Source organism: Sphingobium sp. YR768 (assembly GCF_900111125.1).
Classification (GTDB): domain Bacteria; phylum Pseudomonadota; class Alphaproteobacteria; order Sphingomonadales; family Sphingomonadaceae; genus Sphingobium.
This window is the reverse complement of record NZ_FOGE01000029.1, coordinates 1-51,814: the sequence shown is the minus strand read 5'-3', so window position 1 is coordinate 51,814 and position 51,814 is coordinate 1. Positions and strand designations below refer to the sequence as shown.

General features: G+C 64.1%; 39 protein-coding genes. 16 read left to right on the top strand and 23 right to left on the bottom strand.

Annotated features, from left to right (window positions below; translation table 11 throughout):
• Positions 1-356: 356 nt before the first annotated feature.
• Positions 357-1,334, bottom strand: a complete 978-nt coding sequence (locus BMX92_RS22020) for an ABC transporter substrate-binding protein (protein ID WP_093020573.1) — start codon at positions 1,332-1,334, stop codon at positions 357-359.
• A 237-nt stretch (positions 1,335-1,571) separates the two neighbouring features.
• Here BMX92_RS22020 and BMX92_RS22015 point away from each other — a divergent pair, with 237 nt between their 5' ends.
• Positions 1,572-2,924 carry an FAD/NAD(P)-binding protein gene (locus BMX92_RS22015; protein ID WP_093020553.1) on the top strand — a complete coding sequence of 451 codons (1,353 nt, stop codon included), beginning with the start codon at positions 1,572-1,574 and terminating at the stop codon, positions 2,922-2,924.
• A 2-nt stretch (positions 2,925-2,926) separates the two neighbouring features.
• Here the strand turns inward: BMX92_RS22015 and BMX92_RS22010 are convergent, their stop codons facing one another.
• Positions 2,927-3,199 (bottom strand): hypothetical protein, encoded by a 273-nt coding sequence (locus BMX92_RS22010; protein ID WP_093020551.1) that lies wholly within the window; start codon positions 3,197-3,199, stop codon positions 2,927-2,929.
• Complete coding sequence (locus BMX92_RS22005; protein WP_093020548.1) at positions 3,196-3,699, bottom strand: CYTH domain-containing protein; 504 nt, start codon at positions 3,697-3,699, stop codon at positions 3,196-3,198. Before BMX92_RS22005 ends, BMX92_RS22010 begins: the two co-directional genes overlap by 4 nt.
• A 150-nt stretch (positions 3,700-3,849) precedes the next feature.
• Here BMX92_RS22005 and BMX92_RS22000 point away from each other — a divergent pair, with 150 nt between their 5' ends.
• Positions 3,850-4,899 (top strand): NADP(H)-dependent aldo-keto reductase, encoded by a 1,050-nt coding sequence (locus BMX92_RS22000; RefSeq protein ID WP_093020571.1) that lies wholly within the window; start codon positions 3,850-3,852, stop codon positions 4,897-4,899.
• A gap of 20 nt (positions 4,900-4,919) precedes the next feature.
• Here BMX92_RS22000 and BMX92_RS21995 read toward each other — a convergent pair whose 3' ends face one another.
• Positions 4,920-6,551 carry a Na+/H+ antiporter gene (locus BMX92_RS21995; RefSeq protein WP_093020546.1) on the bottom strand — a complete coding sequence of 544 codons (1,632 nt, stop codon included), beginning with the start codon at positions 6,549-6,551 and terminating at the stop codon, positions 4,920-4,922.
• Positions 6,552-6,706: 155 nt separating this feature from the next.
• Between BMX92_RS21995 and BMX92_RS21990 the strand changes: the two genes are divergently transcribed.
• Positions 6,707-8,248: a right-handed parallel beta-helix repeat-containing protein gene (locus tag BMX92_RS21990; RefSeq protein WP_093020544.1), complete on the top strand. Its 1,542-nt coding sequence runs from the start codon at positions 6,707-6,709 to the stop codon at positions 8,246-8,248.
• A gap of 10 nt (positions 8,249-8,258) precedes the next feature.
• Here BMX92_RS21990 and BMX92_RS21985 read toward each other — a convergent pair whose 3' ends face one another.
• From BMX92_RS21985 to hutI, 5 genes are read right to left on the bottom strand one after another with little or no spacing between them, the layout of a single operon-like run.
• Positions 8,259-8,777, bottom strand: coding sequence for a HutD/Ves family protein (locus tag BMX92_RS21985; RefSeq protein ID WP_177185199.1), 519 nt, complete (start codon positions 8,775-8,777; stop codon positions 8,259-8,261).
• A complete protein-coding gene (gene hutU / locus BMX92_RS21980) occupies positions 8,774-10,429 on the bottom strand; it encodes a urocanate hydratase (protein ID WP_093020540.1) in 1,656 nt (551 codons plus the stop codon). The genes BMX92_RS21985 and hutU overlap by 4 nt, the downstream gene beginning before the upstream one ends.
• Positions 10,426-11,247, bottom strand: coding sequence for an N-formylglutamate deformylase (gene hutG / locus BMX92_RS21975; RefSeq protein ID WP_093020538.1), 822 nt, complete (start codon positions 11,245-11,247; stop codon positions 10,426-10,428). Before hutG ends, hutU begins: the two co-directional genes overlap by 4 nt.
• A complete protein-coding gene (hutH, locus tag BMX92_RS21970; protein ID WP_093020536.1) occupies positions 11,244-12,764 on the bottom strand; it encodes a histidine ammonia-lyase in 1,521 nt (506 codons plus the stop codon). Before hutH ends, hutG begins: the two co-directional genes overlap by 4 nt.
• Positions 12,761-13,957 (bottom strand): imidazolonepropionase, encoded by a 1,197-nt coding sequence (gene hutI, locus BMX92_RS21965; RefSeq protein WP_093020569.1) that lies wholly within the window; start codon positions 13,955-13,957, stop codon positions 12,761-12,763. Before hutI ends, hutH begins: the two co-directional genes overlap by 4 nt.
• Positions 13,958-14,025: 68 nt before the next feature.
• On the opposite strand from hutI, the gene BMX92_RS21960 reads away from it, so the two are divergent.
• Positions 14,026-15,372, top strand: a complete 1,347-nt coding sequence (locus BMX92_RS21960) for a formimidoylglutamate deiminase (RefSeq protein ID WP_093020534.1) — start codon at positions 14,026-14,028, stop codon at positions 15,370-15,372.
• Between the two features lie 3 nt (positions 15,373-15,375).
• Here BMX92_RS21960 and BMX92_RS21955 read toward each other — a convergent pair whose 3' ends face one another.
• From BMX92_RS21955 to BMX92_RS21900, 12 genes are all read right to left on the bottom strand, one after another.
• Positions 15,376-16,155 carry a UTRA domain-containing protein gene (locus tag BMX92_RS21955; protein WP_256213546.1) on the bottom strand — a complete coding sequence of 260 codons (780 nt, stop codon included), beginning with the start codon at positions 16,153-16,155 and terminating at the stop codon, positions 15,376-15,378.
• A 70-nt stretch (positions 16,156-16,225) separates the two neighbouring features.
• Positions 16,226-17,224 (bottom strand): 4-hydroxyproline epimerase, encoded by a 999-nt coding sequence (locus BMX92_RS21950; RefSeq protein ID WP_093020530.1) that lies wholly within the window; start codon positions 17,222-17,224, stop codon positions 16,226-16,228.
• Positions 17,225-17,236: 12 nt separating this feature from the next.
• Positions 17,237-18,151 carry a dihydrodipicolinate synthase family protein gene (locus BMX92_RS21945; RefSeq protein WP_093020528.1) on the bottom strand — a complete coding sequence of 305 codons (915 nt, stop codon included), beginning with the start codon at positions 18,149-18,151 and terminating at the stop codon, positions 17,237-17,239.
• 87 nt (positions 18,152-18,238) lie between these two features.
• Positions 18,239-18,634, bottom strand: a complete 396-nt coding sequence (locus tag BMX92_RS21940) for a hypothetical protein (RefSeq protein WP_093020526.1) — start codon at positions 18,632-18,634, stop codon at positions 18,239-18,241.
• A 28-nt stretch (positions 18,635-18,662) separates the two neighbouring features.
• On the bottom strand, positions 18,663-19,202 hold the full coding sequence (locus BMX92_RS21935) for a hypothetical protein (protein WP_143066843.1): 540 nt from the start codon (positions 19,200-19,202) through the stop codon (positions 18,663-18,665).
• Positions 19,199-19,753 carry a hypothetical protein gene (locus BMX92_RS21930; protein ID WP_093020522.1) on the bottom strand — a complete coding sequence of 185 codons (555 nt, stop codon included), beginning with the start codon at positions 19,751-19,753 and terminating at the stop codon, positions 19,199-19,201. The genes BMX92_RS21935 and BMX92_RS21930 overlap by 4 nt, the downstream gene beginning before the upstream one ends.
• Positions 19,754-19,849: 96 nt before the next feature.
• The gene (locus BMX92_RS21925) at positions 19,850-22,576 is read right to left on the bottom strand and encodes a TonB-dependent receptor (protein WP_093020521.1); all 2,727 of its coding nucleotides are present in this window, start codon (positions 22,574-22,576) and stop codon (positions 19,850-19,852) included.
• Between the two features lie 212 nt (positions 22,577-22,788).
• Positions 22,789-24,360, bottom strand: coding sequence for a family 43 glycosylhydrolase (locus tag BMX92_RS21920; RefSeq protein WP_093020519.1), 1,572 nt, complete (start codon positions 24,358-24,360; stop codon positions 22,789-22,791).
• Positions 24,350-26,110, bottom strand: a complete 1,761-nt coding sequence (locus BMX92_RS21915) for a DUF885 domain-containing protein (RefSeq protein ID WP_256213545.1) — start codon at positions 26,108-26,110, stop codon at positions 24,350-24,352. The genes BMX92_RS21920 and BMX92_RS21915 overlap by 11 nt, the downstream gene beginning before the upstream one ends.
• Positions 26,107-27,132 carry an Ldh family oxidoreductase gene (locus BMX92_RS21910; protein WP_093020515.1) on the bottom strand — a complete coding sequence of 342 codons (1,026 nt, stop codon included), beginning with the start codon at positions 27,130-27,132 and terminating at the stop codon, positions 26,107-26,109. Before BMX92_RS21910 ends, BMX92_RS21915 begins: the two co-directional genes overlap by 4 nt.
• Entirely contained in the window at positions 27,129-29,498 is a 2,370-nt protein-coding gene (locus BMX92_RS21905; RefSeq protein ID WP_093020513.1) for a glycoside hydrolase family 127 protein, read from the bottom strand. The genes BMX92_RS21910 and BMX92_RS21905 overlap by 4 nt, the downstream gene beginning before the upstream one ends.
• Before the next feature lie 105 nt (positions 29,499-29,603).
• Positions 29,604-30,344 (bottom strand): FadR/GntR family transcriptional regulator, encoded by a 741-nt coding sequence (locus tag BMX92_RS21900; protein ID WP_093020567.1) that lies wholly within the window; start codon positions 30,342-30,344, stop codon positions 29,604-29,606.
• A gap of 155 nt (positions 30,345-30,499) precedes the next feature.
• On the opposite strand from BMX92_RS21900, the gene BMX92_RS21895 reads away from it, so the two are divergent.
• The 4 genes from BMX92_RS21895 to BMX92_RS21880 are packed head-to-tail and all read left to right on the top strand — an operon-like array spanning position 30,500 to position 39,079.
• Positions 30,500-32,863 carry a S9 family peptidase gene (locus BMX92_RS21895; protein WP_218145821.1) on the top strand — a complete coding sequence of 788 codons (2,364 nt, stop codon included), beginning with the start codon at positions 30,500-30,502 and terminating at the stop codon, positions 32,861-32,863.
• A gap of 11 nt (positions 32,864-32,874) precedes the next feature.
• On the top strand, positions 32,875-35,616 hold the full coding sequence (locus tag BMX92_RS21890; protein WP_218145820.1) for a DUF5695 domain-containing protein: 2,742 nt from the start codon (positions 32,875-32,877) through the stop codon (positions 35,614-35,616).
• Positions 35,616-37,580 carry an Svx/AvrXca family virulence/avirulence protein gene (locus BMX92_RS21885; RefSeq protein WP_218145819.1) on the top strand — a complete coding sequence of 655 codons (1,965 nt, stop codon included), beginning with the start codon at positions 35,616-35,618 and terminating at the stop codon, positions 37,578-37,580. Before BMX92_RS21890 ends, BMX92_RS21885 begins: the two co-directional genes overlap by 1 nt.
• Positions 37,581-37,585: 5 nt before the next feature.
• A complete protein-coding gene (locus BMX92_RS21880; protein ID WP_093020509.1) occupies positions 37,586-39,079 on the top strand; it encodes a peptide MFS transporter in 1,494 nt (497 codons plus the stop codon).
• On the opposite strand, the gene BMX92_RS21875 is transcribed toward BMX92_RS21880, so the two are convergent.
• Positions 39,080-40,270, bottom strand: a complete 1,191-nt coding sequence (locus BMX92_RS21875; protein WP_093020561.1) for a M24 family metallopeptidase — start codon at positions 40,268-40,270, stop codon at positions 39,080-39,082.
• A 194-nt stretch (positions 40,271-40,464) separates the two neighbouring features.
• Here BMX92_RS21875 and BMX92_RS21870 point away from each other — a divergent pair, with 194 nt between their 5' ends.
• From BMX92_RS21870 to BMX92_RS21850, 5 genes are read left to right on the top strand one after another with little or no spacing between them, the layout of a single operon-like run.
• Entirely contained in the window at positions 40,465-41,646 is a 1,182-nt protein-coding gene (locus BMX92_RS21870) for an acyl-CoA dehydrogenase family protein (RefSeq protein WP_093020559.1), read from the top strand.
• Positions 41,643-43,253: a carboxyl transferase domain-containing protein gene (locus tag BMX92_RS21865; protein WP_093020507.1), complete on the top strand. Its 1,611-nt coding sequence runs from the start codon at positions 41,643-41,645 to the stop codon at positions 43,251-43,253. Before BMX92_RS21870 ends, BMX92_RS21865 begins: the two co-directional genes overlap by 4 nt.
• 21 nt (positions 43,254-43,274) lie before the next feature.
• The gene (locus tag BMX92_RS21860; protein ID WP_093020557.1) at positions 43,275-45,128 is read left to right on the top strand and encodes an acetyl/propionyl/methylcrotonyl-CoA carboxylase subunit alpha; all 1,854 of its coding nucleotides are present in this window, start codon (positions 43,275-43,277) and stop codon (positions 45,126-45,128) included.
• Positions 45,128-45,580 (top strand): MaoC family dehydratase, encoded by a 453-nt coding sequence (locus tag BMX92_RS21855; RefSeq protein WP_093020505.1) that lies wholly within the window; start codon positions 45,128-45,130, stop codon positions 45,578-45,580. Before BMX92_RS21860 ends, BMX92_RS21855 begins: the two co-directional genes overlap by 1 nt.
• On the top strand, positions 45,577-46,428 hold the full coding sequence (locus BMX92_RS21850; RefSeq protein WP_093020503.1) for an HpcH/HpaI aldolase/citrate lyase family protein: 852 nt from the start codon (positions 45,577-45,579) through the stop codon (positions 46,426-46,428). The genes BMX92_RS21855 and BMX92_RS21850 overlap by 4 nt, the downstream gene beginning before the upstream one ends.
• Before the next feature lie 4 nt (positions 46,429-46,432).
• Here the strand turns inward: BMX92_RS21850 and BMX92_RS21845 are convergent, their stop codons facing one another.
• The gene (locus tag BMX92_RS21845; protein WP_093020501.1) at positions 46,433-47,662 is read right to left on the bottom strand and encodes an NAD(P)/FAD-dependent oxidoreductase; all 1,230 of its coding nucleotides are present in this window, start codon (positions 47,660-47,662) and stop codon (positions 46,433-46,435) included.
• 265 nt (positions 47,663-47,927) lie between these two features.
• Here BMX92_RS21845 and BMX92_RS21840 point away from each other — a divergent pair, with 265 nt between their 5' ends.
• Genes BMX92_RS21840 through BMX92_RS21830 form a run of 3 tightly spaced genes read left to right on the top strand, consistent with a single transcriptional unit; the run spans position 47,928 to position 51,583 of the window.
• Positions 47,928-48,584, top strand: a complete 657-nt coding sequence (locus BMX92_RS21840; protein ID WP_093020499.1) for a GntR family transcriptional regulator — start codon at positions 47,928-47,930, stop codon at positions 48,582-48,584.
• Between the two features lie 21 nt (positions 48,585-48,605).
• On the top strand, positions 48,606-50,021 hold the full coding sequence (locus BMX92_RS21835) for an amino acid permease (protein WP_093020497.1): 1,416 nt from the start codon (positions 48,606-48,608) through the stop codon (positions 50,019-50,021).
• Positions 50,022-50,074: 53 nt separating this feature from the next.
• A complete protein-coding gene (locus BMX92_RS21830; protein WP_093020555.1) occupies positions 50,075-51,583 on the top strand; it encodes a glycoside hydrolase family 27 protein in 1,509 nt (502 codons plus the stop codon).
• The last annotated feature ends 231 nt before the right edge of the window (positions 51,584-51,814 follow it).

The window sequence follows — 51,814 nt, the reverse complement described above, 5'->3', positions numbered from 1 at the left end:
AACTACTTCCAGGGGAGCGGCATCCCGTCTATGTTGGCGACCGTCCCAGGCGCTCCCTGCTGGCAGCGCCCCGTCCGGTGAAAAGCCCTCTAGATGCGTCAGCCAAAACCGTCAAACCCTTTTTGAAACTTTCGTGAAAGGGACATAAATATTGTTTATTTACAGATATTTGCATCAAACTAGCAGAAGCCCGACATCCGCCGGTATCCAGCGCCAATCCACCAAAATCCCGAATCAAACCCCTGTTTTCAAAGCAGAATCGGACAGTGGCCCGATTCTCCGATCCCACCCACAGGAGGCGCCACCCATTTCAACCTCCGTCCGGCGCGCAGAGAACAGGCACTGTCAGCGTGCCGTTACAGATGATCAGAGATGTAGGAATTGAATCGATCATCCCATAGTGACCGGACATCGACCGCCTTGGGCAATAGCTTCTGCTCGAAGAAGAGGTCGGCAACCCGCTGCTGCGAGGCGATCGCCTCGGGCGTTACGCGCCGCAATTCATAGTTTGCGCTTTTACGCCGAAACTGATCGATGACATAGTCGCGCGGCACGCCGATATCCTGGGCAATGATCCCGGCCCATTCGTCCTGATGATTGGCGGCCCAGCCAAAGCCCTGCTGCACCAGCGCCAGATATTCGCCGATGATCTTCGCCTTCTCCGGATCGGCCAGCGCGTCGACATGGGCCGAAACCAGATAGTTGCCCGACAATATGCCATAAGCAGTCTTCAGAATGCGCGCGCCCTCGGTCGCGATTGCTCTCTGGATCGGGAAGCCATAGATCGCCCAGCCATCCAGCGCGCCCTGCGAAAAGGCCGCAGCACCATCCGACACGCCCATCGCCACCGGTATGATGTCGTCCCAGGTCAGGCCGACATCTTCCAGCATCCGGATCAGGAAATATTGCGAAGTTGTGGCGCGGACATAACCGACCCGCTTGCCCTTCAGATCGACTATGGATCGTGCCTTCGAACCCTTGGGCACTAGCACAACCTGATTGTTCACATCGCCATGCGCAACCGCAATCTGACGGAAGCTCTGAATGGTCGAGGCTGCGGCGAAGATCGGCGGTATCTCGCTCATGCCACCATAATCGAGCGATCCGCCGTTCAGCGCCTCGACGACAAGATGACCCGACTGGAACTCGCTATAGACCAGGTCGAAGCCTTCCGGCCTGATGCCCGCTGCCTTGAACAACAGGCGCGTATCGCCTTCCCCCTTGCCGGTGATCGATATGCGCAGCTTCGGCCGACCGCCCTGCGCCGTGCCACAGCCTGACAGGAAGAGGCAGGACGCAGCGCCGGCAAGCAGCATGTCACGACGGGACAGCATTTCAGCGCCCATGCGCCCCGTCACCCGAATCGGATGCCCGTTCGAACAGAATGATCGTGGGATCGCGCAGCAATTCCCGCCGCGCGGCATCGTACAGCATATGCCATCGTTGGAGCAGGGATCGTAACAGGCGCATTCTCGTCCTTCCGGAAGCATCAAATCGCCCCTTTATCTATTTCGTCAGTAGAGATATGTCCCACAAGCAATGCTGCGCGAACCATTAGAAATGCTTGATCCATGCTGATCGCCCGTCACACCGCCATCGTTGGAGGCGGCTTCAGCGGCACGCTGCTGGCAATCAACCTGCTGCGGCACGGTTCGCATCATGTGACGCTGATAGAGAGGCGATCCGATCGGCTGGGTCGGGGTCTGGCCTACGGCGCGGCGCAGGCCGATCATGTGCTGAACGTGCGCGCCGCCAATATGAGCCCCTTTCCCGATCAGCCCGATCATTTCGCCGCCTGGCTGAAGGCGCGGAACAAGGGGAACGAAACGAGCTTCGCCACCCGGCGCGATTATGGCGATTATCTGTGCGATTTGCTGGACGACATGCAGCCCGCGGCGCCCGGTCGCCTCACCATCATCGCCGACGAAGCGGTGGACCTGCATCTCCAACCGGATGGCGTGCGGCTGATACTGGCATCGGGCCGCACCGTGGACGCCGATGTGGCGACGATCGCGCCCGGCAACCTGCCGCCCCATCGCCTGCCCGCCTTTGCCGGGCTGGACAGCGTCGCCTATGTCAATGATCCCTGGAGTTGCGATCTGGCCGAGGGGCTTGGGCCTGACGACAGACTGATGCTGCTTGGCACCGGGCTTACCGCCGTCGATTCCATCCTCAGCCTCGTCAATGGCGGGTTCGAAGGATCGATCCTGGCCCTCTCCCGGCGCGGGCTGGCCCCGCACGCCCATGCGCCGGCGCCTCCCTTCACAGCCTGTCGGGACAAGCCGACCGGGCCGCTATCCACGCTGCTGCGTCAGATACGTCGGCGTGGCATGGAGATCGATTGGCGAAATGCCGTCGATGAATTACGCCCCTTTACGCAAGATATGTGGCGCGCTTCGTCCGCGCCGGAACGGCAGCGTTTCCTGCGCCACCTGCGCCCCTATTGGGACGTACACCGCCACCGGATCGCACCGCAGGTCGCCGCGCGGCTGGAAGCGCTGTGTGATGAAGGACGGCTGACGATCATGGCCGCGAAGATTCTGGATGCGGTACCGGATCAAGACGGTCTGGCGGTCACGATCCGCCGACGCGGGGTTTCCAGTGGCGAAACAATGCCTGTCGCGCGGGTCGTCAATTGCACCGGCCCGCTGGGGGATTTGCGGCGTACCAGCGACAGCCTGCTGAGCCGTCTGGCGGAACGCGGTGCGGTTCGGGCGGATGAACTGGCCATCGGGATCGATGTCGACCGGCAGGGCCGCGCCCTGACCCGCGACGGTGAAGCGCAGGAACGGCTGTTCGTGGTCGGGCCGATGACGCGGGGCGCCCATTGGGAGATCGTCGCCGTGCCCGATATCCGGCGACAGGTCTGGACATTGGCCCGCCACATCACCGGTGCGCACTGGGTCGAAGCCGAAGGGCTCTGACGTCAGGCTCCCTCGCCATCGCCGGGCGGGACCGCATCCATCAGGTCCATGAAATTGCGCGCCGCTTCCCGGTCGGCCGGATCTTCGAAAGCGTCCAGATCGGGCGCCTGCCCCAGCAGGAACAGCAGCGACCACAAGGCAAAGCGCCGCGCCCGATCCTGTTCCAGCCCGAAATCGACCCGCATCTTTTCAATGCCCGCCGTCATGGCAGCGGCAGGCAAAGCGTCGATGTCGCGCGTACCGAAATAGCGCTGAAGCTGGTCGTCGAAATTCATGCGTCTTCATCCTCGGTCATGCGATCGCCGGATGTTTCAAGTCCGATCGCGGCATTACGGAACCGGGGATCGTCGGTCACTTCCGTTCCGACCCAGTCGGGCAGGTCGACCTGCACATCGGCCGCTTCCAGTTCCACCTCCGCCAGCACCAGTCCAGCCGCCCCTCCGGCAAAGACATCCACCTCCCAGACATGTCCGCCATGCGGCACGCTATATCGGGTCTTCTCGATTACCGGCCCGCTGCACATCCGCTCCAGCATTTCCGCAGCGTCGTCGGCAGCAATCTCATACTCATATTCGTCGCGCATGATCCCGGCATGGGCGCTCTTGAGCGTGAGCCATGCCCGTTTCCCCGCCAGGCGAATGCGCACGCTGGCCTTTTCGCCCTGTGCCTCATTGCCGCGCGTCACATAGCCCTGTCGGAACAGCCGACCGCCATCGGCCGCTTTGCGCCATCCATCCCCGATCACGAGGAATTTACGTTCGATTTCTATCGGCATGGCTCCTGTTAGCGTTCGTGACCCTCCCGCGCCAGTCCGTGCAGCATCGCTCAACAAGCCATGAGAAACGCTTGATCCGCCGATCCGCCTCTTCCCGCCGCGTGGCGAGACGCTATGGATGGCGCGCATTGCGGCAAAGAGGATATGTATATGGACTATCGCCCACTGGGACGGACCGGGATCGACGTCAGCCTGATCTGCCTCGGCACGATGACATGGGGATCGCAGAATAGCGAGGCGGAGGCCCATGCCCAGCTCGACTATGCCTTTGAAGAGGGCGTGAACTTCCTCGACACGGCGGAAGCCTATCCGGTCACGCCGGTCAGTCGGGACACGCAATATCTGACCGAAACCTATATCGGTAACTGGATCGCCAGGCGCGGCGGGCGCGACCGCATGATCGTCGCGACCAAGGTCGCGGGCCCTTCCCGCGATCCGGTGCGCAAGTTCCGCGATGGCAATAATCGCCTCGATCGCCGCAATATCGAACAGGCGGTGGAAGACAGTCTGCGCCGACTGAAAACCGATTATATCGACCTGTATCAGGTTCACTGGCCCGACCGGCCAGTGCCGTCCTTCGGTGGTCGGGGCCTGTCGCGGCTGAACGACAACGACCAGACTGTGCCGATCGAAGAGACGCTGGGCGCGCTGGCCGATCTGGTGATGGCGGGCAAAATCCGCCATTTCGGCGTGTCGAACGAAACCCCGTGGGGCGTTTCGGAATATCTGCGCCTGTCGCGCGAACAGGGCCTGCCGCGCGTCGCGTCGATCCAGAATGCCTATAGCCTGCTCAATCGCACCTTCGAATATGGCCTGTCCGAATTTGCCCTGCGGGAGGATGTCAGCCTGCTGGCCTATTCCCCGCTGGCGGGCGGTAATCTGACCGGCAAATATCTGGGCGGGCAGATTCCGGCGGGGTCGCGCCGCGATGTCGCGCGTCAGTTCGTCCGCTACGATCTGCCGGGCCAGCCGGCGGCGTCGGCCCGCTATGTCGCCATCGCCCATGCCCATGGTCTGGACCCGGCCCAATTGGCGCTGGCCTATGTCAACAGCCGGCCGTTCGTGACATCGACCATCATCGGCGCGACGTCGCAGGCGCAACTGAAGGCCGATATCGACAGCGTGCGCGTCACCCTGAACGATGAAGCCCTGGCCGCGATCGAGGCCGTGCATCGCGACATGCCCGATCCTTGCCCCTAAGTGCAGAACATCTGGACCTGTCAGCCACGATGCCGCGCTTCCGACAGGTCCAGTTCCCGCGTCAGTTTCTTGGCGGTCTGGCTGCCGATGCTCCGGGCGCGGACCAACTGGTTGAGCGCTGCCCGTTCGGCCTTGATGCCGACCAGACGGAATTGGCTGAGCAGCCGGTCCTGCGCCCGCGCCCGGTCGGTCTGCGCCTCGTCCAGCCCCTCGATGCGTTCGCGATAGAAATCCATCACCCGGCCGCCCGCCTGGGCATAGACATCCGCGTCGCCATGCCCCTCGGCCAGGCCATGCTGATGCCGCTCGATCGCGGTAATGGCGGCCTGCGCCGTGGCGATCCGCGCCTTGTCCTCCTCCGCCTGCTTCGACGGTTCGGGCGGCATGGTCAGCCCTTTCAGCAGGATCGGCAGGGCGATGCTGGCGACGATCAGCGAGACGATGATGACGCCCGCCGCCAGAAAGATCGCCAGATCGCGGGCCGGGAAGGGCGTGCCGTCATTCAGCACCAGCGGCAGGGTCAGCACGCCCGCCAGCGTGATCGCGCCACGCACCCCGGCAAAGGACATGGCGGCGATCAGGCGCCAGTCGGGGCTATGGGGCAAAACCTCCCCCTTGCGCTTGCGCAGGATGGTAAGCTTGAGCGATCCCCAGACCCACAGGAAACGCAGCGCCGCAAGGCCAGCGACGATCGCCAGGATATAGGCGGCCAGCCACCAGGGCGCACTATGCCCGGTCATGGCGACAGTCTGCTTCGCCCCCGACAGGATCGCAGGCAATTGTTCGCCCAGCAGCACGAAGATGATGCCGTTCAACGTGAACTGCACCATGTCCCATACCGAATTACGGCGCATCCGCGTTTCCGCCAGCGCCTGACGGGAAATTTCCGCGAAGGTCATGGTCACGCCGGCGCTGACGGCCGCCAGGATGCCCGATGCATGGACATGTTCGGCCACCATGTAGGAGCCGAAGGGGATCAGCAGGCTGACCAATATCTGCGAGCCGGTATCCTCGCCCCAGCGCTTGGTGACAGCGGCCTTGGCCCGCGTCACCGCCAGCGTGACCGCAACACCGATGACCAGCCCGCCACCGGCCACCCACAGGAAATTGAGCACCGCCGGTCCTGCGGCGAAATGACCGGTCAGCGCCGCCGCGACGGCAAAGCGCAGGCAAACCAGACCCGACGCATCGTTGAGCAGCGATTCCCCTTCCAATATGTGCATCATCCGCTTGGGGATCGGCACGCGCGCGGCGATAGCGGACACCGCGATCGGATCGGTCGGAGACACGACGGCGGCCAGTGCGAAGGCGACCGCCAGCGGCATCGCCGGGATCATCCAGTGGATGAACAGGCCCATGCCCACCACCGTTATCAGCACCAGCCCCAGCGCCAGTTCGACCACGGTCGACACGTCCTTGAGCAATTCATCCTTGGGGATGCGCCACCCATCCAGAAACAGCAGCGGCGGCAGGAACAAAAACAGGAACAGTTCGGGATCGAGCGTCACGCGATGCGTCGTCGACAGGCCGATGACCGCGCCCAGCACGATCTGGACCAGCGGCGTGGGCAGGGCAATGGGCACCATGCGCGATACGGCGCCGCTGACGACAACCGCCAGCAACAGGAAAAGCACGATCGAAACTGTCTCCAAAACTTCTGCTCCATGTGGGATGAAGACGCCATGTTGAAAAAGACGAGGCGATAAGGCAAGCCTTTCAAGGACTTTTTTACCGTCTTTCACTCATCCGGCATTCAGGCTCACCCCGCCAAATTGCCTGTGCCCATCGTTTTCCGGAGACAGAATCTTTGCTGAAGTCCCTTGCAACAGCATCCCTTCTCGCCACCGTGCCGTTGATCGCCGCTTTTTCTCCCGTTCATGCCGAAACCTATTATGTCGATTCCGCAAAGGGCGACGATCGCTTCGCCGGAACCAAAGTGGACCAGCCCTGGCGTTCACTCGCGCGGGTCGGGAATTTTGCGCTGAAGCCGGGCGACCGGGTGATGCTGGCGGCCGGTTCCGTCTGGAAGGAACCGCTGACCCTGACGCGATCCGGCGCGGCCTATGCCCAGATCGTTATCGCGGCGGCCGGCGGTGGCCCGCGCCCGCGCATCGATGCGGGCGGCGTATCCCCCCATGGCGTGGGCGTGATGAATGCCGAATATGTCACGATAAGCGGGCTGGAGGTGACGAACGACGCGCCCACCCCCGCCCAGCGTTTCGGCGTGCTGGTGTCCGCGCAGGACCGGGGCGTGACGCGCGGCATCCGCATCACCGACATGTATGTGCATGACGTGCGCGGCACCAATGATCGCAAAGATAATGGCGGGATCGTCTTCCGCGCCATCGGGCCGAAACTCGCCACCCGCTTTCAGGATCTGGCGATAGAGCGCAACATCGTCTGGCGGGTCGACCGGTCCGGCATTGCCGGGATCAGCGACCGTGTCACGTCCGCCAACTGGTTCCCCAGCGAAAATGTCGTGATCCGCGACAATTATGTCGAGGATATCGGCGGCGACGGGATCGTCCCGCGCGGGACGGACGGCACGCTGATCGAACATAATATCGTGCGCTATGCCGGCGGCCGCGCACCCGGCTACAGCGCGGGCATCTGGCAATGGAGCACCGACAACAGCCTGATCCAGCTCAACGAAGCCGCCTATACCGTCACCCGCTATGACGGGCAGGGCTTCGATTCCGATTTCAACTCGCGGCGCACCACTTTTCTCTACAATTACAGCCACGACAATGCCGGCGGCTTCCTGCTCGTCTGTTCGCCCAAACAGTCCGACACCGACAATCTGGGCAATCGCGGCACCGTCGCCCGCTTCAACGTCAGCCGCAATGACGGCACCCGCATCTTCCAGATTGCGGGCAATGTGTCCGACGTGCTGATCGAGAAAAATGTCGTCCATGTCGGCAAGGCGCTGGACGTGCAGATGGTGATCGCCACCAATTGGGATGGCTGGGCGCGCGACGTCCGGGTCCAGAACAACCTGTTCAAGGTTGCGGGCACGGCGCGCTATGGCCGGGAAAGCGGACGCAGCGGGCCGGATTATCTGATCCAGCCCGGCTTCGCCCCGGCGCAATATTTCCGCTTCGTGGGCAACAGCTATCTCGGCCGCCACATCGACCTGCCCGAGGATGGCGTGGGGCAACCCGTCATCCCCTATCAGGAACAACCGGCCGACTGGCAGGTGCCGACCTTCGATCCGGCAAAGCCCGATGGCTTTTCGGATTATCTGATCCACCATCGCAGCTGGATGCTGTCCATGTTGCAGCGGGAACTTGCGGCACCGGTGGACATCAAACAGGCCCGTCCCATGTCAATCTTCGAAGTCCGGCGCTGATCCGCCATCGCTATGAAAGGTCGCGCGGCTGGAACCCGATATGCGCTACCGCTAATCCCTCCGCCGTTGTGACCATGTCGCCCGCTTCCATGCCCGATCCTGCTGGCCCATCCGCCAACAGGACATGGCGGTCCGCATCGGCCGCACCATCATCGCCATAACGCAGCCAGTGCGTCCAGCGCGCGCGGCGCGTCATCACGTTGAGCACCCGGACGGACGCCTGACCTGCCGGAACATGCACCGCCTGCTCGCCGGAAAAGACCAACGGCATCGATCGCGACAACGACAGGCGGTGCCCATCCACGTCCAGCTCCAGCCCGTCCCCGTCGAACAGCAGCAGCGACCGGTCGACGCCCGGCAACAGCGTGAACGGACCGGGCCCCTTTATGGTCGCAATGCTGATCCGCCGGTCGAAACCGCTCTGCCCGTCCGCATCGCTCCACAGCAGCCGGGTCGTCCCGCCACCGTTCAGCCACGGCACCGACGGACAATCCCGCAGCCTGACGATCGGCGACACCCCGGGCGTCACAGGATCGCCGGCAGGTCCAGCCCCTGCGCCCGCGCACAATCCTGCGCGATGGCATAGCCCGCATCGGCATGGCGCATCACCCCGGTCGCCGGGTCGTTCCACAGCACCCGCTCCAGCCGCCGCGCTGCCGCCTCCGTGCCGTCCGCCACGATCACCATGCCGCTATGCTGCGAATAGCCCATGCCCACGCCGCCACCATGATGCAGCGACACCCATGTCGCGCCCGACGCGGTGTTGAGCAGCGCGTTAAGCAAAGGCCAGTCGCTCACCGCGTCTGATCCGTCGCGCATCGCTTCCGTCTCGCGATTGGGCGAGGCGACCGATCCGCTATCCAGATGATCGCGGCCGATCACCACCGGGGCCTTCAATTCCCCCTTCGCCACCATCTCGTTGAAGGCCAGCCCCAGCCGGTGCCGATCGCCCAGCCCCACCCAGCAGATACGCGCCGGCAAGCCCTGAAACTGGATACGCTCGCGCGCCATGTCCAGCCAGCGGTGCAGATGCGTGTTATCCGGCAACAATTCCTTCACCTTGGCGTCGGTGCGATAAATATCTTCCGGGTCGCCCGACAGCGCCGCCCAGCGGAACGGCCCCACGCCCCGGCAGAAGAGCGGCCGGATATAAGCGGGAACGAAGCCGGGAAAGTCGAACGCATTTTCGACCCCTTCATCCTTCGCCACCTGCCGGATATTATTGCCATAATCGGTGGTCGGCACGCCGTCCGCCTGAAAGGCCAGCATCGCGCGGACATGTTGCGCCATGCTCGCCTTGGCCGCCGCCGCGACCGATGCCGGGTCGCTTTCTCGCTTTGAGAACCACTGGTCCAGCGTCCAGCCAATGGGCAGATAGCCATTGACCGGATCATGCGCCGACGTCTGGTCGGTCAGCAAATCGGGCCGCACCCCGCGCGCATGGATGATCGGCAACAGTTCGGCGGCATTGCCGAGCAGACCGACGGACAGCGGCGTCTTGGCATTCGTCACCAGCTCCAGCGCCTCGTCCAGATTGTCGGTCGCCCGGTCCAGATAGCCGGTGCGCAAGCGCATCTCGATCCGGCTCGGCTGGCATTCGATCGCAAGGCAGGATGCGCCCGCCATCACCGCGGCCAGCGGCTGCGCGCCGCCCATGCCGCCCAGACCCGCCGTCAGCAGCCATCGACCCGACAGGTCGCCGCCATAATGCTGGCGCCCCATCTCCACGAACGTCTCATAGGTGCCCTGTACGATCCCCTGCGTGCCGATATAGATCCAGCTACCCGCCGTCATCTGGCCGTACATGGCCAGCCCCTTGCGATCCAGTTCGGCAAAATGCTCCCAATTGGCCCATTTGGGCACCAGATTGCTGTTGGCGATCAGCACGCGGGGCGCATCCGCATGGGTGCGAAACACGCCCACCGGCTTGCCCGACTGGATAAGCAATGTCTGGTCGTCCTCCAGCCGCTTCAGCGTCTCGACGATCCTGTCATAGCTTTCCCAGTCGCGCGCCGCCCGGCCGATGCCGCCATAGACGACCAGTTCCTCCGGCTTTTCCGCCACATCGGGATGCAGATTGTTCATCAGCATCCGCAACGGCGCTTCGGTCAGCCAGCTTTTGGCGCTCAGTTCCGTGCCCGTGGCGGGCTTGATGATGCGGCTATTGTCGATCCGGCTCATGCCTGTCCTTTCGCGAAAGCAAGCGCTGCGGCTAAAATGTGGGTCAGATCGCCGCGCAGCGCTGCGGCACGATCGGGGTCATAGGCGGGCGGCCAGTCGGCCTCCGTCACATCGCCATCGGGTTCATCCAGATAGGCGCGCATCGCGATTTCCATCTGGATCGCATGGACGCCGCCCTGCGGCCGTCCATAATGGCGCGTCGTCCAGCCACCGCGAAAACGGCCATCCAGCACATGGGACCGCCCGGACCGTGCCGCCGCCGCCACGATCGCTTCGCGCAATTCGGGCGCGCATGTCGCGCCGCCATTGGTGCCGATATTCAGTTCCGGCAACAGCCCGTCGAACAGGCGCGGAATGCGGCTGCGGATGGCGTGGCAATCATAGATAACCACCTGATCATACATATTCCGCAGCCGCTCAATCTCGCTCTGGAGGGCCGCATGATAGGGCGTGAACCAGCGCTCGCGCCGATCCGCGATGGCCGCCGCATCGGGGGGGGCGTCGGCATGATAGAGCGGCGCCCCGTCGAAATCGGTGGTCGGGCACAGCTCCGTCGTCGCCTGCCCCGGATAAAGCGACGCGCCCGACGGATCGCGATTGACGTCGATCAGGCTGCGCGACACGCCGGTCGCGACGATCGTCGCCTCCGCCAGCCCGTCATACAGCCGGTCGATATGCCAGTCCGCATCGCGCCGCGCCTGCCAGTCCGACAGAAACCCGTCCGACTGCGGCATGGGCAGCAGCTTGCCGACATGCGGCATCGCCAGGATCAGCGGGCTGTCCCGCCGTTCGACCCGCAACCAGTCGGTCGCGCTCATGCGACCACGCCCGGCAATCCGTCGACCACCGCAGCCACCGCGCCACCGGCGATCAGCTCCCTCGCCGCGACCAGATCGGGCGCCATATGGCGATCGTCCTCAAGGAAGGGCACGACCCCGCGCAGCATCGCGCGCAGCCGCTCCAGCACCGCGCTGGACGCCAGCGGCGCGTGGAAATCGCACCCCTGCGCCGCCATCAGCAGTTCGATCCCCAGCACCGCGTCGACATTGGCCGCCATCGCCGTCAGCCGCCGCGCGCCATGCGCCGCCATCGACACATGATCTTCCTGATTGGCCGATGTCGGGATCGAATCCACGCTGGCGGGGTAAGCGCGCTGCTTATTCTCGCTCACCAGCGCCGCCGCCGTCACCTGCGGAATCATGAAGCCGGAATTGAGGCCCGGATTGGGCGTCAGGAAAGCAGGCAGGCCCGACAGCGTGGGATCGACCAGCATGGCGATGCGCCGCTCCGCAATCGACCCGATCTCGCACAGCGCGATGGCGATCATGTCGGCCGCGAAAGCGACCGGCTCGGCATGGAAATTCCCGCCCGACAGCGCCTCATCGCTTTCGGGGAAGATCAGCGGATTGTCCGACACGCCATTCGCCTCGGTCAGCAGCGTCGTCCCCGCCTGCCGCAACAGGTCCAGCACCGCGCCCATCACCTGCGGCTGGCAGCGCAGACAATAGGGATCCTGTACGCGCAGATCATCCTCGCGATGCGACGCGCGAATGGCCGATCCTTGCATCAGCATCCGCAGCGCGTTCGCCGTCTCCATCTGTCCGCGATGGCCGCGCAGCGCATGGATGCGCGGGTCGAACGGCGCGTCGGTGCCCTTCGCCGCCTCGGTCGACAACACGCCGGTCAGCAGCGCCGATCGATAGAGTCGTTCCGCCTCGATCAGGCCAGCCAGCGCAAAGGCCGTCGAAAATTGCGTGCCGTTGAGCAGCGCCAGCCCTTCCTTGGGGCCAAGCTGCAACGGCGTCAGCCCCGCCTGCTCCAGCGCCTGCGCGGCAGGCATCTCCACGCCATCGCATACGATCCGCCCTTCGCCGATCATCGCAGCGGTCATATGCGCCAGCGGCGCCAGATCGCCGCTTGCGCCGACCGATCCCTGCGCGGGCACGACCGGGGTCAGCCCCCGTTGCAACATCGCCTCCAGCATCTGCACCGTTTCCGGCGCGACGCCCGATGCGCCCCGCGCCAGACTGGTGAGCTTCAGCGCCATCATCAACCGCGTAACCGCAACCGGCGTCGCCGGGCCGATCCCTGCGGCATGGCTCAGCACGATATTGCGCTGGAGCGTCGCCAGATCCTCCGCCTCGATCCGCACGCTCGCCAGCTTGCCGAAGCCGGTATTGATGCCATAGACCGGCGCGCCCTTCGCCAATATCCGGCGCACGGCGGCCGCGCTCTCCGCCACGGCGGGCAAGCAGGCCGGATCGAGCATCACGCTCCCACCGGCATAGACATGCTTCCACTGATCCAGCGTCACCGCGCCCGGCGTCAGCATCATCGTCCGTGTCTCACTCTCTTGTACAGGGGGTTGAATCCGATGCGACAGACCAGCTCGGCCGGATCGCCTATGTCCCAGATCGCCAGATCGCAGGCATGGCCTGCCGCCAACATGCCAACCTCGCCCGACAGGCCGATCGCCCGCGCGGCATGGACGGTCACGCCGCGCAGACATTCCTCCACCGTCAGGCCGAACAGGGTCGCGCCCATATTGGCGGCCAGCAGGATGGAGGTCAGCGGCGAGGTGCCGGGGTTGCAATCGGTCGCGATCGCGATCGGAACACCCACCTCGCGCAGCCACTCGACCGGCGGGCGATGCGTCTCGCGCATGAAATAGTAAGCGCCGGGCAGTAGTGTCGCGACCGTGCCCGCCTGCGCCATGGCGGCGATATCCGCGCGCGTCGCATGTTCCAGATGGTCGGCAGACAAAGCGCCATGCCGCGCCGCCAGCGCCGATCCGGACAGGGCCGACAATTGTTCGGCATGCAGCTTCACCGGCAGGTCATGCGCCCGCGCCGCTGCAAAGACCCGCTCCACCTGTTCCGGGGAAAAGGCGATCCCCTCACAAAAGGCATCGACCGCGTCTGCCAGCCCCGCCTGCGCCGCCGCCGGGATCATCGCCCCGCACACCAGATCGACATAGGCGTCGGACCGCCCTGCATATTCGGGCGGCACCGCATGCGCGGCCAACAACGTGGTCCGCACGGTGACATCCGCCGCCGGGCCAAGCGCGCGCGCCACGCGCAACATCTTCATCTCGTCGTCCAGCGTCAGGCCATAGCCCGACTTGACCTCGATCGTGGTGACGCCCTCGGCCACCAGCGCCGCCACCCGGCGCTGCGCCGAGGCCAGCAGTGCCGTTTCGGAAGCCGCGCGCGTCGCCTTCATCGTCGACACGATGCCGCCGCCCGCCCGCGCGATCTCCTCATAAGTCGCGCCGCGCAACCGCATCGCGAACTCGTTCGCCCGGTCGCCGGCATGGACGATATGGGTGTGGCAATCGATCAGGCCGGGCGAAATGAACCGCCCCTCGCAATCGACGATCTCGTCCGATTCAAAGGCCGGCGCGTCCGCTTCAGCCCCCGCATAGACGATCCGCCCGTCGCGCGCAGCGACCATGCCTCGGGGCACCAACCCCAAACCATCCGCCATTGTCATGAGCGTGGCGTTTCGCCAGATTCTGTCGCAGATCATCTCGCCCTCATTTTGTATATACAAAACAGCCCGAGCGATTATTGTCCAGCGGAAATTAGGAGCTGCGCATGACATCCATCTGGTTCGAACAGGTCCTGCTGCCCACTGGCTGGGCGCGCCATGTCCGCATCACCTTGCAGGACGGACTCATTGTGGGTGTCGAACCGGACAGCGCAGTTACGACCGACGACCAGCGCCACGCGATCGGCCTGCCGGGCCTCCCCAACGCCCATAGCCACGCCTTCCAGCGCGCCATGGCGGGCCTGGCCGAATGCGCTGGCTCCACCACCGACAGTTTCTGGACATGGCGCGAAACCATGTATGCGATGGTCGCCACGCTGACGCCCGACGACGTCCGCGCCATCGCCGCCATGGCCCAGATGGAGATGCTGGAAAGCGGCTTCACCAGCGTCGCCGAATTTCATTATCTCCACCATCAGCCGGACGGCGCAGCCTATGCCGATCCCGCCGCCATGGCCGCCTCGATAGCGCAGGCCGCCGATGACAGCGGCATCGGCCTCACCCTGCTGCCCGTCTTCTATGCCCATTCCGGCTTTGGCGGCGCGACGCCATCGGACCGGCAACGCCGCTTCATCAATTCGATCGACAGCTATGCGCGCCTGCTGACCGACAGCCGCGCCGCGATTGCCCCCCTCGACGGTGCCCGGATCGGCATCGCCCCCCATTCACTACGCGCCGTCACGCCGGACGAATTGCGCGCGATCCTGCCCCTCCAGCCCGACGGCCCGGTCCATATCCACATCGCCGAACAACAGGCCGAAGTGGAGGCCTGCATCGCGTGGAGCGGCGCGCGCCCGGTCGCCTGGCTACTCGACCATATGCCGGTCGACCAACGCTGGTGCCTCGTCCACGCCACGCATATGGACGCGCAGGAAATCGCCCGCGCCGCCCGGACCAGTGCCGTGGCCGGCCTGTGCCCGATTACCGAAGCCAATCTGGGCGACGGCCTGTTTGCCCTGCCGGACTGGCTGGCCCAGGACGGCACCATCGCGATCGGATCGGACTCCAACGTCCGCATCGACGCCAGCGAGGAACTGCGCCTGCTCGAATATGGCCAGCGCCTGACGCGACAACAGCGCAATGTCGCCGCGCAGCCCGGCGGATCGACCGGCGGACGCCTCTATCGCGCGGCGCTCAGCGGCGGCGCGCAATGTGTCGGCACACAGTCCGCGCTGGTCGTCGGCGCCCCGGCAGACATCGTCGCCCTCCGCCCCGATGAGAGCGGCGCGGTTGGCGACGCCCTGCTCGACCGCTGGATCTTCGCGCGCGGCCGTGACGCGATCGATACCGTCTGGCGCCATGGCCGCTTATGGGTACGCGATGGCCGCCACATCGCCCGCGACGCGATCGCCGCCCGCTTCGCCACAACGCTGCGCCGAATCAGGGATCGATAGCCCCTACCAGGCCGGCCGAAACGCACCCTCCAGTTCATGATCTTCGCCCGGATACCAGAAGCGCCCCAGCGTCACCTGCGTCGCCTCGTTCCAGGTGCGCCGCTCCACCACCAGGCAGGCTTCCCCGACCGGCACGTCCAGATGCGCCGCGATCCGCGCGTCGGCGCCCCGCGCCGATATGCGGTGGCGCACATCGGTCAGCGCGACATGCGCCAGCAGCCATTGCCCCGGACTAACCTCGTCCAGCGGTTGCCGCTCCAGCCCCGCCGCCGCGCGCAGATTGACGAAGCGCTCCTCCAACTGGAACGGCCGGTCGTTGAACAGATGCAGGCACACTATCCGCAGGATCGGCACGTCGCCCGCTCCAGCGCGATAGGCCCCGCCGTCTTCACCCTGATAGGTTTCGCGCTCGATCAGGCGATAGCCATAGCGGCCGCCACCGCGTCGAACCGCATCGGCCGGGTCCCATATTTCGATCACCGGCCGCTCGCGCGCCCGCTCCGTCACCAGCGTCCCCAGCCGCGTGCGGCGCTGCACCAGCCCCTCGGTCGCCAGGCTCTGGATCGCCTTGTGCACGGTCATCCGCGATGTCGCATAATGAGCGGTCAGGACCAGTTCGGACGGCACCCGCGTCCCCGCCGGCCAGCCTCCGCTCAGGATCGCATTGGCCAGCGCCCGCCGGATCTGGAGCCAAAGCGGCCCCTTGCCATCGAGTTCTGGCGCAGCGACGGCGTCATCGGCTTTGATCGAATCGGGAGCAACAGGGGCGGGCAGCGAAACCAAATCAGGCCTTTCGTCTAAATATGCGAAAGACATAAGAAGCCGCCCGCCCCCTGTCGTCATAATTATGGGGTCAGCTAACCTGGAAGCCCGCCCAGAAAGGATCGGCGCGATCGATCCAGATGGTGTTGAAGCCGGTCGCGACCGCCGATCCCTCGATCGACGGGATGATCGCAGGCTGATCGCCCAGCATCACCGCTTCTTCCACCCGCCCGATGAAGCGGCTGCAAATATAGCTCTGATGCACGAAGCGCTCGCCGACCTTCAGCCGCCCCGACGCCGCCAGATGCGCCAGCCGCGCCGACGTGCCGGTGCCGCAGGGGCTGCGGTCGATCGCCTTGTCGCCGTAGAAGACGGCGTTGCGGCCATCGGCGTCCTCGCCCTTGGGCTTGTCGGCCCACAGGATATGGCTCACCCCCCGGATCGTGGGATCGAGCGGATGCACCGGCTCATATTTCGCGCGCACCGCCTCGCGAATGCGGCCGCTCAGTTCAATCAGTTGCGCCGCGCCCAGATCGTCCAGCCCCGTATAGGCCCCCTGCGGCTCCACGATCGCATAATAGTTGCCGCCATAGGACACGTCGACCGACAGCGGCCCGATGCCTTCGACATCGACCGCGATCCCCTTCGCCGCGACATAGGCCGGGACATTGGTGATGCGCACCGCCGTCACCTTCTGCCCCTCCGTCTCATAGGCGATGTCGATGACGCCGGCCGGCACCTCGACCTTCAGCCGCCCCGGCGTCGCCGGCTGGATCAGCCCATGCTCCAGCCCGAACGTCACCATGCCGATCGTGCCATGCCCGCACATGGGCAGACAGCCACTCGTCTCGATGAACAGGATGCCGACGTCATTCTGCGGATCGCAGGGCGGATACAGGAAGCCGCCCGACATCATGTCATGCCCGCGCGGTTCGAAGCACAGGCCGGTGCGAATCCAGTCGAAACGGTTCAGGAAATCCTGCCGCCGTTCCGACATGGACGCGCCCTTGAGCAGCGGCGCCCCGCCCGCAACCAGGCGGACGGGGTTTCCGGCCGTATGGCCATCGATGCAGAAGAAAGTGTGACGCATCGCCGCCCTGTATCAGGCCGCAGCCGCGATCGACAGGTCCGGCCGGGTCGCAGCGGCCTTTTCGACCATCGCGATCACTTCGGCGCGGCGTTCGCCCTGCAACACATAGCGCGGCGGCAGCACGCGCTCGGACCCCCGGCCCATCACCTGCTCGGCCAGCTTGATCGACTGGACCAGATCATGTTCGGCATCCAGATGCAGCAGCGGCATGAACCAACGATAGATTTCCATCGCCTTGGCATGGTCGCCCCGCTCGAACGCGCGCACCAGTTCCACCGATTCCTTGGGGAAAGCGTTGGTCAGGCCGGATACCCAGCCCTGCGCGCCCAGATACAGGCCTTCCAGCGCGACATCGTCCAGACCGGCGAACAGCGTATAGCGATCGCCAAAGGCGTTGCGGAAATCGGTGAAGCGACGGGTGTCGGGCGCAGATTCCTTGACCGCAACGATATTCTTGACGTCGATCAGGGCGGTCAGAACCTCCTGGTCGATGACGGTGCGATAGGCCGGCGGGTTGTTGTAGAGCATGATCGGCAGGCCGGTGTTGTCAGCCACGCCCTTGAAATGGTTCACCAGTTCATGGGCCTTGGTCACATAGACCATCGGCGGCAACAACATCAGGCCATCGGCACCGGCCTTTTCAGCAGCCTGCGCATAGCGCACGGCACGGCGCGTATCGAACTCCGAAACGCCGGTGATCACCGGCACGCGGCCGTCCACGACTTCGACGATCGCGGAGAGAACCGACACCTTCTCGTCATAGTCCAGCGAATTGTTCTCGCCCACAGTCCCCAGGGCAATGACGCCGGTGACGCCGTCCTTGACCAGATCGTCAACGACGCGCTGCGTGTCGGCGAGGTCGATCGAAAGATCTTCGCGCAGCTGCGTCGTCACCGCCGGGAACACGCCCTTCCAACCAATTGCCATATTCGTTCTTCCTGCCTTTTCTGCTGATATAAATATCGTATACGATATTAGGTTAGAGGCTGCAACGGATTTTTTGCAGTGCGGCAATCATTTGTTACCGCTCTCATCCAGCACGGGATCATCGACGTTGCCGGCAAAGGGCATCAGATGATCGATGACGCAGAGCGGGCCGGGAATCTGGCTGGGCGTCGCCAGTGCGCGCACCTTGTCCCCCTCGCAATAGCCTGCCCCCGTCGACTCCACGATTGCGGTCGCGAAACGGTTGAGGCCGGGACAGGCGCCGCCCTTGAAGACCGCGATATAGGATTGCTTGCGGTCCGGCTGCCCCCGGAAATAAAGCCGCCCGTCATCGCGCACGACCGGCGCGGCCACCCGGCTTTGCAGCACGCAGCGCTTCTCGGCCGCCGGCTTGCGCGCCATCACGGCGGAAGCGGTCATCATCCCCACCAGCAGCAGGGCGGTCAGGGTTCTGCTTTGCATCATGACATGCTCCTTTCGCATAAAAGGTCGATCATTCGTCCGGCACGGTGACGGTGACGTTCAGCGCCCCGCTATTCCCGGCGAAGCTGACATCATTAAACCCCATCACCAGACCCGCCGCCTGATCCGGGATCGTGACCCGCGCGCCCTTGCCCACCGCAAAGGGTCGCCCCATCAGGCCGCCCTTCGCGTCGACAAAGGCCGCGATCAGCGCGTGGCGATTATTGGGGTACAGTATTTTGGGCGCATAAAGGCTGGGGAAATATTTGCCACCATCGCCGGGCTGGTCGTCCACCGCCTGGCCCTCCAGACCCTCAGGCCCGACAGCCTGACCGTCGACCTGCGTCATGGCGCCATCGTCGACCATGATCGCAATCTTCTCGGCCGTGTCATTGACGAAGCCGCCGACCATGGCGGGCGGTTGCTCATCCCCCTTGCCATAGCGCATCTTCTTGTTGGCCTTGTTCAGCCACGGGCCGGATCGGGCATCGACGCTGATCTGAATATCCCGCGCCATCGCCGGCGCGGCCGACGCCAGCAGGATCGCGGCGCACAAAATCCCCTTCATCATTGCCCCTCCTTATCCTCCACGATCACTTTGGCTTCGGGAATATCGACCGTCACTGTCAGGCTGCCCGCATTGTCGGCATAGATGTCGTCATTGATGCCCAGCGAAATACCCATCGCGCCGGCCGGCACGCTTACCGCCGCCTGCGCCCCGACCAGAAAGGGCGCGCCCACGATCCGGCCATCCGCATCGATGAAGGCGCCGAGCAGCGCATTCAGCTTCACCGGCCGCGTCGCCCGATCGACATAATGGCCGGGAAAGACCAGGCCTGAATTGCCGATATTGTCGTCGGCCACGAAATCCGCCTGCCCGTCCGGCCCGATCGCGATGCCGCCGGGAATGGTCGTGGTTTCCCCCGACGCCGCAAAGCGGACCTTGGCGCCTTCGAACAGATGCTGCCCCGCAATCATGACCGGCCGACTGCCGTCGCGCCGCCCGAAACTCTTCTTGCCATTGATGCCGGGATTCCACGGCATGGCGGTGGCGGGCACCATGACCGTCACTTCCTTCGCCTGCCCATGCCCCGCCGTCAGCGCGAGCAATGCCATTCCCATCGCAACTATCCGCACGCTCTTATCCCCCCTCAAAGAAAAAGCGGCCGTGGCGAAACCCCGCCACGACCGCTCTGTCTGTCTAGCTGCGCATTATGATCAGAAGCGGAAGCGAACGCTGGCCTGCGCAGTCCGCGCCAGCGTGCGGACGCCGAGCGGCAGAAGATTCTGGCTGCCATGATAGCGGAACACGTCGCTACCCAATATGTTCGTCGCTTCCAGCGAAAGGGTCATGAACTTGACCGGCGTATAGTTGACAGCGGCATCCAGTCGTTCCGTCGCGGCATTATAGGGCGAATAGGTCGCATCATGCGCATTGCCGCTATTGGGGTCGAGCCATACCCCCATGCGATACAAGGAGCGGTAATTATAGGCGACACGGGCACTGAACTTGGGCGTATCGTAGAACAGCTCCATGTTGGCTGTCCATTTCGACGTGTTCGGGGAGTCGAATTCGCCGGGGAAGCTCTCCTCATCATCATATTCGATCCGCGCCTTGAACATGTGCGATCCATTCAGCTTCACACCGAAATTGCGCAAAGCCCCCGGCAGGAAGTCGAAGAAGGTCTGGAACGTGCCCTCGACCCCCGTGAAGGTGCCATCGCCCACATTGCGCAACTGCTCGACATAGCCGGAGGGCGCATTAACGCCATAGAGCGCCAGTTCCGCAGCCGTCACCAGTTCGCGGCTGTAGAATAGCGAACCGGTGGTCTTCTTGTGATAGCCGGCGAGCGAGATCTGTCCACCACGCCCGAAATAATATTCGGCACTGATGTCGAACGCCTTGTCGCGTTGCGCCTTCAGGTCCGGGTTGCCGGCATAGATAATCGGTGGATTGGCCCGCGTTTCTGCAAAATAGAAGGGCCGCGAGTCGTAGAAGCTGGGGCGCTGGACGTTGGTGCTATAGGCCAGGCGCAACTGCATCTTTGGCGTGAAGTGGATGATCGCGGTCGCGCTGGGCAGCACGTCATAATAATTGCCGCGGCCCGGCGATTCCTGAACGATGTCCTGATACCCGTTGGTCACGTCGCCCGGACGGTAGTTGAAGCTGTTCGAACTGCCCCAGGTATTGGTGTAGCGCACGCCGGTCACGCCATCGACCGGGATATTACCCAGTTTGAAGCCCCAGTTGACCTGAGCATAGGCGGCGAAATTCTTCTCGTTGGACTGGAAGGTCTGCCCAAGGTCGCTCGGCGGGAATTCGCTGGCGAACCGCGCAGCATTGCCCGGATCATATTGCTGGATGAAGGCGCGGATAGCGTCAATGTTTGCCAGCAGGGTCGCCCCCGGAACCCGATACCATTGCATGGTGGAACCACCGATGTCGGGGCCGACCAACGATGCATCGCCGAAGCCGGGAAGCAGGCTGAGCGGCGCCCGTTCGCCGTTCACACGGGGGAAGCCGTCACGATACCCATAATAGCGGCTGGTCTTGCGCTGATTATAACGGCCACCGACCTGCAAACTGCGCAGGAAGGACTCGTCGCTCAGTTTCAGGGTCAGGTCAGCCTGGCTGGCAAACTCCCTGTTCTTCGATCCGCCGCGATTGTCCTGGAAGCGATCGACGCCATAGCTGGAAATGTCGGACAGATCGACGCCATTGAAAGTGATCGACGGCGCACCCTTGCTGTAAAGATCGGACGCGAAATCGACCGTAGCCGAATTCAGATTGTTCGGACGCAGGATCGTCTCGACGAAATAATTGCCTTCGTTCGACCAGTTATACTGGACGCCCACGTTCAACTGGGCGCGATCATTATGCCAGTGCGCTTCCAGATTGCTGGTGTAGAGGTTGGAATGGAAGCTGTTATACTGGGTGTCGATACCCGCAGCGATGCCATTGGGATTGCTGACCGTCAGCGACTTCACCGTCTTGCCGTCGGGCATCAGGACGATGTCGCTATAGTTGGCGGCGAAAGGCATGTCCTGCACATAAAGGCGCTCGACCGACCGCTTTTCACGCGACCCCAGATAGCCGCCTTCCAGCACGAAATCGAGATTGTCGCTGGCCTGCCATTGCAGCACGGCGTTGATCGACGGGCGCTTCACATTGCCCTGCTCAATGCCATATTGCGCGCGATAGGGGATAACGATGTTGGAACCATTGACCGCCGTCGTGAAGGGCGATTCACTGTCGATATAATTTTCGCGATAATTGGTCTTGGTCAGCGATGCGTTCACCAGAAAGCCAATTTCGCCGATGCCGGTTTCGAAACGGTTCGCCACCAGCAGGCTGCCATAAGGGCTGACCTTCTCCGAAATATCGTCATAGGAACCGCGTACGCTGCCGGCGATGGTCCAGCCCTTCTTCAGGTCGAACGGGCGACGCAGTTCCACATTGACGGTGCCGGCGATGCCGCCTTCGACCTGATCGGCCGACCGGGTCTTGTAGACGTCGACGGACTTGAGCAGTTCCGCCGGAATGTCGGCCAGATTGAGCGAACGACCATCGCCAAGATTGGTGTTGTTGCCGTTGACGGTAGTCTGCACTTCGGCAAGCCCGCGGATCGTGACGCCCTGCCCCTGACCACGTGCGCGGTCGATCTGCACGCCGGTCACACGCGCCAATGCCTCGGGGACGTTATTGTCCGGCAATTTACCGGCGTCCTCGGCGACGACCGAATCGACGATCTGCTTGCTATTCTGCTTCTTGGTTGTCGCCGCCGCCACCGCGCCGCGCACGCCGGTCACGATGATATCGGGCTTCGCGCCCTCCGCGACAGCCGGCGTTTCAGGCGCGTCCTGCGCCATCGCCATGGCTGAAACCGAAGCAAGTGCAAGGGCGGACAAAGCCGCCGACATGTTGAGAACCGTACGTGACTTCATCCGAACTTCCCCTTTATCCGGCTAAACGCCTTAACTTATATCGTATACTACTTACTTTATTTTGTCGGAGTCAAGGGGATTGCAACAGGACGGCAACAAAGTTTCGATAGGTGAAATTCCGAAATTCAAGCCTTTGAAAAATCATAAAAAAAGGAAATGCAGTCGCCCGCATTCCCCTTCTTCGTCCCGATTTTTGCTAGGCGCGCTTAGCCTCAGCTACATCCCGGCGCAGGCTTCGCTTCAGCGTCCCGCACCACCGGCGGCGCGGTTTTGGGCGCCAGAACCTCCCATTCCTGCACCGCCAGCCCCGCATGGCTCTTGCCATCGCCGGACGCCGTCATCACCGCGCGCAGGCAGCGGGTGCGGATCGGCGGGAAGGTCACGTCCTGAAACGCGCCCGGCTCGGTGCCATAGGCGCTCGCACCCGGCACCGGCTTCCATCCGCCATTGCCAAGGCTGTTCCAATATTCCAGCCGCCAGCTCGCCGGTGGCGCAACCCCAACACCCGATCCCGCCGGCTGGTCGTTCCAGAACCAGATGCGCGATCCGTCGATCGTCACGGGCTTGTTCCACCGATATTCGATCCACTGGCTCGCCGGATTGTTCGGCGACCAGCTGCCCCACATGTCGGGCGGCAATGGCGCAGCCTTGGTGATGCCGTCGTTCAGCGACTTGATCCAATATTGCACCGGCAGCGGCGCGTTGGAGGCCGTGGCCGACGCCGCCCGCGCAATGTTCCGCGTCGGGGCGAGGGGCGGCTGCGGCCGCAAGGTCGGCACGACGGTCCGGATGCGCGCTGGCGTCACGCTGTCGTCCCACTCGATCCTGTCCAGCGCCACGCTGCGCCGGAAATGCCCGCCGCCCTTCGCATCGGCCGTATGATAGGCCAGATACCATTGGCCCTTAAACTCCACCGCGCCCGAATGGGACGTGGTCGACGATACCGGCTTCAGCGCCACGCCGCGATAGGTCCACGGCCCCATGGGCGAAGATGCCGTGCCATAGGCGATACAGGCATGATAGACCGCCGGGGTGCAATCGGACTTCGGCCCGGCCCTGTTCCCGGCATAGAGCATATAATAGACGCCCTTGCGCTTCATGATCCAGGGCGCCTCGAAAAACCCGGTCAGCCCCTCGATGCTGCGCTCCGGCCCCTTGGGCGTGATCATGTCACGCTCCAGCTCCATGCCGCGCAACTGGCCGAACGTCCCCCAATAAATATAGACCCGCCCGTCATCATCGATCAGGATGGTGGGGTCGATATTCTGGATATCATTCTTCACCGGCGCCCGTTGCGAGATGATCGGCCCGGCGGGATGCGCGTCGCGCCACGGCCCGGTCGGGCTGTCCGCCACCGCCACGCCGATGGCGAAGCGATCCTGCGCATCGCTATCCTTCTCCAGCACCGGGGCGTACAAATAATAGCGCTTGTCCGGCCCCTGGATGATCTGCCCGGCATAGGCCCGCGCCTCCTCCGCCCAGGCGAAGACATTTTCCGGCTTGGCGATGGCGGGATAATGGGTCCATTTCCCCGATTTGGGATCGTCGGTCTTCAGCAACTGCCATTCGCCCATGATGAAATCATTGACGTCGGGCGGCGCCTGATCACGCCCGGCGAGGATCCACAGCGCCCCGTCCGCGACGAAGGGCGCCGGATCAGTCGAATAATAATCGCCATCGGCCAGGATCGGATTACCCGGCACGCTGATCTGACGCGCCTCCTGCGCCCCGGCGGGCGCGACGGCCAGAACCAGCGCGATGCCGGCAAGCAGTTCATTCTTCATCGGGATAAGGCCCCTTGCCGCCATCGGCGATCAGCTGGTCGACGCGCTGGTCGATGACCGGCAGCGGCACCGCGCCCAGCGCCAGCACCGCGTCATGGAAAGCGCGAATATTGAATTTCGGCCCCAGCGCCATCTCGGCCTTCTTGCGGGCATCGACGAACGCCAGCTCGCCCATATAATAGGACAGCGCCTGCCCCGGCCAGGCGATATAGCGGTCCACTTCCGTCTCGATCTCATGATCGGACAGCGCCGTATTGTCGTGCAGATAATCCTGCGCCTGCTTCCGGGTCCAGCCCATCGCATGGATGCCGGTATCGACCACCAGCCGCGACGCGCGCCACGCCTGATAGCTCAGCATGCCGAACCGGTCATAGGGCGTTTCATACATGCCCATATCCTCACCCAGCGCCTCGCAATAGAGCGCCCAGCCCTCGCCATAGGCGGACAGATAGGTATCGCGGCGGAAGGCCGGCAGCGCCTTATTCTCCGCCGCCAGCGGCATCTGCATCGCATGGCCCGGCGCGCTTTCATGCAGCGTCAGCGCGACCTGCGAATAATAAGGGCGCGACGGCAGATTATAGGTGTTGACCAGATAGATGCCCGGGCCGCCGCGCCCGCCGGTATAGAAAGGCGCGATGTGGTCGGGCACCGGCTTGATCGCGAATCGCATGCGCGGCATCCGCCCGAAAAACTCGGATGCCTTGCCGTCGAATGTCTTGGCGATCCAGGCCGCCCGATTGAGCAGATCCTGCGGCGTCTTGGGATAAAATTGCGGATCGGTCCGCAGGAAAGTCAGGAAGGCCGGCAGGTCGCCCTTGAAGTCCACCTGCTGCATCACCTCCGCCATCTGCTCGCGGATGCGCGCCATTTCCTTCAGGCCGATCTGGTGGATATCCTCCGGGCTCTTGTCGAGCGTCACGAACTCGCGAATCTTGGACTGATAATAGGCCTTGCCGTCGGGCAGTTTATAGGCGGCCAGATCCTTGCGCGCGCCCGGCAGATAGTCCTGCCGCAGGAAGGTCAGCAGCGTCTTGTGCGCCGGCACCACCGCCTGCGCGATCGCGGCCTGTGCCTCGCTCTTCAACGTCGCCTGCACATCGGCGGGAATGGTCGCGGGCAAAGCCTTGAACGGCGCGTAGAAGGGGTTCTCCTCCACGCTCTTCGCATTCGCCACCTGCTCGACGCCGATATCGCGGCCCTGCAAGGTGATCTGCGCCGGGGTGAAGCCGCGCTTCAGCCCGGCCCGCATATTCGCGATCTGCTGATCATAATAGCGCGGAATGTCGCGCAGCATGGCGATATAGTGCCGCGCGCCCGCCTCATCGCGCAGCGGATCGCGCGCCCATCCGGCCAGATCGCCCCAGAAGCTGGTGTCGGCGTTCAGCGGCTTCTCATATTCATGATAGCGCTGCTCGGCGGCCAGCGCATCGATCTGTCCTTTATAGACGGCGAAATTGATCTTCTGTTCCGGCGACAGTTGATCGACCTTGATCGCCGCCAGTTGCTTTTCGACCTGCTCCCAGCGCGCGAGCCGCGCCGCCTGCGCCTTGGCGCTCACATCGGGCAGTATCAGCGGTTGATCCTTCGGCCCATCCTCGCTCGGCCCGAACTGCTTCTGCCGCCAGTCATATTCGGAGGAATAGATCGCTTCGAAGGACTGATCCGCAGTTTGCGCGTGCGCGAGAGGCGCCGCCAGACTGATGAAGGCCGCGCCTGCGAGCAGCCAGTTTCGGCCGCCAAAGATCGTCACGCCAATTCCCCTTCCAACAATGCCACTATATCCCGGTGGAGCTGCGCCGGGATGCGCACGCCTTCCACGTCCGATTTCGCCCGCGCGACATAGCGCCGCGATCCGGGCAGACGCGCGCCTTGCCCGGTGATGGCTTCAAACATCGCCTCGGCCCGGCCCAGATGATCCTCCACGCTCGCGCCCAGAAAGCCGGCCGGGTCGATCGCGATCACCAGTTCGCCGCCGATCGGCGATCCCATGCGTCCTTCATCGGCCGCCATGGATTCCGCGCTGGTCATGTCGCCGATCAGCGGCCCGGCGATCAGTTCCACCATCGCCGCCAGCGCCGACCCCTTATGCCCGCCAAAGGTGCGCATCGCCCCATCCAGCACCGCCTTGGGATCGATCGAGGGATGGCCTTCGCTATCATAGCCCCATTCGGGCGGGATCGTCTTGCCCGCGCGCCGATGCAGTTCGATCTCGCCCCGCGCCACCGCGCTCGTGGCAAAGTCGAAGACGAAGGGATGCCCACCCGGACGCGGCCAGCCAAAGGCGATCGGATTGGTCCCGAACACCGGCTTCGTCCCGCCCTCCGGCGCGACCCAGGCATGGCTGGGCGTAAAGGCCAGCCCCACAAGGCCCGCATCGGTCAGCGCCTCAACCTCCGGCCAGAGCGCCGCGAAATGCACGACATTGTTGAGCGCCAGCGCCGCGATACCAAATTTACGCGCCTTCTCGATCAGCAGCGGCAGCCCGCGCTCGAACGGCAGTTGCGCAAAGCCGCCCTTGCCATCGACGCGCACCAGCGCGGCGGCCGGTTCGCTCACCACCGGCACGGCGTCGGGCACCACCACGCCCCGCTCGATCGAATTGGCCGCGACCAGCAGGCGATACAGGCCATGCGAGGCGCAGCCGTCCCGCTCACCCGCCACCATCGTCCGGGCGACGGCGGCGGCATGATCGGGCGCCAGTCCCCGGCTTTCCAGCACCTTGCGGGCCAGCACATCGGCCTCCGCAAGGGTCATCGCAATTCTATCGCTCATGCAGCCGTTGCCGGCTTGGCCGTGAACAGCCGCACGCCGAACACCGGCCCGGCCGAACTGCGATCATGCGGCACGAAACGCACCTTGACGCTGGCCTTGCCCTTGGTCAGCGCTTCGGGGATCGGATAATCGACGTCCAGGAACTTGCCCGGCTTGTCATTGTCCAGGCTCTGCGTCGCCAGCTTCACATTATCGACCAATATGTCGAAGCTGCGCTTGCGCTCCCCGCCCCAATAGGTCGCCTGCAACAGCAACGGCCCCGGCTTCACCTTCATGGTGAATTCGAAATAGCCGCCCGACCGCGCATCGCGGCCATTGCGCCCACGATAGGAGGCCGGATAGCTCAATTCCGACGTCAGCGCATGGTCGCGCTCAGGCTGCATTTCGCCCAGATGCATGATGTCGATCGACCGGGCGGCGATATCCTTCTGCCGCGCTTGCTCCGCCAGGAAAGCGGCCTCTTCGGTCTTCCAGGCAGATTCCGAGAATCGCTTGAAATAGACCGCGCTGCGCCGTTCATATTGGCTGTAGAAAGGCACGAACGCCAGATTGGCCGGGCGAATGATGTTCTGCGTGCGATAGCGCGGACGATCCGATACGATCGGCGCGAACGCCGCCAGCGGGTCTTCGCCGACCATCGCCGGCTCGACACCGGTCCAGTCCATTTCCGCCGGGCCAAGGTCGGCCGCCATCACCATCGGCCCGCGCACCACCGCCACCACATCGGGCGATCCGGGCGCAGCCTCCAGTCGCAGGTCGAGCGGCAGGCTCAGCGCCACCACATCGCCCTTCTTCCAGCGGCGCGTGACGACCGCATAGCCATTGGCGGGCTTCACCGACACCGGCGCACCATTCACCGTCAACCCAAAGCGGCCATTGGCCCAGCCGGGAATGCGCAGCGCCAGCGAAAAGGCGCCCTGCTTCACCGCGTCGATCGTCAGTTTGATATCGGGCTTGAACGGATATTCGGTGTCCAGCGTCAGGCCGACGCCCTTCGCCTTCCACTGCGCTTCGGACGGGATGTACAGGTTGACGAACAAAGTATCGTCGCCCTCCCAATAGATGGAATCGCCATGTTTGGCGTGGCTTTCCATGCCCGAACCGACGCAGCACCAGAAAGCATCCTCGTCCGGCTGCGAATAGCCGCGCGGCGCGCCGCTCATCATCGGCGTCATATAGGTGAAGCCGGCATTGGCCGGATTCTGCGCCGACATCACATGGTTCAGATGCGCCCGCTCATAATAGTCGAACAGCGCGCCATCGGGCTGCCAGCCATACAGGTGCCGCGTCAGCTTCAGCATATTATAGCTGTTGCAATGCTCGCAGGTGGATTCGGTCAGGTGCAGCGCCACCGTGTCAGGTTCGAAGAAATATTCGCGATCGGCATTGCCGCCGATGACATAGCTGTGATGCTGCGTCACCCGATCGAAGAAGAAGCGCGCGGCCCGGCCCGGCTCGTCCTTGCCGGTCAGTTCATGGATGCGGGCGAGGCCGATCAGCTTGGGAACCTGCGTATTGGCGTGGAAGTTGGACAGCTTGTCCTCCTGCGCCACCAGCGGATCGAGAACCCTTTTGTCATAGATGCGCTCCGCCACCGCAAGCCAGCGCGCGTCGCCGGTGCGGGCGTATAATTCGGCATAGCTGTCGTTCAGGCCGCCATATTCGCAGTTCAGCAATTCCTGCATCTGCGCATCATTGAGCGCGGCGAACACCGTCTCGAAATAGCCGCCAAGGCCGATCACGACCTCCAGCGCCTTGGCATTGCCCCAGGCGCCATGCACGTCGAGCAGACCGGCGAAATATTTGTGGACGGTATAGAGCGGCGACCAGCTGCCATTGAGGTCGAAGCCGCCCGACTTGATCTGCCCCTGCATCACTTCGGGGAAAATCTGCTCGCCATCGACGATCTGGCCGTCCTTGGTCTTGCGGCCCAGCGCGCCGATATAGCCATCCTTGCGCTGCGCCTGACACAGCGCCAGTTCATCGACGATATAATCGGCCCGACGGCGGCATTCGGCATCGCCCGTCTGCTGCCAGCCCAGCACCAAGGCGGTGATATAATGGCCCAGCGTGTGCCCGGCGATCGTGTCGGATTCCCAGCCGCCATAGATGGGCGCCTTGGGTTCCAGCCCTGCATATTTGCGGAAATTATGGAGGAAGCGATCGGGGCTGAGCGACAGGAGATAGGCGATGTTCACCTCCACCGCCGTCGCATAATCGGACGGCAGCAGGCGCACATCGGTCAGCGGCAGCGGCTTGGCGCGCAACGGAATCCTGGGCGCGATCGCGGCCATGCCCGAAAAGGGAACAGCGCAGACGGCAAGGGCGGCCACCCCTGCCAGCCACTCGCGGCGATTGGCTTTCATTCCTAAACACTCCTACCGAATATCGTATACTATACGATAGAGCGTGCCCCTTTGCTGTCAATCCCCAATCGCCGCTATCATCGGAAGAGGCAGGATTTCAGCGCCTTATCGACGCAGCGCAATCTGCATGTCGGACAGCGCCAGTTCGATCAGCGTCCGCATCGCCTTTTGCGCCTGACGCGGATTCTGCGCGGCGATCTCGCGATAGAGGGCGCGATGCTCCGGCATCGGGTCGCGCGGCGATTCCTGCACCCGCTGCTTGGTCGCCGTGGTCCAGGCGATCGCCGACATGATCGAACTGGACAGGGCATAGAGCATCTCGTTGCACGCCGCTTCCATCAGCAATCCATGGAATCGCTGGTCCGCCGCTCGCCCCTTTTCCGTCGCCAGCGTGTATCGCTCCATCGCGTCCAGCGCATTGGCCATGTCCACCAACTGCCCGTCATTACGCCGCAAAGCCGCCATTTCCGCCGCCTGCGGCTCCACCATCATGCGCAGCTCGAACAGGTCGCGCAGAAATTCCTCGGTCGGCGCGGACTGGATCTGCCAGGCCAGCACATCTGGATCGAGCATGCTCCATTTGCGCCGCTCATTGACCTTGGTCCCCGCCTTGGGCTTGCTGCTGACCAGCCCCTTGGCGGTCAGGATGCGGAAGGCTTCCCGCAGCACCGATCGCGATATGCCCAATGTTTCGGCATGGTCCACCTCGGCCGCGAAGACATGGCCGACGGGCAGCGTACCACTGACGATCTGGATCGCGATACGCTGTGCCACGGCATGGTGCAGCCGCCCCGTCATCAGCGGCGCGATACCCCCGCCCTCTGCCTGAAACCGCTGATCATCCATGCCCGTCATCCAATCCTTTTACGCCTTATGCCATGCCGCCTTCGTCGGGCCAGCATGAAAAAGGCTGATCTTATATCGTATATTATTGTTGACCTGTCCATGGTTCACGGTCATGACGGCGCCATCTTTTCCAAAAACTACAGGTGCCAGGTCCCGTGCGTGCCCGTCTTACCCTTGTTTCCCGGTCGATCAGCCTCCTCGCCCTTGCCGGCGCGATCATCGCCATGGCGGCCCCGACCCATGCCCGGACCACGGCACCGGCAGCCGCCGCCGCGCCGGACATCCGCGCCCGCTATGCCCTGTCCGACAAGTTCAATGGCCAGGGCCTGTCCGACCTGATCGACAATGCAGACGTCGCCCCGCGCTTCGTCGCCGAGGGCAAGGGTCTGTTCTACCGCACCGGCAATCGCCTCGCGCAGAGCTACACCTATGTCGATCTTTCGACGCTCGCCAAGACGCAGGTCGCGACCACCGCGCAGATTCTCGCCGCTCTGAGCGCCGCAACCGGCAAGAGCGTCGACGCAGAAGCCGCCCATATCGCCGAAGTCGATTATGATCCGGCGACCAAGACTCTGCGCTTCGCCGCGCTGGATGGCCGCTGGACCCTCGCCGCCGATGGCAAGGCCGAGAAGATCGTCGAAGCGCCACGGAAGGAAGACCTCTCCCTCCCTTCACCCGACGGCCGCTTCCGCATCGTCGCGCGCAATTACAACCTGATCGCGGTCGATACGAAGAGCGGCAAGCAAGTCGCCCTCACCACTGACGGCACCCGCGAACAGCCCTATGGCCGCTCCATCCCGCAACTTGCCGACATATTGCGCGCCGGCACCGAAGAACCGGACATGCCCGTGTCCGGCGCATGGTCGCCCGATGGCCGTTATCTGCTGAGCTGGCGGCTCGACACGCGCGACGTGAAGAAGCTCTCCATCACCCAGCAAAACCCGCCGGGCGAATTTTATCCGCGCAGCTTCTCCTATGTCTACCCGCTCGCCGGCGCGGAAAAGCTGCCGCAGGCGACCCGCTTCGTCATCGACATCGAACAGGCGATGAAGGCGGGCAAGGCGAAGATCGTGCCGCTCGCGATTCCCTCGGAATCCATCCTCTATCCCTCGCCGCCCGACATGGGCTGGGTGAACGGCAAGCCGCGCATCCTCTGGACCGAACGCGGCTACAAGCAACAGGCGGTCTATCAGGCTGATCCCGACAGCGGCGCCGCGCGCATCGTCGCGCATGAAGCGGTCAAGCCGCTCGTCACCGTCACGTCCAGCATGATCCTGCCCGCGCCTGATCTGGGCGGAGAACTCTCCATCTCCGAACGGTCCGGCTGGGCGCAGCTCTATCTCGTCACCCCTGATGCGCCCGATGGCGGGAAACCGCTTACTCGGGGGGAATGGGAAGTGCTGTCGGTCGACCATGTCGCCGGGGACAAATCCTCCCTCATCGTCACCGGCGTGGGCCGCGAAAAGACCCGCAATCCCTATTGGCGCGCACTCTATCGCGTTTCGCTGAACGGCGGCGACCCGACCGAACTGACGCCCGAACCGCTCGATCATGACGCGACCCTGTCCGACGACGGCCGATGGATCGTCGACCAGATGTCCAGCCCCACCAGCCCCACTCACGCCGTGCTGCGCGAGGGGCAGACCGGCAGGATCGTCATGGACCTCGCCACCGCCGACGACAGCCGCCTGCGCGCCGTCGGCTATACATCGCCCGAACCGTTCCAGGGCGTCGCGGCGGACGGCCATACGCCGATCTACGGCATGATCTTCCGCCCGGCGAACTTCGATGCGAAGCGCCGCTACCCCATCATCGACAATGTCTATACCGGCCCGACCACGACCGACGTGCCGGCCACCTGGAACGACGCGCATCGCGTGGCCGGCAATGCCGTGGCGCAGATCGGCGCGATCGTGGTGATGATCGACGGCACCGGCACCTCCCGCCGGGGACAGGCCTTCCGCCTGCCCGCCTATCAGAATCTGGGCGAAGTCGGCTTGGACGATCATATCAGCCTCATCCGACAGATGGCCGCGAAATATCCCTATATGGACGCCACCCGCGTCGGCGTGTTCGGCGGATCGGCCGGCGGTTACGACACCGCCCGCTTCGTGCTGCGGCGTCCGAATTTCTTCACGGTCGGCGTCTCCTCCTCCGGCAATCACGACCTCCGCCTCGACAAGACATGGTGGCCCGAAGTGTCCATGGGCAACCCGGACGAAGCGACATGGGAGCGCAACAGCAACATGTCGGTCGCCGGCAATCTGATGGGCAAGCTGCTGCTGATCCATGGCGATATCGACGACAATGTGCCGGTGACGGAAAGCTTCCGCCTCGCCAAGGCGCTGATGGATGCCGGGCGCGACGTCGATCTGGTCGTCCTGCCCAACACCACCCACCGCGTCTATCAGCCCTTCTTCTGGAAGAAGCTGCGCGACTATTTCACGCTCAACCTGCTGGGCGAAACCCCGCCCGCGCTCACGGCTCCACAGGCCGCCCGCACCCCCGCCGCGAAATGACGAGGACGACCATGATCAAGAAGCTCCCCCTGATCGCCCTGCTGCTGGCGTCCGTGCCCGCGCTGATCCCGGCGCAGGCCGCCTTCGCCGAGGCTCAGCCCGCCAGGAAGGTCATCCCGCCGATCGCGAAGACCGCGTACAAGACGCCGACCTTCGACCTTGCGCTCCGCACCGACACGCAGACGCTGGCGCATCTTTCGCCCAGCGGCGACGCCGCGTTCGATTATGTCCCCGCCGCCCGCGAAGCGGAACGGGCTGGCGACGGCTATGTCCATATCGGCGACCTCCATCTCCGCCTGAAGAGCGGCGATGGCGCATGGCAGGATTATGCCTCCGCCCATGCCCGCAAACCGATCGTGAAGCTGGTCGCGCGCGGCGATATACTGGCCGCCGCCGACATCACCGCATCGATGGGCGCGGGCATCCCGCTGCGCGTCGAACGCCAATGGGTCAACGACAATGGCGTCCTCGCCCTGCGGTTTACGCTGGTCAACAGCAGCAACGCCCCGGTCGAGATCGGTTCGCTCGGCATGCCGATGGTGTTCGACAATATCATCCTCGACCGCGATCTGGATCAGGCGCATGCGCAGGCCAGCTTCGTCGATCCCTATATCGGTCGCGACGCCGGCTATTTGCAGGTGACGCGCCTAAATGGTCAGGGTCCGGCGCTACTGGTCCTGCCCGAGAAGAACACGCCGCTCGAAGCCTATCGCCCGGTCCTCGAAGCCCGTGCGGCGCCCAAGGACGACATCTTCACCGACCGCAGCCCGCGCACGCAGGTCTCCGAAGGCTTTTACGACTGGACCGTCGCCAGCAAGGGTTTCGTCGACAAGGAATGGGCCAAGGCCGGCCCGCAATGGAATGACGCGACCAGCATCACGCTCGCGCCCGGCCAGAGCCGCACCATCGGCCTGCGCTTCGTCACCGCGCCCAGCATCCGCGCGATCGAGGATACGCTGGTCGCCAACAAGCGCCCCGTCGCAGTGGGCATCCCCGGCTATGTCGTGCCCACCGACCAGTCGGCCAGCCTTTACCTCAAATCCGCCAGCCCCGTCGCGAAGATCGAGAGCTTCCCCGCCGGGGCGCTGACCGCCACGCCGGTCGAAAGCAGCCCCGGTTCGGCACGCTATGATGTGAAGGCGTCGGGCTGGGGTCAGGCCCGCCTGACCGTCACCTATGCCGATGGGCAGGCCCAGACCGTCAGCTACTATATCACCAAGCCGCTGGAGCAGGTGATGGCCGATATCGGCCATTTCACCACGACGAACCAGTGGTTCGAGGGCAAGGATGATCCCTTCCACCGCTCGCCTGCCATCCTCTCCTATGACCGGGAAGAGAATAAGATCCTGACGCAGGACGGTCGCGTCTGGGTCGCGGGGATGAGCGACGAGGGGGGCGCGGGCAGCTGGGTCGCCGCCGCGATCAAGCAGCTCGACAACCCCAATGCGGAGGAAGTCGCCAAGCTCGAACGCGTGGTCAATGAAACCGTGCTCGGCCATCTTCAGGTCGCCGATGGCCCGCAAGCCGGCGCGGTCAAGAAGAGCCTCTTCTACTACGACCCGAAGTTATTTCCGGACTATTATGATCCGGCGATCAACTGGAAGAACTGGACCGCCTGGTCCAAGAAGGATTCGGACGATCTCGGCCGCTCCTACAATTACCCCCATGTCGCGATCGGCCATTGGGTGCTGTACCGCCTTGCCCGCGACAATCAGGGTTTGGTGAAGCAGCATGACTGGCGCTTCTATCTCGACTGGGCCTATCGCACCTCGGTTGCGATGATGCGCGACGCGCCCTATTATGCCCAGTTCGGCCAGATGGAAGGCGACATCTTCCTCGACATCCTCAAGGATCTGAAGCGCGAAGGCCTGACGACCGAGGCCACCGAAATGGAGAAACTGATGAAGGGCCGCGCCGATCACTGGCGCACGCTCAAATATCCGTTCGGCAGCGAAATGGCCTGGGACTCCACCGGCCAGCCCGAAGTCTATGCCTGGATGCGCTATTTCGGTTATCAGCCGCAGGCGGATGTAACCAAGGAGGTTATCCTTGGCTATGATCCGACCATCCCAAGCTGGGGCTATAATGGCAATGCCCGCCGCTATTGGGACTTCCTCTATGGCGGGAAGGTATCGCGGATCGAACGGCAGATTCACCATTATGGGTCTGCGCTCAACGCGGTGCCTTTGTTCGACGCCTATCGCCAGAACCCGGACGATCTCCACCTGCTGCGCGTCGCCTATGGCGGCATGATGGGCGGCATCACCAATATCGACCAGCAGGGCTTCGGCGCCGCCGCCTTCCATAGCTGGCCCGACATGATGAAGTGGGATGCGATCAGCGGCGATTATGGCATGGGCTTTTACGGCCATGCGATCGCTTCGGCCACCTATGCGGTGAAGGACAAGGATCTGGGCTGGCTAGGTTTCGGCGGCAAGGTCACGGACGACGCGGGTAAAATCCATATCGTGCCGCAGGATGGCGCCCGCCGCCGCCTGTTCATCGCGCCCGCAGGCCTGTGGATCACGCTGGAGGCCGGCCGCATCGTCAGCGCCGATTATGACGCCGCTTCGGGACAGGTTGTACTGACGCTCGATCCCGCCGACGCGGCGACAGCCAAGGCCCGCCTGCTGTTCGAAACCACGACGAAGGACGGCAAGCCCTATGCGTTCAGCGGCGGCACGGCCGACCGGGGCGGCTATGCCATCCCGCTCAGCACCACCGCCACCCGCATCACGCTGACGCCGCGCTGATGACGATGCGCCGCGCCCTCCTCGCCTCAGCGCTTGGTCTGACGATGGGGGGCGCGGCGCTGGCCGCCCTGCCCCGGTCGCAGAATTTCACAGGGGCCGATCGCTGTCCTATTTCCAGCACAACGGCTAGGCTTTCGCCTGAAAATTGCACGGCGGCACTTTCCGATAGGATCAGCCCCGCGCAACAAAATGTCGAAACCAGCGGGAAATATGCGAAGTTAAGCCCCGGAAATCCTATTTGCGCCACCGCCCCCTGGACCGTCGCAGCGACCGATCCGGGCGACGCGGCCAACTCTGCTTTGCCGCTCCAGATGGAAAGCGCCCATGTCGCCTTCCACTGGAAGCCCGGCACCGTCGATCCGGCCGATGCAAAAGCGGCGGCCGCGCATCTGGAATATGTCTGGTCCTACTTCATCGACACATTGGGCTTCCCGATGCCCCATTGCGGCGATGCCACCAAGTATAAGGTCAACGCCTATATCGGCGTCGATTATGGCCTGACCGGCGGCACGGACTCGCTCGGCCATATGGGCATGTGGATCGGGCCGGGCGCGCTCAGGGACCGGTTCGGCCTCGCCCATGAACTGACCCACGCCTTGCAGGCCGCGACCGGCCGGCTGATGGACTCGCCCTATACCGGCTGGATGTTCGAAAGCCACGCCAACTGGATGACCACCCAGTTGCCCGAATTTCGCGGCAACACCCATTGTTCGGTGCTGCTCAAACAATATCCGCACCTTTATTATGGCTCGACCCGCTCGCGCTACTGCAACTGGCAATGGTTCGAATATCTCAAAGACCGGCACGGCTATGATGCCGTCAACGCCCTTTGGCGCACCGCGCCGGGCAAGGACGATCCCGCCCGCCTGACCGCCGACCCCTTCACCGTCCTCCGGTCGAACATGGGCTGGACCCAGGACCAGTTGAACGACGCCTTCGGCGACTGGGCGCTGCACAACGCCAATTGGGATTATGCCAATGGCGCCGTCTATCGCAAAAACTATGGCGGCTACGACCAGAGTAGCGGCCCCGATATATTGGCCGCGACGGTGCTGGACCCGGTCGATGCCGAAAAGCGCCGCTATGCCGTGCCGGACATGTGGGCGCCGCAACGCTGGGGCTATAATATCGTCAAACTGAACCCCGACGCCGGACAAAGCCGCGTCAGCGTCACCTTCCGCGGCATCGTGCAACAGGCAGCCGTCACCGCGAAGCTGCCCGGCCTCGCCGACGAACCGGACAGCATCCCGCCGCCCGCCTCCGACTGGCGCTGGGGCGTGGTCGCGGTCGGCGCGGACGGCAAGAGCCGCTACAGCCCGCTCCAGCGGGGCGCGCGCGCCCAGACGGCAATCGCCATACGCCCCGATGACAAGGGCCTCTATCTCGTCGTGATGGCAACACCGTCGCAGATGCAGAAAATCCGCTGGGACCAGCCCTATTATTCCATCTACCGCTATCCCTGGATGATGGAACTGGACGGCGCGCGGCCCGACGCGCCCGCGCCCATCCCCGGCGGCCATCGCCATCCCAATGGCGGCGGCTGGGTCGGCCCGGACGCAAAGGTCGCCGCCACCGCCTATGTCGGCCCCTATGCCCGCGTCCTGTCCGGCACCGTCGCCGACCGGGCACGGGTGGAGGATCATGCCGTCGTCTCTGACCGAGCGCAGCTACGCGACAAGGCTATCATCGCCGGTCTCACCGTCCTGCGCGGCGACACGATCCTTCGCGGCAATGCCCGTGCAGCGACGTCCATGTTGGGCATCGGCGAATATGAGAAAGGGATCATCCTGTCCGGCACAGCCCAGACCATCGGCGATGTAGAACATCGCGGCGGCCAGTTCGACAAGGGCGTCTCCTACGGCTTCGTCGATCAGGCCGCCGTTACCGACCCGAAACGTGGCGCAGAGCTGACTGCCCCCGTGCCCGAAGTCACCGCCAAACCCGACTATCGCTGGATTCCCTGACGAATATGACGATCACCCAGCCGGAAGCCGAAATGCTCTGGGGCCATCCCAAGGGTCTCTACGTTCTCTTCTTCACCGAATTGTGGGAGCGTTTCTCCTTCTACGGCATGCGCGCGCTGCTCATCTTCTATCTGACGCGCCATTTCCTCTATTCGGGCGAGCAGTCGGGCCTGCTGTACGGCTCTTATCTGGCGCTGGTCTTCCTCTCGCCCATGATCGGCGGCTATCTCGCCGACCGGTGGCTGGGCCAGCGCAAAGCTGTGCTGTTCGGTGGGCTGGTGATCGCCAGCGGCCATATCACCCTCGGACTGGAGGATGCCCTCGGCGCCTCGGCACAGGGCGTCTTCTGGATCGGCCTGTCGCTGATCGTGGTCGGCACCGGTTTCCTCAAGGCCAATATCTCCGCGCTGGTGGGCAAGCTCTACGCCGCCCATGATCCCCGCCGGGACAGCGCCTACACCCTCTTCTACATGGGCATCAATCTGGGCGGCGCGATCGGCCCCGTCATCTGTGGCGTTCTGGGCGAGACTTTGGGCTGGGGCTATGGCTTCGGCGCGGCGGCGATCGGTATGATCGCGGGCGTCATCGTCTTCGCGCGCGGCAAGCGCCATCTGCTGGGCGGCGGCGAAGCGCCCGATCCAGCCGCGCTCACCCAGCCCGTCTTCGGCGTGAAGCGCGAATGGATGATCTATGGTCTCACCCTGCCGCTGACCCTGCTCAGCTGGCTGCTGCTGATATCGCCCAGACTGACCGGCACCCTGCTGGCCGTCGGCGGTATAGCGATCGGCCTGCTGCTGGTCTGGATCGCCCTCGCCCGACTGGCGGGCGAAGACCGCAGCAAGCTGCTCTACGCACTAGCCCTCATCGTCATCCAGCCCGTCTTCTGGGGCCTGTACGAACAGAGCGGCTCCTCGCTCAGCCTCTTCATCGACCATCATGTGAACCGCATGATCCTGGGCCATGAAGTCCCGGCCTCGGTCTTTCAGGCACTGCCGCCCTTCTTCGTCTGCCTGATCGCTTTGCCCTTCGCCGCGCTCTGGCTGCGCCTCGCAAGGGCGAACCGGATGCCCACGCCGATCAGCAGCTTCGCCTTCGGCATCATCATGGTCGGCGGGGGCTTCGTGCTGATGGCGCTGGCGCAGTGGGTGCCGGTGGATCAGAAGGTGCCGCTCGCCTTCATCTTCCTGCTTTTCCTCTGCCATGCGATTGGCGAAATGTGCCTGTCGCCCGTCGGCCTTTCGGCGATGTCGCGCTTCGCCCCGCGCCATATGCTCAGCTTCCTGATGGGCACATGGTTCCTGGCGACGGCGGCAGGCAATTTCAGTGCCGGCGTGATCGCCTCGGTGATCGAGGCGATGGGCGGCGGCGCCAATGGCGGCGACCGCGCGATCATCCTCGACGCCTATTTGCGCATCGGTCTGGTCGCGGCGGCGATTGGCGCGATGGTTCTGGTGGTCAATATCAGCGCGCAACGGATGCTGCGTCCCGATATTCGGTAATTATTCTGCAAAAGGCCGATCGATCGCCACCTGCGGCTGGGTGAACCACTGCGCCCCCGCTTCGGTCACGTAAAAATGATCTTCCAGCCGGATGCCGAAGCGCTGCGGCACGACGATCATCGGCTCGTTGGAAAAACACATGCCCGGTTGCAGCGGGGTCTTGTCCCCGCGCACCAGATAGGCCGGTTCATGAATCGACAGGCCGATGCCATGGCCGGTGCGGTGCGGCAGGCCCGGCAGACGATAATCCGGCCCCAGCCCCGCCTTTTCCAGCACCGCCCGCGCCGCAGCGTCCACGCTCTCGCAGGGCGCGCCGGGCACGACGGCATCGAAAGCCGCCTGCTGCGCTTCCTTCTCCAGCGCCCAGATATCGCGCGCCTGATCGTCCACCGCGCCGAAGGCATAAGTGCGGGTAATGTCCGAATGATAGCCCTCGATCGTGCAGCCCGTGTCGATCAACACCAACTGCCCCTCCTCCAGCGCCCGATCTCCCGGCAGGCCATGGGGATAGGCGGTCGCCTCGCCGAACTGCACGATGCAGAAGCTGGAGCCCTTCGCCCCCAGCCGACGATGCGCCTCATCGATGAAGCGCGTCACTTCGCTCGCTCTTATGCCGGGGCGCAATATGCGGGCTGCGGCGGCATGCACCTGCAACGTCATCGCCTTGGCCTGTTGCATCAACGCCAGCTCTGCGGCTGACTTGACCATGCGGCAACCGCTGACGACCGGCGTGGCATCGACCAGCTTGGCGCTCGTCCCTTGCCGCAACCGCTCGGCAAAGTGGAAGGGCAATTCCGGGTCCACCGCCACCGTCCGCACGCCGGCCTCCGACAGTGCGTCGATCACCAGCGCGACCGGATCTTCATCCTCCTGCCAGGACCGGATATCGGCGCCGATCGCCAGATCCGCCTCCAGCGTCCCGATCTCGAAATGCGGGCAGATGATGATCGGGTCACGCCCCGGCACCAGCAGCATCGCGACCAGCCGCTCGCTCTGCCCCCATGGCACCGCCGAAAAATAGCGCAGCGACGCCCCGGCATTGACCAGCAACGCCTGCGCGCCGATCCCATCAGTCAGCGCCTGCGCCCGCACCAGCCGGTCCAGCCGCTCCGCCACCGCGATCGGCGCGGCGCGATCGGCCCAGGGTTGCATCCGGCCCAGTTCGGCCTCGACGCTCGATCCACCAATCATGAAATATCCTTTGCACGCGATACTATGGGCCCAATATGCGATTGCGGTCCGCGCTGGCATTGCCGCCCTATGCACCGGACGATCACCGACCGCATCCATCATAGACAGCCTCTATGCCGTTCCCCTGCATCTTTCAATTTTCCAAAGGGGCCCGACCGCCGTAAAAATGCGTTCAGACCATGTTGGAGAGGATGATGGCTGAACTCGACTTCGCCCTGGGCGAAATGGCGGACATGATCCGTGACGCCACCCGGCGCTTCGCGCAGGACCGGATCGCCCCGTTGGCCGCCGACATTGATGCAAAGGACAGTTTCCCGCGCGAACTCTGGCCGGAAATGGGCGCACTCGGCCTGCACGGCATCACCGTGGATCAAGAGGATGGCGGCCTGGGCCTGGGCTATCTCGAACATCTTGTCGCCTGTGAGGAGGTCAGCCGTGCGTCCGCCTCCATCGGCCTCAGCTATGGCGCCCATTCCAATCTGTGCGTGAACCAGATTCGCCGATGGGCCAATCCCGAACAAAAGGCCCGCTATTTGCCCGGTCTGATTTCAGGTGAGCATGTCGGCAGCCTCGCCATGTCGGAAGCCGGTGCGGGATCGGACGTCGTGTCGATGAAGCTGCGGGCGGACCGGGTCGATGGCGGCTTTCGCCTGAACGGCACCAAATATTGGATTACCAACGCTCCTTATGCCGACACGCTGGTGGTCTATGCCCGTACCAGCCCGGATGCCGGATCGCGCGGCATCACCGCCTTCTTGATCGAAAAGGGCTTTGCGGGCTTCTCGATCGGGCAGAAGATCGACAAGGTCGGGATGCGCGGATCGCCCACGGCGGAACTGGTCTTCAACGACTGTTTCGTGGCGGACAGCCAGGTGATGGGCCCGCTCGACGGCGGCGTCAAAGTGCTGATGTCGGGCCTCGACTATGAACGGGTGGTGCTGTCGGGCATCCAGATCGGCATCATGCAGGCTTGCCTGGACGTCGTGCTGCCCTATGTCCGCGAACGTCGCCAATTTGGCCGGCCGATCGGCGACTTCCAACTGATGCAGGCGAAGGTCGCCGACATCTATGTCGCGCTCAACAGTTCGCGCGCTTATGCCTATGCCGTCGCCCGCGCCTGTGACGCCGGGCAGACGACCCGCTTCGACGCGGCCGGCTGCATCCTGCTCGCTTCGGAAAATGCCGTAAAGGTCGCTGGCGAAGCGATACAGGCGCTGGGCGGCGCGGGCTATACGAAGGACTGGCCGGTCGAACGCTATTGGCGCGACGCCAAGCTGCTCGACATCGGCGCGGGCACCAACGAAATCCGCCGCATGCTGATCGGCCGTGAACTGGTCGGCGATGATGGCGCCCGCGCACTACAGGCCGCGTCATGACCCGGCTGCGCAGTGCGGTCGACACCGCGTCGGACGGCTTCGCCGCCAATGCCACCCATAATCGCGCGCTGGCCCACGACCTGCGGGACAGGATAGCCACCAGCGCGCTGGGCGGTTCGGAACAGCATCGGGCCCGGCATGTCGCACGCGGGAAACTGTTGCCGCGCGACCGGATCGAACGCCTGCTCGATCCCGCCTCTCCCTTTCTGGAGGTCGGCGCGCTGGCGGCCAACGGCATGTATGGCGCTGCGGACGGACAGGACGGAGCGCCGGGCGCCGGGATGATCGCGGGCATCGGCCGGGTTGCCGGACGCGAATGCATGATCGCGGCCAATGATCCGACGGTGAAGGGCGGCGCCTATTTCCCGATGACGGTAAAGAAGCATCTGCGTGCGCAGGAAATCGCCCGCGAAAACCGGCTGCCCTGCATCTATCTGGTGGATTCCGGTGGCGCGAACCTGCCCCATCAGGCCGAAGTCTTCCCCGATCGCGATCATTTTGGCCGCATCTTCTTCAATCAGGCGCAAATGTCGGCAGAAGGCATAGCGCAGATCGCCTGCGTCATGGGCAGTTGCACCGCCGGTGGCGCCTATGTCCCGGCCATGTCAGATGAAACGGTGATCGTCCGCAATCAGGGCACGATCTTCCTCGCCGGGCCGCCGCTGGTGCAGGCGGCCACCGGCGAAATCATCTCGGCGGAGGAACTGGGCGGCGCGGACACCCATGCCCGCAAGTCCGGCGTGGTCGATCATGTCGCCGACGATGACGAACATGCGCTGCTGATCGTGCGCGATATCGTAGCGACCCTCAACCGGCCCAAGGCGGCCGATATCGACATCACCGCTCCCCGCCCCCCGCTGCACGATCCACAGGAGCTTTACGGCATCATCCCGCAGGATGTCCGGGCGCCCTATGATGTCCATGACGTGATCGCCCGCATCGTCGACGGGTCCGAATTTCACGCCTTCAAACCGCTCTACGGCACGACTCTGGTTTGTGGCTTCGCCCGCATCTGGGGCATGCCAGTGGCGATTCTCGCCAATAATGGCGTCCTTTTCTCCGAAAGCGCGCTAAAGGGCGCGCATTTCATCGAACTGGCCTGCCAGCGCCGGGTGCCGCTGCTGTTCCTCCAGAATATCTCGGGCTTCATGGTCGGCGGCAAATATGAAGCCGAAGGCATCGCCAAAAATGGCGCCAAGCTCGTCACCGCCGTCGCCACCGCCTCCGTGCCCAAGATCACCGTGCTGATCGGCGGCAGCTTTGGCGCGGGCAATTACGGCATGTGCGGTCGCGCCTATTCCCCCCGCTTCCTCTTCACATGGCCCAATGCCCGGATTTCGGTGATGGGTGGCGAACAGGCTGCCAGCGTGCTGGCGACCGTGCATCGCGACGCCGCGACTTGGAGCGCGGAGGAAGCGGAGGCCTTCAAGGCGCCGATCCGCCAGAAATATGAGGATGAAGGCAATCCCTATCATGCCACCGCGCGTCTATGGGACGATGGCATAATAGACCCCGCACAGACCCGCGACATTCTGGGCCTCGCTTTCTCCGCGACGCTGAACGCGCCCATTCCTCAGACGCCGAAATTCGGCCTGTTCCGGATGTGATCGATGGATAGCGCACCCGCCATGATCGAAAGCCTGCTGATCGCCAACCGGGGCGAGATTGCCCGCCGCATCATCCGGACAGCCCGACGCATGGGCATCCGCACCATCGCGGTCCATTCCGATGTCGATGCGACGATGCCCTTCGTGCGCGAAGCTAACGAAGCGATCGCCATTGGCGGCGCGTCGGCCGCCGACAGCTATCTGCGCCAGGACCGGCTGATCGATGCGGCACGGACCAGCGGCGCCGCTGCCATCCATCCGGGCTACGGATTTCTGTCGGAAAATGCCGATTTTGCCGAAGCCGTCATGGCGGCGGGCCTGATCTGGGTCGGCGCCCCGCCCGCCAGCATTCGCGCCATGGGCCTGAAGGACGCCGCAAAGCAGCGCATGATCGCCGCCGGCGTCCCCGTCACCCCCGGATATCTGGGCGCCGACCAGTCGCCCGACCAACTGCGATCGGAAGCGGACGCCATCGGCTATCCCGTCCTGATCAAGGCCGTGGCCGGCGGCGGCGGCAAGGGCATGCGCCGGGTCGATGCCGCCACCGACTTTGCCGACCTGCTGGAAAGCTGCAAGCGGGAGGCGGCGGCGTCTTTCGGCGACGACCGCGTCCTGATCGAAAAATATATCCTCTCGCCCCGACATATTGAGGTGCAGGTCTTTGGCGACAGCCACGGATCGGTCGTCCATCTCTTCGAACGCGACTGTTCGCTGCAACGCCGCCATCAGAAGGTGATCGAGGAAGCGCCCGCTCCCGGCATGGATGCCCCGACGCGCGCGGCCCTCTGCGACGCAGCGGTCCGCGCCGCCCGCGCCGTCGACTATGTCGGCGCCGGCACGATCGAGTTCATCGCCGATGGATCGGAAGGGCTGCGGGCCGATCGTATCTGGTTCATGGAAATGAACACCCGGCTTCAGGTCGAACATCCGGTGACGGAGGCCATCACCGGACAGGATCTGGTCGAATGGCAGTTGCGGGTCGCCAGCGGGCAGCCCTTGCCCCGGCGACAGGAAGAACTGTCGATCAATGGCTGGGCGATGGAGGCGCGACTCTATGCCGAAAATCCTTCCACCGGCTTCCTGCCCTCGACCGGCCCGCTCGAACGGTTGCGCTTTCCCGCCAATGCTCGAGTCGACAGCGGGGTCGAGGAAGGCGGCGAAGTCACCCCCTATTATGACCCCATGATCGCCAAGCTGATCGTGCATGGCGCAACGCGCGGCGAAGCTGCCGCCCGGCTGGCGCGGGCCGCCTGCGATGTGCAGGTCTGGCCGGTACGCACCAACGCCGCGTTTCTGTCACGCGCCGCCGCCCATCGTGACTTTGTGGCGGGTCATGTCGACACCGGCTTCATCGATCGGCACGCCGGGCAACTGATCCCCGCGCCCGATCCGTCGCCCTCGGTGCTCGCCAGCGCCGCCGCCGCCATCCTGCCCGTTTCGACCGGCGATCCATGGGACAGTCTGCGCGGCTTCCGCGCCAACGCCGCCCCCTCCCGGCAGGTCGAAGTGGAGGTGGCAGGCAAGCCCTATATCGTGACGCCCGCCAGCGACCGCCCCACCGCGACCGCCCATGGCGTCCTGTTCCTCGACGGGGAAGCCTGGCCCTTCGGCCTCCGGCGCGCCGATCCTGTCGATGGCGCCGATGCAGGCGACGGCGCCATTCTCTCCCCCATGCCCGGCCGCATCATCGCCGTGTTGGTCGAACGGGGGCAGCGGGTCGAAAAAGGCCAGAAACTGCTGGTGATGGAGGCGATGAAGATGGATCAGGCGTTGCTCGCCCCGTTCGACGGCATCGTCGCGGATCTCAAGGCGGCAACCGGCGCACAAGTGTCCGAAGGCACATTGCTGGTGCGGATCGAACGGGGAGAAGACTGATGGCCGGGCGGCATTATGACGAATGGAAGATCGGCGATGCGATCGTCCATGATATCCGCCGCACGGTGACGGAAACGGACAATCTGCTCTTCTCGGTCATGACCCATAATCCCCAACCGCTGCATATCGACGCCGAAGCCGCCAGAGCCTCCGAATTCGGACAAATACTCGTCAACGGCACCTTCACCTTCTCGCTGATGATCGGGCTGACCATAGCGGATACGACGCTCGGCACGCTGATCGCCAATCTTGGCTATGACAAGCTCGCGATGCCCAAGCCGGTCTTTCTCGGCGACACGCTACGCGCCGAGACGCAGGTCCACGACCTGCGCGACAGTCGATCGCGACCGGGATCGGGCATCGTCACCTTCGCGCATCACCTCCGCAACCAGCGGGACGAGGTCGTCTGCCAATGCCTGCGCATGGCCCTGCTCAAGGGATCGCGCGCATGAGGCTGCGCTCGCTGCTCTTCGTGCCGGGCGACCGGCCCGACCGGTTCGACAAGGCGGCGGCCAGCGGCGCCGACGCGCTGATCCTCGATCTGGAAGATTCTGTCGCGGCATCGGCAAAGGCGGCCGCACGGGCCGCGGTGGTAGAGCGGCTGCGCGCGCCTCGCGGCGACGTGCGGTTGTTCGTGCGGATCAATTCGCTCGACACCCTGCTGGAAGAACAGGACCGGGCCGCGCTAGCCGGGCTGTCGCCGGACGCCATCCTTCTGCCCAAGGCGGAAGGCGCCGCCAGCGTGCACAGGCTGGCCGAACGCCTAGCCGCATCGCGAATAGACGCGCCCATCCTGCCGATCGCGACCGAAACGCCAGCGGCGATATTCCAGTTGGGCAGCTATGCCCAAGCTAATGCCCACCTCATCGGCCTCACCTGGGGCGCGGAAGATCTTCCCGCAGCGATCGGCGCCACCTCCAGTCGGGAGGAGGATGGGCGCTATACCCCACCCTATGAAATGGTCCGGTCGCTCACCCTGTTCGGCGCTCATGCTGCCAGCGTTGCCGCGATAGAAACCGTCTATCCCGCATTGCGTGATCTAAATGGCCTCGACGCCTATGCGCGCCGTGCGGCCCGCGACGGCTTCACAGCCATGATGGCGATCCATCCTGATCAGATAGCGATCATCAACGCCGCCTTCACGCCCGATGCGGATCAGATCGCTCAGGCCCGACGCATCGTCACGGCCTTCGCAGCAGCACCGGGCGCAGGCGCGCTTCAGGTCGATGGCCGCATGGTCGACGCACCACACCTCAAGCAAGCCCGCCATCTTCTCATCCGGGCGGGCTATCCGGACTGACCCGTCATCCGTTCCCCGCATAGCGGGTCAGGTCGAACGGCGCGACCGGCACGGCCGGTTTCGCTTCCGTCATCAGCGCCGTCATCAACCGCGCGGTGATCGGCGCCAAGGTCAGCCCCAGATGCTGGTGCCCGAAAGCGTAGAAGAGATTGTCCACCTTTTGCGACTGCCCGATCGCGGGCAGATAGTCGGGCAGCGTGGGGCGACAACCCATCCAGCGCGTGAACGGACTCCTGATCGGCAGGCCCAGTTCGGCGACATGCCGTTCCAGTCTCTCCCATTTGCGTGGATCGGCTGACGCATCGACGCGGCCCAGTTCCACGAAACTCGCCGCCTGCACGCTGTTGCGATAGCGGGTAACGATCATTGATCGCTCTTCATAGACGACCGGCGGCAGACCGTCCGGCCAGTCGGTGGCATCGGCGCGAATATGATAGCCGCGCTCGGCGATCATCGGCACCTTGTGCCCCACCGCCTCCATCAACGCGCGGGATCGGACACCGGCACAGACCAGAATGCGATCCGCCTCCACACCCGGCACCTCGATCCGCCGCCCCGATCGACGCATGGTCGCCCGCCGCCCGACAATTTCACCGCCCTGCGCCAGGAAGGCGGTGCGCAAGGCCTGACGCAGCAGCGCCAGATCGGCAATCTGCCCACTCCCCGAAAAGCGGATCGCTCCCGCGATCGGCTGCGCGCCCAGTTGCGACAGTCCGGCCAATTGCGCTTCCGGCACATCATGTATTCGGGCTGTGCCGGTATCGGCCGCCTCCCAGCCCGCCCGTCCGGCCGCTGCGGCATCGGCATCATGCCAGACGATATAATGGCCTTCCTGCCGCACCATATACGGCGCGCCGATCCGCGTCGCCAGATCGGTCCAGGCCGGCATCGCCTGTGCCAGCAATCCGCGCAGCACATCGCTGCCATGACGGAAGCGCGCAGGCCGCGCCGCCGCCATCAACCGCAGGCCGAAGGGCAGCCAGGCCCCCATCGCCGACAAGGGAAAGTCCAGCGCCCCGCCCCGTGCGAACAGCCGGCCCGGCACGCTGCGCAACAGCGACAGCGACGCCAGCGGCGCAACCTGCTCAACCGCAATATGACCGGCATTGCCCCATGACGCCGCCTGCCCGCCTTCATCATCATCGATCAGCACCACCGCCTGCCCGGCGTCGAGCAGGTCGATGCCAGTGGAAAGCCCCACCACGCCGCCACCGATTATTGCTATGCGCCCCACAAAAACTCCATTGCATCGGCCTGTTAATATCGTATACGTTATATCAACAGAGCAGATAGCGCACCAGGTTCGGTCCGACAATGATAGATTTTCATCCCTCCACGCAATGGCAACCGGCTCGCCGGTCGCTGCGCGTTGCGATGACAATATTGGACAGACTTACAACAACCGTGCTTTTGCAGTGCAATAGGCGATTATCTACCATATACGTTCGCTTCGCGACGCATTTGTCCCGCGTCGCAGCGCTCTATATGGAGAGATATAGGTGACCATTGTCGTCCGCACCCTTGCCGAACGCATATTCGAGGTGATCCGGGAACGGATCGTCGAAGGGAAATTGCCTGATCGCGAGCCTGTCCGTCAGGATGCGCTGGCCGCCGAACTAGGCGTCAGCAAGATCCCTTTGCGTGAAGCACTGGCGCGGCTGGAACATGAAGGATTGCTGACCAGCCAGGCCAATCGCGGCTGGTTCGTGCGGCCCATGTCGGCCGACCAGGCGGAGGAAATCTACCTGTTGCGCCTCGCCACCGAACCGGTTGCCGCCGCCTTCTCCTGCGGCCGCGCAACGGACGAGGACAAACAGGCAGCGATCAAGGCCTTCGAACGACTGGATGCGGCAGCGCATGACAATCTGAACGACGTCGCCGTGCGCAATCGCGAATTCCATGTCGCGCTGGTGCGGCCGGGCGGTCGGCTGCTGACCACCCAGTTGGTCGAACGCCTCGAAGTGCTCGCCGAACGTTATGTGCTGGCCCATCTCGCCCCGGCGGGACGCGGCGATCGCGCGCATGAGGAGCATCAGGCCCTGCTCGACGCCTGGCTCGCGGGCAATGCCGACACGGTTCAGGCACTACTGACCCAACATATCGCCAGCACGCTCGACGATCTTCGCGCGCATTTCGCCGCCAGCCATACTCAGTGATCCGCTAAAAAAGGGGAATTCATGCTCGGACCACGCAAATCCATCGAGTCACTCGCAAGGCGCGAGTCCGGGCATAGTCTGGCCAAGACGTTAAGCTGGCCGCATCTGATCGCGCTGGGCGTCGGCGCGATCGTGGGCACCGGCATCTATACGCTGACCGGCGTGGGTGCCGAACGCGCCGGTCCCGCCGTCATCCTCGCCTTCGCCATTGCCGGCGCGGTCTGTGCCTGCGCCGCGCTCGCCTATGCCGAAATGGCGACGCTGATTCCGGCGGCAGGCAGCGCCTATACGTTCAGCTACGCGGCGATGGGCGAAATCATCGCCTGGGTCGTCGGCTGGAGCCTGATCCTGGAATATTCGCTCGCCTGTTCGACCGTGGCGGTCGGCTGGTCGGGCTATCTGGTGGGCTGGCTGCAATCGGCGGGCATTCATCTCCCCGCCATGCTGCTGGTCGGGCCGCATGGCGGCGGCCTCATCAACCTGCCCGCCGTGGCAGTCGCACTCGCCGTGATGGGCATGCTGATCGCCGGCACCCGCGAAAGCGCGACGCTCAATATCATCCTCGTCATCATCAAACTGGTCGCCCTGTCGATCTTCGTCGCGATCGCGCTGCCCGCCTTCCACTCGACCAATCTTGAACCCTTCATGCCCTATGGCTTCGCCAGCACGGAAATCGAAGGGCAGAAACGCGGTGTGATGGCCGCCGCTGCCATCGTCTTCTTCGCCTTTTACGGCTTCGACGCCGTGGCCACCTCGGCGGAGGAAGCCAAGAATCCGGGCCGCGACCTCACCATCGGCATCATTGGATCGATGCTGGTCTGCACGCTTATCTACATGGCGGTCGCCATCGCCGCGATCGGCGCCCTGCCTTTCCAGCAGCTCGCCAACTCGCCCGAACCGCTTGCCCTCGTCCTGCGTCAGTTGGGCCAGCCGGTCGCCGCGCATCTAATCGCGCTTGCCGCCGTCATTGCCCTGCCCTCGGTCATCCTGGTGATGATGTATGGCCAGAGTCGCGTCTTCTTCGTCATGGCGCGCGACGGCCTGCTGCCGCGCAGCCTGGCCAAGATCAGCCCGCGCACTGGCGCGCCCACCCGCATCACGCTGATTACCGGCGTATCGATCGCGCTGGTCGCCGGCATCTTCCGGCTCGATGAAATCGCAGAGCTGGCCAATGCCGGCACGCTGATCGCCTTCATGGCGGTGGGCGCCTGCCTGATGATCCTGCGCCGCCGGTCGCCCGAACTGCCACGCCTGTTCCGCTGCCCACAGCCCTATGTCGTCGGCACGCTGACGATCCTGGGCTGCGCCTATCTGCTGTTCAGCTTGCCCAATGCGACGCTGGTGCGCTTCGGCGCCTGGAACGTGATCGGCTTGCTCTTCTACTTTCTCTACAGCCGTAGCCGCAGCGACGCCCGACGGGATGCCGCCACCGCCTGACGGCGGCGCATCCTTCCCTCTTTTAGTCCCCATTGATCCGAAAGGAGATCGCGATGTCGCGCGCCCTGTTCGCCACCCTCGCCGCCATCCTCAGCCTTGCCTCCTCCGCCGCTGCAAAGACGCCGTTCGACGGCATCTGGCTGTTCGACGATGCGCCGCCCACCCCCGGCGTCACCATGATGGAGGTGAAGAGCAAGGGTGCAAAGATCGAAGGCAGCGTGACGACGCTCTGGTACGGCCCGGTCGAGATGCACAATCCCCGCATCGCCGACGGCAAATTGCTGTTCGAAGCGCGCAACATCAATGATCGCGATCACCCCACGCGCAGCTGGAGCGTCAGCCTGACCGACGGCAAACCGCATCTGGAAGGGCAAATCTGGGAGAGCAAGGTCGCGATAGACGGCTATCGTGGCGCCACGAAGGACGCCAAGGCTCGCGCCTTCCAGTTCGCCGCGTTGCCGCCGCTCGGCCAGCCCATCCCCAGCCAATTGGCCGCCACCCCGCCCATGGGCTGGAGCAGCTGGAACAAATTCGCCGAACATATCGATGACAAGACCGTGCGCGCCATGGCCGATGCGATGGTGTCGACCGGCCTGCGCGATGCGGGCTACACCTATATCAATATCGATGACGGCTGGCAGGGCCAGCGCGACACCAAGGGCGTGCTGCACCCCAATGCCAAGTTCCCGGACATGAAGGCCCTGACCGATTATGTTCACAGCAAGGGGCTGAAGATCGGCATTTACTCCTCGCAGGGGCCACGCACCTGCGCCGGCTATGAGGGCAGCTATGGCCATGTCGCGCAGGATGCGAAGAGCTTCGCCGACTGGGGCTTCGACTATCTAAAATATGATCTTTGTTCGGGCGAATGGTTCTATGCCGATGCCGACACGGTCAAGCGCAGCTATCATGAAATGGGCGCGGCGCTTCAGGCGACCGGGCGGGACATGATCTTCTCGCTCTGCGAATATGGCCGCTTCGACGTGGGAAGCTGGGGCCGGGACGTGGGCGGCCAGTTGTGGCGCACGACGGGCGACATTACCGACGATTATCCGACCATGGCGAAGATCGGCTTCGACAAGAATGGCAATCCCGACCATGCCGGCCCGCATGGCTGGAACGATCCCGACATGCTGGAAATCGGCAATGGCGGGATGAGCGCGGACGAATATCGCACCCACATGACCCTGTGGGCCATGGCCGCCGCGCCGCTGATGATGGGCCATGACCTGCGCGAAACCAGTCCGGAAACGTTGGCGATGCTGACCAACCGCCGCGTCATCGCCATCGATCAGGACGCGCGCGGAGTTCAGGGTAGGGCGATCCGCAAGCAGGGCGATCTGGAAATCTGGACCAAGCCGCTGGCCGACGGCCGCGTCGCCCTGGCCCTGTTCAATCGCGGGACACAGGCCGCATCGCTGGCGCTGACCGCCGCCGATGCCGGCTTCGCGAGCGTATCGGGGGTCGACGATATCTGGTCGGGCGCAAAAACCGCCACCCTTCCCGCCAGCTACAGCGTGCCCGCCCATGGTGCGGTGATGATCGCCATAGCCGGGCGCTAGAGCGGGATGCCAACACCGTAAATCGTCATAGCGAGCGCAGCGAAGCAATCCATTTTGGCGTTCATGGATTGCCTTGCTGGGTTCGCAATGAAGGCGCGGATCGAAACAAAGTCAGCATAATCTAGAGTCGGATGATATCAGATTGATCCGTATCCGGAATTGATGAGATATTTGCGGCATTCTGCGGGACTGAAAGCATCGAGCAGCGATCCGATGCGGCGCCATGTTGCT

Coding starts and splice junctions, on each gene's coding strand:
- BMX92_RS22020 (WP_093020573.1), bottom strand. CDS start 1,334: ATGCTGTCCCGTCGTGACATGCTGCTTGCCGGCGCTGCGTCCTGCCTC.
- BMX92_RS22015 (WP_093020553.1), top strand. CDS start 1,572: ATGCTGATCGCCCGTCACACCGCCATCGTTGGAGGCGGCTTCAGCGGC.
- BMX92_RS22010 (WP_093020551.1), bottom strand. CDS start 3,199: ATGAATTTCGACGACCAGCTTCAGCGCTATTTCGGTACGCGCGACATC.
- BMX92_RS22005 (WP_093020548.1), bottom strand. CDS start 3,699: ATGCCGATAGAAATCGAACGTAAATTCCTCGTGATCGGGGATGGATGG.
- BMX92_RS22000 (WP_093020571.1), top strand. CDS start 3,850: ATGGACTATCGCCCACTGGGACGGACCGGGATCGACGTCAGCCTGATC.
- hutU (WP_093020540.1), bottom strand. CDS start 10,429: ATGAGCCGGATCGACAATAGCCGCATCATCAAGCCCGCCACGGGCACG.
- hutG (WP_093020538.1), bottom strand. CDS start 11,247: ATGAGCGCGACCGACTGGTTGCGGGTCGAACGGCGGGACAGCCCGCTG.
- hutH (WP_093020536.1), bottom strand. CDS start 12,764: ATGATGCTGACGCCGGGCGCGGTGACGCTGGATCAGTGGAAGCATGTC.
- hutI (WP_093020569.1), bottom strand. CDS start 13,957: ATGATCTGCGACAGAATCTGGCGAAACGCCACGCTCATGACAATGGCG.
- BMX92_RS21960 (WP_093020534.1), top strand. CDS start 14,026: ATGACATCCATCTGGTTCGAACAGGTCCTGCTGCCCACTGGCTGGGCG.
- BMX92_RS21950 (WP_093020530.1), bottom strand. CDS start 17,224: ATGCGTCACACTTTCTTCTGCATCGATGGCCATACGGCCGGAAACCCC.
- BMX92_RS21945 (WP_093020528.1), bottom strand. CDS start 18,151: ATGGCAATTGGTTGGAAGGGCGTGTTCCCGGCGGTGACGACGCAGCTG.
- BMX92_RS21940 (WP_093020526.1), bottom strand. CDS start 18,634: ATGATGCAAAGCAGAACCCTGACCGCCCTGCTGCTGGTGGGGATGATG.
- BMX92_RS21935 (WP_143066843.1), bottom strand. CDS start 19,202: ATGATGAAGGGGATTTTGTGCGCCGCGATCCTGCTGGCGTCGGCCGCG.
- BMX92_RS21930 (WP_093020522.1), bottom strand. CDS start 19,753: ATGGGAATGGCATTGCTCGCGCTGACGGCGGGGCATGGGCAGGCGAAG.
- BMX92_RS21925 (WP_093020521.1), bottom strand. CDS start 22,576: ATGAAGTCACGTACGGTTCTCAACATGTCGGCGGCTTTGTCCGCCCTT.
- BMX92_RS21920 (WP_093020519.1), bottom strand. CDS start 24,360: ATGAAGAATGAACTGCTTGCCGGCATCGCGCTGGTTCTGGCCGTCGCG.
- BMX92_RS21910 (WP_093020515.1), bottom strand. CDS start 27,132: ATGAGCGATAGAATTGCGATGACCCTTGCGGAGGCCGATGTGCTGGCC.
- BMX92_RS21905 (WP_093020513.1), bottom strand. CDS start 29,498: ATGAAAGCCAATCGCCGCGAGTGGCTGGCAGGGGTGGCCGCCCTTGCC.
- BMX92_RS21900 (WP_093020567.1), bottom strand. CDS start 30,344: ATGGATGATCAGCGGTTTCAGGCAGAGGGCGGGGGTATCGCGCCGCTG.
- BMX92_RS21890 (WP_218145820.1), top strand. CDS start 32,875: ATGATCAAGAAGCTCCCCCTGATCGCCCTGCTGCTGGCGTCCGTGCCC.
- BMX92_RS21885 (WP_218145819.1), top strand. CDS start 35,616: ATGACGATGCGCCGCGCCCTCCTCGCCTCAGCGCTTGGTCTGACGATG.
- BMX92_RS21880 (WP_093020509.1), top strand. CDS start 37,586: ATGACGATCACCCAGCCGGAAGCCGAAATGCTCTGGGGCCATCCCAAG.
- BMX92_RS21875 (WP_093020561.1), bottom strand. CDS start 40,270: ATGATTGGTGGATCGAGCGTCGAGGCCGAACTGGGCCGGATGCAACCC.
- BMX92_RS21870 (WP_093020559.1), top strand. CDS start 40,465: ATGGCTGAACTCGACTTCGCCCTGGGCGAAATGGCGGACATGATCCGT.
- BMX92_RS21865 (WP_093020507.1), top strand. CDS start 41,643: ATGACCCGGCTGCGCAGTGCGGTCGACACCGCGTCGGACGGCTTCGCC.
- BMX92_RS21860 (WP_093020557.1), top strand. CDS start 43,275: ATGATCGAAAGCCTGCTGATCGCCAACCGGGGCGAGATTGCCCGCCGC.
- BMX92_RS21855 (WP_093020505.1), top strand. CDS start 45,128: ATGGCCGGGCGGCATTATGACGAATGGAAGATCGGCGATGCGATCGTC.
- BMX92_RS21850 (WP_093020503.1), top strand. CDS start 45,577: ATGAGGCTGCGCTCGCTGCTCTTCGTGCCGGGCGACCGGCCCGACCGG.
- BMX92_RS21835 (WP_093020497.1), top strand. CDS start 48,606: ATGCTCGGACCACGCAAATCCATCGAGTCACTCGCAAGGCGCGAGTCC.
- BMX92_RS21830 (WP_093020555.1), top strand. CDS start 50,075: ATGTCGCGCGCCCTGTTCGCCACCCTCGCCGCCATCCTCAGCCTTGCC.